Raw genomic sequence first — 57,671 nt, 5'->3', positions numbered from 1 at the left:
TCTTTGGGACATCTTCATACGTCCATTCTGCGACGCCTAGTTTTTTTGCTTCAAGATCAAGGCAAAGCTTTGAGAGTAGCATATTAGGACCAATACCGATTGAACAAGTAAGCTGGAATTCACGCAGCATTTCATCCCTAATTTTTTCGGCGACCGCATACGCATCTCCCCATAGTTGGCTTGTTCCATCAATTTTAATAAAACTTTCATCGACACTGTATACGTGGATCGCTTCCTTTGGGACATAGCGATGAAGAAGCCGGGTAATTTCGGTGGATATTCGTAAGTAAGTGCCCATTTTTGCCTCAACTAGCTGGATCCGGTCATCATTTGGAATTTCAAACAAGCGGGAACCGGTTTTAATCCCAAAGTCTTTTTTCAGGCGCGGGGAAGCGGCCAATACAACGCTTCCAGACTGGCTCAAGTTTCCGACAACAGCGAGATAACAGTCTAGCGGATCAAGCCCTTCCATAACTGCTGAACAGCTGGCATAAAAGCTCTTCATATCAATACACAATATTTTGTCATGCGGCAGTACACTGTAATCAACACTCATTGCTCTCCCTCACAATTCGAACATTTGTTCTAATTATACACAATATTGTATGTGAATATCCCTTTTTGTTCAATGGTATTTTATTACAAGAAAAGCACAAGCGCCTTGTTGGAAGAACGGCTAAGGGCGCCACGTCCTGTGGCAACGCCGTTCTGACCCGCATCCTGCGGGCCTCCGACAAGCAAATGTTCTGAGCCAGAAAAAGTCCGGTCTTGACTTTTATTGGCTCAGGTTATTTGACCTCGAGGGGCTAGGCGCTGGAGCTAGATCCAATCATAAAAAAGACCCCGCTCCCGATTTGGGGAACAAGGGTATAAATTTCATTTTTTGAAAAAAGCCTTTCTGCCAAGGCGCTCTACTGTATTCGGCATTAATGTATGGAGAGTGCCTACCCAATTCATCCAGCTAGGCATATTGATTTCCCTTCGGTTGGTAAGCATTGCAGCAACGATATTGTCTGCAACTTTTTTCGGATTTAAAATAAATCGACCTAAATTTTCTAAATAAGATCCATCTGGGTCAGCCGTTTGAAAAAATCCGGTGCGAATTGGCCCAGGATTAACAGCAGTGACAAAAACACCGCATTGTGACATTTCCATGCGCAAGCTGTTCGTATAGCCGAGCACGGCATGCTTTGTCGCTGAGTACACACTAGATTTTGGCGTCGCAAGTTTTCCAGCCTGGGAGGCGATATTAATAATATGACCAGATTTACGTTTACACATAAAAGGAATGACTTCTTTCGTGCAGGCAATCAAGCCGACAACATTCACTGCAAACATTCCTTCCAAATCAGCGAGTTCGACCTCCCCTGCTTCAGTAAACACACCATATCCGGCATTATTCACCAGAACATCAATCTCTCCTGCCTGATCATATATGCGCTGAAATACTTTCGGAATATGGTCGTACTTAGAAACATCAAGAGCTATAGGAGTACATTTGACATTGTATTGTTCACGTATTGAAGCACTAATTCGATCGAGCTTTTCCTGATTGCGAGCAAGCAAGTACAAATTAGCGCCATTCTGCGCACACATATAGGCCAGTTGCTCACCCAGTCCACCAGACGCCCCTGTAATGACAATCGTTTTTCCCCTCAGCCGTTCATTTTTCATCTTGCGTCACTCCCGATGTAAAATAAGCAACTCCATCATGGTCCAATTGCTTTTCAATGAATCCGAGTGACAATAAATAATCCAGCTGGGCCGTCGTTTCTGACAAGGTTAAACCGAGCTCCCGTTGATAAACCGCCGGGAACAACTGCTTTGTAACGGTAAACGTCGTCAAACGATTTCCTTGGAGCATCTCTCTTACTTGCAACGCTCGTTCATGTTGGCGCTGTAAACGGCGCTGAACCAATTCATGCACCTTATTTATTTCGGCTCCATGACCCGTATAGGCAATACTAATATCTAGATCTAATAATTTTCGCAGTGAATGATTATATTGCAGCTGCGGTTTAGGCCTTTCATAAGAAGGGATTAAAGCAGGTTCAAGCAACGGATTAGAAGAGATGGTCGCAAGTAAATGATCTCCTGAAAGCAAGACACCATCACTATTACGGTAAAAAGATAAATGGCTCTGGGCGTGACCGGGAGTACTAAGAATCGCCCAACCGTCCATGCCCGGGATTGTATCCCCTTCTGTAATTTCATATGTAAGCGGGCGTCTGCAAGAATAACGCAAGGGAGCTTTCATTATTTTTAACATTTTTTCAAAATCGCCATCGATTCCAAATTCAATGAATAGCTTTTTATAAAAAACATCATATGCTGCAAAAAATTGCTCATCTTCTTCAATCCAAGGGCGGGCATATTCATGTCCATATACAGGTAGGTCCTCCGGAAGCCAATCCAAAAGTCCGACATGGTCAGGATGATGGTGTGTAAGCACAACCTGATCAATATCTTCCGGCACTATGCCGTGTTGAGCCAGTTGAAATTGAAAGGCTTCCCAAGCGGCTTCTGTTTTCACACCAGCATCGATGAGCGTTAACGCATCGTTTTTTACGACATAAGCATTCACATCACCAACGGCAAATGGCGTAGGCAAAATAAGTTTTATAATTTTCTCATAAGAGCTGATCATAATAATCCCTCAACTTTATTATTTTTATATAATGAAACGTTCATATATAATAAGCTAATCAACTATATTCTATCGATTATGCAGTGGAAAGTCATTATATTAATAAGTCACTCACAGACAATTTTAATAATTCCCTTGACATTTCCTCTGCCAGTGAGCATAATCATAAATAAACTTTTAATCGAATCGCGATGATCGGGATTAGTAAATGAGAAACGATGCAAGAGATTGGAGTCCAGCGGCTGGAAGGCTCCATCATCCCCTGTCTCTTCGAACCTGCCCCGTGAGCTGTCAGAAAACTGACCGTATCCCCTTGCGTTAAAGGGCTTTGAGATGGCTGGTTTTTGAGCAGCCAATAAAGGTGGTACCACGGAAGCTAACCCTTTCGTCCTTTTTATAGGGCGGGAGGGTTTTTTATGCTTAAATTGAAGGAGGGTTATACGTGAAGATATCATTCATCGGAGCCGGTTCAATGGCAGAAGCAATGATCGCAGGATTGATTGAAAAAAAGATCTGCCGTCAAGACAGCATCTATGCAACCAATCGAAATGATCAGGTGAAAATGGCCGAACTTGAACAACAATACGGGATCCGTACAACATATGAGATGGAAGAACTGCTGCGCGATGCAGACATGATTGTTTTCGCGGTAAAGCCAAAAGATGCCGGAGAAGCTTTATCGAAAATCCAGCCTTATTTAAACAGCAATGCCTTTTTCGTTTCTGTTATGGCTGGAATTCCTATTGATTTTATCGAGAATAAAATCAAAACAAAATGCGCAATCGCGAGAGCTATGCCGAACACATCTGCAAGCGTCGGAAAATCCGCAACAGCGATTGCATTTAATGAATTAGTGTCTAATAGGCAGAAAGAGTTGGCAATCTCAATCTTTTCTGCAATCGGAATGACGGCAATTGTCGAGGAAAATCAGCTTGATGCCATTACTGGCTTGTCAGGCAGCGGCCCGGCTTATATTTATTATATTGTTGAAGCGATGGAACAATCAGCGCAGGAAATCGGACTCGAACGAGAAACCGCTAAACAACTCATCATTCAGACGCTAATTGGGGCGGCGGATATGTTGTCAAGCTCGGGAAAAGAAGCGGCAGATCTCAGAAAAGCAGTCACGAGTCCTGGTGGGACAACAGAAGCTGGAATTGAGGTTCTTCGGCAAAAAGGCGTGGAAGAGGCCTTCATTGAATGTATTAAAGCAGCAACAGAACAGTCGATAAAACTGGGGCATATACATCAATCCAAGCTTACAACTTGAATGTAAAGATCAGTTTCGAGCAAGCTGCTATCATTTGTGCATTCCAGATTGTTATAATATAGGTTACGCAAAGTAATGAAGGAGGACAAATGCATGGCGGTAAAGTTATTTGAACCATATACAATTAAAGATGTAACCTTTAAGAATCGGATTGTCATGTCACCAATGTGCATGTATTCTTGTAAAAATGAAGATGGCATGGTGAATGATTGGCATTATACACATTATACAAGCCGGGCCGTTGGTCAGGTGGGGCTAATCATTGTCGAAGCGACAGCAGTCACACCGCAAGGAAGGATCAGCCCTCAGGACTTGGGGATATGGAGCGATGACCATATTGAAGGCCTCTCAAAGCTTACGGAAATGATTAAAGCACATGGGGCAGCTGCAGGAATCCAAATTGCCCATGCAGGAAGAAAAGCGGAGCTCGAAGGAGACATTCTCGCGCCTTCGGCAATTCCTTTTAACGAAAAAATGAAAACTCCGAAAGAAATGAGCAATGAAGAAGTAAAAGCAACAATCAAGGCATTTGGGCAAGCAGCAGAACGAGCTAAAAAAGCAGGGTTTGATGTAATTGAAATCCACGGAGCACACGGATATTTAATCAACGAATTCCTCTCTCCGCTTACAAATAAGCGAACCGATGAATATGGTGGTTCGCAGGAAAATCGTTATCGCTTCCTCAAAGAAATCATTGAAGAAGTGAAATCGGTTTGGGAAGGTCCCCTCTTCGTCCGTATTTCCGCAAATGATTATAATGATAAAGGTCTAAACGTGGAAGACTATGTAATAATGGCGGAGTGGATGAAAGAACAGAGCATCGATTTGATTGATGTCAGTTCGGGTGCAGTTGTACCAGCAAGAATTCCTGTTTATCCGGGATACCAAGTTCCATTAGCTGACCAGATCAAGCAAGAAGCAAATATTCCTACCGGTGCGGTTGGAATGATTACAACTGGAATCCAAGCAGAAGAAATTTTGCAAAATGAGCGTGCTGACTTAATCTTCCTTGCCCGCGAGTTACTACGCGATCCATACTGGCCTCGCACTGCTGCAAATGAGCTCGGTGTTGAACTTGAAGCGCCAGAGCAATATAAAAGAGGTTGGTAAAAGAAAAGCGGAAGTGCCCGTTTAGCGACGTACAAACTTCTAAGGATTCGACGAGATAAAGGAAACACGGTGAGCCTATAAGGCGAGCCGATGTTGACTTATCGTAGGAAGAATTCTAAAGTTTGCTAGTCGCTGGGCGCTGAAGCTGGACAATGAAATGCGGAAGAGCCGGCACCAATGCTAGCGTACCGGCTCTTCTATTCTTCATTTTGGAGATCAATGCTAATCTCAAAGAAATCATGGGCAATTTCCGTCTTAGGGAAGACAGCTTTAGCTTCCTCGGCTAATTTGCTCCACTGTTCTTTTCCATATCGTGAACTAATATGGGTAAGGCAAAGCATACCTACTTGCGCTTCAAGCGCCAGTTCAGCTGCTTGGACAGTCGTCGAATGAAAATAATCAGCGGCCATTTCCTCACTGCCGGCGGCAAATGTAGCTTCGTGAACAAGGGTATCAGCAGATTTAGCAAGCTTCATGGCATTTTCGCAAGGTCGCGTATCACCGAGAATGCAAACGACCCTGCCTTTTTGATCAGGACCCAAGTAGTCACGACCATCTACCGTCGTTCCATCTTCGAGGGTGATTATTTCGCCATTTTTAAGATGCTGGTAAATGGGACCGGGTGGGATGCCATCTGCAATAAGCCGCTCAGCAGCAAGTGTGCCTTGTTTATCCTTTTCCGTGATACGGAACCCGTAACTCGGCACGGCATGATCAAGCAATAGCGTCTCTACAACGAACTGTTCATCTTCAAATATAACTCCTTCTTCAATTTCAATAATTGTTAAAGGGTATTTTAAATGAGTCTGGCTCACCCGTAGGGAAATCTCAATATAGTCACGAATGCCTTTTGGCCCATAAACAGTAAGACCAGTTAATCCTCCTTGGAATGAACGACTGCCCAATAGGCCTGGCAGTCCAAAAATATGATCTCCATGGAGATGGGAAATAAAAATCTTTTCAATCTTTCTGGGCTTTAATGACGTATGTAGTATTTGGTGTTGCGTTGCTTCGCCACAATCAAAAAGCCAAACAGCATTTCTCTCTTCCAGCAACATTAAGGCCAAGGAGGAAACATTTCGAAGTTTTGCCGGTACTCCGGCTCCTGTTCCAAGAAACAACAGCTTCATTTTGAACCTCCAAAAAATTAGTGTTTATTTATTTTATCATAATTGCTACGAATAGCGGCAATTATACATTTTTTTAAAAAAGCTTCATAACAAGTCGTCTTTTATCAGAATTATTGGTAAGATAATAAGAAGCTCATTAATATGGGGAAAGTTTATGAAAAAAAGAGAGGTTTTCGCTATGATTCAATCAGAAACACCCGCATCACTCATAATGATTTTTGGGGCCACTGGGGATTTGGCAAAGAGAAAGCTTTACCCTTCCCTCTACCATCTATTCAGGAAAGGTAAACTTGCTGAACACTTTGCTGTAATTGGTGTAGCTAGACGCCCATGGTCCAATGAAGTATTGAGAGAACATGTCAAAGACTCTGTCCTTACTTCAATAAAAGACGCGGAAAACATCGAAGAATTTATTTCCCATTTTTACTATCAACCGCATGATGTGAGCGATACAGATTCATACATAGAATTAAAAAAGCTTGCCAACGAGCTTGACAGTAAATATTCTCTGCAAGGCAATCGGATTTTCTATTTAGCAATGGCTCCAGAATTTTTCGGTACAATTGCGGAGCATTTGAAAACGGACGGTTTAACCGACACGAATGGTTTTCATAGATTGGTCATTGAAAAGCCGTTTGGTCATGATCTTGAATCAGCCATCCAGTTAAATAATCGAATTCGCAAAGTTTTTTCAGAAAATGATATTTACCGGATTGACCACTATCTTGGTAAAGAAATGGTGCAAAATATTGAAGTTATCCGATTTGCCAATGCCATTTTTGAACCACTATGGAATAGCCGTTTCATCTCAAACATTCAGATTACTTCAAGCGAGATGCTAGGTGTTGAGGAGCGCGGAGGATACTATGAAACAAGTGGTGCGCTAAGAGATATGGTGCAAAATCATATGTTGCAGATGGTAGCCCTTCTCGCGATGGAACCGCCAATCCGCTTGACACCAAAAGAAATCCGCAGTGAAAAGGTTAAAGTGCTTGGCGCTCTTCGTTCCATTAAAGTTGAAGAAGTTAAACAATATTTTGTACGTGGCCAATATGGGCCGAGTACAGAAAATGGCGAACATGTGCCTGGTTATCGAGAAGAAGTAAATGTCAACCCTGAATCGAATACAGATACATACGTTGCCGGCAAATTAATGATTGATAACTTCCGCTGGGCAGGCGTTCCATTTTATATTCGTACTGGAAAAAGAATGACGGAGAAATCGACGAAGATCATCATTCAATTTAAAGATGTCCCAATGAACTTATATTATAGTTCAGATAAGAAACTTGCTCCGAACCTTCTCGTTATTCATATTCAGCCAGAAGAAGGAATTACACTCCATCTGAATGCCAAAGAATCAGGAGGGCAAATGATGGAAACAACACCGGTCAAACTTAATTTTTCCAATAATGATATTGCGGGATTAAATACACCGGAAGCTTACGAAAAGCTGTTGTTTGATTGCCTGCGGGGTGATGCAACAAACTTTACCCATTGGGATGAAGTCGCACTTTCCTGGAATTTCGTTGACAAGATCAGCACCTACTGGGAAAACGAAAAAGCGGAATTCCCAAATTATGCTGCTGGCACGATGGGACCGAAGGATGCCGATGAGCTGCTTAAACAGGACGGATTTTTCTGGTGGCCGATTGCAGACCTAGATGTAAATAATTGTTAAAATGATTTAAAAAGGCTGTTCCGAATCAGCGGCATGCTTCCCCCCGGGAAACATGCTGCTCTGGAGTGGCCTTTTAACCTATCATTCACTTTTACGTATCATCAAGAATATATTACCGCGGAGGTGTTTGCCGTGAAAAGTTCCAGTGTGGATGATTATTTGCAAAAAGGAATATACGGCGTAAAACAGACAAAGCCTGAGGAGCGCAGGAAATTTCTTGGAACATTAAGAGAAAGAATCGTAGTGGCATTAACAAAAAGTCAGGTAATGGAGAAAGGTATGTATCCAGAAGTAGAGCAGCTGATGAACGACCATCCTGATGCCTCGCTACTCCTGAATGGGGAGCTTGATTATTCTTTTTTATCGGAATACATTCATAGTGCCAGATCAAAAAACATCGCGTTTTCAATTGTGACAAATAAAGAACATAATACAAACATTGGCCTTGTACTCACTTATGACCACGCAATTAATAAAGAAGAAATATATATTCAAAAGAAAAAAGCACAAACCGTCATTGTTAAAAAGAAAAAAAGAAGCTTCATTTCCCGTATAGTGAGCTTCTTGAAAAAATAATGGCTACATTTTTTTATTTTTAAATCCTCGTTGAATATCAATCCCTTTTTGTAGGATTGATGTGCCGTATTTGCTAGTAATTTTGTCAATGGCCTTATAGAGCGGCTCTTTCCGAGCTGCTTTTTCGTATGAAAATAAATCGAGCTGTTCAAAAGCACTATCCTCTTCCACGAGGTCCTGTCCAGTAATTCCCAAAAGTCTAACAGAGTTTCCATTCCAATTATCGATGAATAAAGGTTTAGCAGCCTGAAAAATCTCTTCCGCGCCTAATATTGGATTGTTTATCTTTCTTCCTCTCGAAATCGTTTTTCTGTCTTTATAACGGATAGTTACAGAAACATTTTTCGTTAAGTAACCTTTATGCTTCAATCTTTGAGATACACTTTTCGAAAGGTCACCAAGTACGGATAATAACTGGGATTGGTTCGCAATATCTCTCGGTAAAGTTATCGAGCTGCCGATACTTTTGTTTCCTTCAGCGGCATCAGGGTCTACAGGCCGGGCATCCTTGCCATTGGCCCGCTCTTTTAATTGTAGTCCCCGAATACCCAGGGCGGCACGAAGCTGCATGTCATGGGCATGAGCCAGATCACCAATTGTATTAATTTGTATAGCTTTAAGCTTTTCAGCTGTTTTCTCACCGATACCGTGCATTTCAATAGTTGGAAGTGGCCAGACAACGGCAGGGATATCCCTTTTACGCAAAATTGTAATGCCGAGTGGTTTTTTCATGTCAGAGGCCATTTTTGCCAAGAATTTATTTGGGGCAATCCCAATACTGCACGGCAAGTCTAGTTGCTCCAATAAACTACGTTGGATTCTTTCAGCAATTTGCAGAGGAGATCCAAGCTCATAGCAGTCAGTAATATCAATATAGCCTTCGTCAATTGACACTGGCTCAACTAATTCCGAAATTTGTCGCAGTTCTTCAAACATCGCTTGTGAGGCAGTTCGGTACCGTTCAAAATTAGGTTTTTTTACAATAAGATGTGGACAAAGTTTTCTTGCTTCCCATAGAGGCATTGTTGTTTTTACGCCATATTTTCTCGCCTCATAGCTGCATGTTACAACGATGCCTTTTCGCTTTTCCTCATCCCCCGCCACAGCAAGCGGCTTGCCTTTTAATGAATGATCATAGGCCATTTCGACTGAAGCGAAAAAACTGTTCATGTCAACATGAAGAATAACCCGACCTTTCTTCGGATAAAACTCTTTCACTTGATTTCACCTTCTAAGAAAAGCGCAAGCGCACGTTTAGCGACGTACAAACTTCGCCCACAGGATGTGGGTGTGTCGACGTTGCCACAGGACGTGGCGATTTTAGTCGACGATCCTTTATTCGAGATAACGGAAACACGGTGAGCCTGTAAGGCGAACCGATGTTGACTTATCGTAGGAAGAATCCTGAAGTTTGCTAGTCGCTGGGCGCTGGAGCTAGACAGTATTAAAAATAAACAACGTGTAGTAGAACACACGCTGTTATGCTTCTTGCTGCTGTTTTATTAAATAGTCTTTAATTTCTTTTACTCCCTCAAGAACTTCGAGCATACTATTTGGATCGATCATAGTAATTAATCGATCTTCTAAATTAGCAACCGATGAAAAATACTTTGTTTTATGATAGGCAACAAGGCCGATTTGTTTAAGTGCTTCAGATGGAATTTCTAAAATTTCTTGCGCTTCCTTTACTAGTAGTCCGAAAGCAAGCTCATCTGTATGGATGACAATCATTCGGACTTCATCATTTATGGCAATATGAGAATGATATAATATATTTCCAAGATCAAGTACTGGAATCAAGGTTCCTCGCGACTTAATAATTCCCCTCATGTAGGAAGGTAATTGCGGTATATGGTTCACATTTTCAACCTTCTCGATCGAAATAACAAATGGAATTGGGATCGCATATTCTTCCTTTCCTGCATTGAATACAACCGCTTTTACATCCATCTCCAATTTCATCCTTTTTTATGAGAAGACAGGCACCGCCTGCCTTCTCATTATTTTTTATTTTCCCGCCGCTTCCTCAACGACTGCAACAACCATCTCCGCAAGTTTATTTAGTTCTTCAACAGGCATCCGCTCGTTTGTTGTATGGATTTCTTCATACCCAACTGCCAGGTTAACAGTTGGAATATTAAAGCCAGCGATAACATTTGCGTCGCTACCTCCCCCACTAGTTAGGAGCGCGGGTTTGCGACCAATTTTTTCTGCAGCCTTTTTGGCGACTTCAACAACTTGGTCTCCATCTGCAAATTTAAATCCAGGATACATAATCTCAATATCCACATCGGCAGTCCCACCCATGTTTTTGGCTGCTTCTTCAAAGGCCTCTTTCATTTTAGCCACTTGAGCTTCCATTTTCTCAGGTACAAGAGAACGAGCTTCTGCTAAAACATAAACATGGTCTGCGACAATATTTGTCGCTTGTCCACCTTCAAAACGGCCAATATTAGCAGTCGTTTCCTCATCAATTCGCCCAAGCGGCATTTTAGCAATAGCCTTTGCGGCGATTGTAATAGCTGACACGCCTTTTTCTGGTGCAACACCAGCATGGGCAGTCTTTCCGTGAATGACCGTTGTGATCTTCGCTTGCGTTGGAGCAGCCACAATAATATTTCCGACTTTACCATCACTATCAAGGGCAAAACCATATTTAGCTTTCACAAGTGCCGGATCTAAAGCTTTTGCGCCAACGAGACCAGATTCTTCACCAACGGTGATGATAAATTGAATATCTCCATGAGCAATATTTTGCTCTTTTAAAATTCGGATGGCTTCTAGCATTGCAGCAATCCCTGCCTTGTCATCTGCACCAAGGATTGTGGTACCATCTGTAACGACGTACCCATCTTTAACAGACGGCTTGATACCATTTCCAGGAACAACTGTATCCATATGACATGTGAAATAAATGGAATCGGCCTCCGCTTTCGTACCTTTCAACGTACAGATTAAGTTTCCAGCCCCATGTCCAGTCTGTTCCATCGTATCATCTTCAAATACTTCAACACCAAAGCTTTCAAATTTTTGCTTTAACACTTTCGCAATTTCCGCTTCGTGTTTTGTTTCAGAGTCAATTTGGACTAATTCAAGAAATTCTTCAAGTAACCGTTGCTCATCAATCATGTTTATTACCTCTTCCTTCAATATGTATAATCATTAATATAACACCTTTATTTCCTATTTCACAGCGGGATATTGCCATGTTTCTTACGCGGTCTCTCCTCTTGCTTATTACGCAGCATTTCGAGCGCTTGAATAAGTTTAATCCTTGTTTCCCGTGGATCGATGACATCATCAACCATTCCCCGTGCAGCTGCAATATATGGATTGGCAAATTTCTCGCGATACTCTTCAATCTTTTCGCTACGGGTCGTTTCTGGATTTTCACTGTTGACAATTTCTCGGGCGAATATAATATTCGCTGCTCCCTGTGGACCCATGACAGCGATCTCTGCATTTGGCCACGCATAGACAAGGTCAGCGCCGATCGCTTTACTATTAAGTGCCACATACGCACCGCCATAAGCTTTGCGAAGAATAACCGTAATTTTTGGGACAGTCGCTTCGGAATAGGCATAAAGAATTTTTGCTCCATGTCTAATTATGCCACCATGCTCCTGTTTAACTCCCGGGAAAAAACCAGTTACATCCTCGAACGTTATAATCGGAATATTAAAGGAGTCACAAAAGCGAATAAACCTCGAGGCTTTATCGGAGGAATCGATATCAAGGCCTCCCGCCATAAATTTCGGCTGATTGCATACAAGCCCAATGGTTTCCCCTCGAATTTTGGCAAAACCTACGACAATATTTCTCGCAAATTCTTTATGCACCTCGAAAAAAGAATTTTCATCGACAATTTCATTTATGACAATACGGACGTCATATGGCCGGACAGCATCAAAGGGAACAAGATCGGTTAAATCCGGGCGGAAATCTTCCTCGTCACGCCAATCCGAAACCAACGTCTTTTCCCGATTATTCTGTGGCAAATAGTTTAGAAGTTCACGAACCATCATTAATACTTCTTCTTCATTGTCCGCCCGAAAATGAGCGTTACCACTAATAGTATTATGTACCTTCGAACCACCCAAATCCTCAGCAGAGATTTTTTCTCCCGTTACAGTTTCAATAACTTTAGGACCGGTAATGAACATTTGACTTGTTTGGTCAACCATAAATACAAAATCCGTAATTGCAGGCGAATAGACGGCACCACCTGCACAAGGGCCCATAATAACTGAAATTTGCGGAATGACACCGGAGTAAATAGCGTTTCGATAAAAAACATGGCCATAGCCATCAAGTGAAACGACACCCTCTTGGATTCTTGCCCCTCCAGAATCGTTGAGACCGATAAAAGGCGCACCGTTACTCGCTGCTAAATCCATTGCTTTTGCAATCTTTTCCGCATGCATTTCCCCTAATGCTCCACCAAATACCGTAAAATCCTGAGAGAAAAGATAAATCGGCCGACCATTCACCTTACCATAGCCTGTAACAACGCCGTCACCTGGATATTTTACATCTTCTAGACCGAAATCAACGGAACGATGTTCGATAAATGGGTTCAATTCGACGAACGAACCCGGATCTAAAAGCAAATCGATTCTTTCACGAGCAGTAAGTTTCCCTTTTTCATGCTGTTTTTCAATGCGTTCGTCCCCTCCGCCCATTTCTGCTTGACGGCGGCGATCATAAAGTTCATTGATCTTTTCATAAATATCAGTCACTGTTCTCCTCCTCCAGTGGCTTTTCACAGAGCTCATACAAAACACCATGCCCTGATTTAGGATGCATGAAAGCTACCATTGCATCCCCAGCTCCTTGTTTTGGCACTTCGTTTAACATGCGGATCCCTTTTTCTTTCAACTCATGTATTCTGCTCTCAATCGACGTTACGTTAAAAGCAATATGATGAATGCCTTCTCCACGTTTGTCGACGTATTTTGCAATCGGGCTATTTGGACTCGTGGCTTCCATTAATTCAATTTTAACATTATTTGCATCTAGAAAGGCAACTCGAACATTTTCCGTCGGCACAATTTCGATTGCAAGACATGTAAGACCGAGAACATTTGTATAAAACGGCAATGTTTCTTCCAGCGATTTAACTGCGATTCCGATGTGGTCAACCTTATTCATGAAACCCCTCCTAAGCGTAGAAATTATATCCAAAACTTATATAATATTCGACATTCCTGACTATTATTCCTGCATAATAAATAGGGTTGTATAAAGATCATTTTCTAGATAAAATAGAAGTAAATAAATACGTAGGGGTGTTTATATAGTGTCTAATAAAAAAGTTCAGCGAATCATTGTCTATGTGATGCTCTTTTCAATGCTTGCAACAACAATTATGGCGGGGCTTTCATTTCTATAAATGCAAAAATGGGACGAGTTCAATGAACTGTCCTGTTTTTTATCTAGCTCCAGGGGCTGACCAAGGCCTGGAGCTTTTCTTATATTGCCCCCATTTCCTTTGCAAGTTGTTCAAATGATTGAGTACTGTTAGTAACGAAAATTTTCGTGCCATTTTGAACCTGATTGTACAGTATTTCAAGCGGATCTTTTTGTAGCCTGATACAGCCATTAGAAAGATATTTTCCAATTGAAGATGGCGCGTTTGTGCCGTGGAGACCAAAAATCCTTCCGTCCGTCCCCTTCGCATCAAATCCAATCCACCTGGATCCGAGCGGGTTGAGAGGATCTCCACCAGGAATATTCTTTTTACGATAATACGGATCGATTGCTTTCACTGTAATTGTAAATACTCCCTCTGGCGTTAAATCATTTGTTTTTCCCGTTGCGACTTTTGTAATCATAAGGATTTTTCCATTATCAATCAAAGCCAGTTCATTTATCCGCTTGTTTACGATTATTAAAGGATCTCCGGGCAGTATGCTTGCATCAAATGGCCAAAATGGGGAGCCAATCAATAAGATGATTGCTAAAAATAGCCTCATAACTATCACCCTTTTCCACTATGTTGTGCAAAGGGGATTCATTCATACAAAAACAACCCTAAAATATGCGAGAGCATATTTTAGGGTTGTTTTCATTATTAAACTTCTTGACAATATTCTTCAAAATATTGCTGTAGCTTGTTTACTACTGACATTGGGTCATGCCCTTCAATTTCATGGCGTTCCACCATCGTGCAAATTTTTCCGTCTTTTAAGATTGCAAAAGAAGGCGATGATGGCGGATAATCTGTAAAATAGCTACGTGCCTTTGCAGTAGCTTCTTTATCTTGGCCTGCAAAGACTGTAACAAGATGATCCGGACGTTTATCATAATGGACCGAGTGAGCTGCTGCAGGGCGTGCAATTCCGCCTGCACAACCGCAAACTGAGTTAATCATCACAAGTGTCGTTCCTTTTTGATCGAATGCCGCCTCGACTTCTTCAGGTGTCGTGAGTTGCTTATATCCAGCACTTTCCATATCTTCACGGGCTTGGCTAACAATATCATTCATATAAAGATTAAAATCCATATTCATTATTCATTCGCTCCTTTTACTGCCTGCTAATAGGGTTATTCATACTGTAATCATAGCAGTTTATTATGCTTTTTATCAAATATTCGGATCAAAATAAAAAAAGAGGTTTATTTATCCAGAGGATGGGTAAGATTATATTACATCTAGATCCATACCCCTAAACTCCCTAGATGTTTTTTGGACAGCAAGATTGAGGCTGTCCCTTTTTTTGTTGGCTTTGAAAAACAGAGAATAACTGATCCACTGCTTTTTGCACGAAAACCGTTCCATTCATTACTTCGGCTTCAATTGATGGCTGTAGCTCTTTTATATTTTCATCTTGATAAAATGAGGTTTCCAATCGATCTCTGATCATGGATAGCAGCCATTCCTTCACTTGAGTTTTACGCCGCTGATCAAACACATTTGTAGACTTCGTTTTCTTGGCAAATTCGTCAATCATATGCCAGATCTCTTCAATCCCATCACCTGTCACTGCTGAACAAGTTAATGCCATTGGTTCCCATCCAGAAGTTGCCGGGGTCAAAAAGTGAAGGATTTGTTTAAATTCTCGCATTGTTTTCCTGGCAGACTTTATATTATCTCCATCTGCCTTATTTACAACAACAGCATCGACTAACTCCATGATCCCTTTTTTCATTCCTTGCAGTTCATCTCCAGCTCCCGTCAAGGCAAGTAATAAAAAGAAATCAACCATTCCCCTGACAATGGTTTCACTTTGCCCTACTCCGACAGTCTCCACAATAATTACATCGAAGCCCGCAGCTTCACAGGCAATAATCGATTCCCTTGTCTTGCGATGAACGCCCCCAAGCGTACCGCCTGACGGTGAAGGACGAATAAAGGCATTTGGATGTCTGGAAAGCTGCTCCATTCTTGTTTTATCGCCCAAAATACTACCACCGTTAACCGTTGAACTCGGATCGACAGCCATAACAGCAACACGATGACCTTGATCACAAAGTAAACGTCCAAATGCCTCGATAAACGTGCTTTTGCCTGCTCCGGGGACTCCTGTAATTCCAATTCGGACAGATTTTCCGGAGTGTGGTAAAAGCTCTTGTAAAATCCCCTGTGCTTGTTCCTGATGGCGCGAAGCGCTACTTTCGATTAACGTAATCACTTTCGAAAGAATCGTACGATTTCCATTTAAAATTCCATGTATCATCTCTTCTGCTGTCTGTTCATCTTGTTTTCTCTTTACAAATTTCCGCGGGTTTTTAACCATCGGTTTCAGCTACTTCCTCATATCCGAGCCTATGGTATATTTCTTCAATCACCTTTTGTGCGGCAACAGGAATAACTGTGCCTGGGCCAAAAATAGCAGATGCTCCATTTTCTTTTAGAAATGCATAGTCTTGAACAGGAATCACACCGCCAATAACAACGACAATATCTTCTCGACCAACCTTTTTCAGTTCTTCGATAAGTCTTGGCAGCAGCGTTTTGTGGCCAGCTGCAAGCGAACTTACGCCGATCACATGTACGTCATTTTCCGCGGCCTGCTTCGCTGTCTCTTCTGGCGTTTGAAAAAGCGGGCCAATGTCGACATCGAATCCTAAATCAGCAAATGCGGTAGCAATGACTTTTGCTCCGCGATCATGCCCATCCTGTCCCATTTTTGCGATTAAAATCCGGGGTCTTCTTCCTTCATTTTCCAAAAATTCAGCGGACATCGACTTGACTGCCGCAATTTCTTCTTCATTAGAAAAATTCGAGCTATACACGCCACTAACAGAGCGGATGACCGCTTTATGCCTTCCACATGCATTCTCAATCGCATCTGATATTTCACCAAGTGTAGCCCGGGCTCTTGCTGCATCCACTGCGAGTTCCAATAAATTTTCTTTTGCAATGGCCCCATTTGTTAAAGCAGCGAGTGCAGCTTGTACGTCCACTTCGCATCGCTTTTCTTTAAGCTCCTTTAATCGTTCTAACTGTTTCTCACGGACAGCTTTATTATCAATATTTAATATGTCCATTGCTTCTTCCTGTTCTAATCGATAGCGGTTGACGCCAATAATCGTTTCTTCCTTCGAATCAATCTGAGCTTGCCTCTTGGCAGCTGCTTCCTCTATACGCATTTTAGGGAGACCAGTTTCAATCGCTTTAGCCATGCCGCCTAGCTCTTCAATTTCTTCAATATGTTCCCAAGCCCGATTCATTAGGTCATTTGTCAATGATTCTACATAATAGGAGCCACCCCACGGATCTATCACATTTGTAAGACCTGTCTCCTCCTGTAAATACAATTGCGTATTTCTAGCAATCCGTGCAGAAAAATCAGTTGGCAGTGCTATCGCCTCATCAAGTGCATTTGTATGAAGTGATTGTGTATGCCCCATCACCGCGGCATGCGCTTCTATCAAAGTTCGAATGACATTATTATATGGATCCTGCTCAGTCAAGCTCCAACCCGATGTTTGGCTATGCGCTCTAAGTGCAAGTGATTTTGGGTTTTGCGGGTTAAATTGACTCATCAACTGTGCCCACATTTTTCTGGCGGCACGTAATTTAGCTACTTCCATGAAATAATTCATGCCAATCCCCCAAAAGAAAGATAGCCGCGGTGCAAAATCATCGATTTTCATACCTACCCCAAGACCAGTCCTGACATAATCCAATCCATCTGCAAGGGTATAAGCAAGCTCTAGGTCCGCCGGTGCCCCGGCTTCTTGCATATGGTAGCCAGAAATAGAAATGCTGTTGAATTTCGGCATATATTTGGACGTATATTCAAAAATATCTCCAATGATTCTCATCGACATATGAGGTGGGTAGATATACGTATTCCGTACCATATATTCTTTTAAAATATCATTTTGAATCGTACCAGCTAATTTTTCTTTACTGACTCCCTGTTCCTCTGCTGCTACAATAAAAAATGCCATGATCGGGATGACGGCGCCGTTCATTGTCATGGAAACGGACATTTGGTCGAGTGGAATACTATCAAATAATATTTTCATATCTTGCACTGAATCAATTGCCACACCTGCTTTGCCGACATCGCCTTCTACTCTCGGATGATCAGAATCGTAGCCGCGGTGAGTAGCCAAATCAAAAGCTACTGATAACCCTTTTTGCCCCATCGCAAGATTTCGGCGATAAAAGGCATTGCTTTCTTCTGCTGTTGAAAAACCTGCATATTGCCTCACCGTCCATGGCCTGTTTACGTACATCGTTGGGTATGGTCCACGTGTATATGGAGGAAGTCCCGGCATTTCGTCTAGGTGTTCAAGCCCATCGATATCTTTTTCTGTATAAAAGGATTTAACAGGTATCTTTTCGTTTGTTTCAAATGATGCTATTGGGTGATTATTTTTGAAGTCTCCTTCGCTAATGATTGGCGATATATTTTGAAAGTCAGGCTTGCTACTCATTAGCCACACCCCCTTTTAGTTCATACGCTTCAGCTAATCTTGTTCTTGATAATGGCTCAATCTTTATTTTACGGGAGTCATCAGTCTTTGTTGCCTCTTTAGAACGCTGTTCAAATGAAAGTAATTCATTTGGTTGGGCATATACATTTACACCGATTAAGGATCTTTTCCCGGTATTTACATCTTCTACTTTCCTATTCAGCGTTTCTTTTATCTTTTGCTGAAGCCAGCCACTTTCAAGCGTGCTGTATATCCCACCATGCAAATCTATCTCCTGGAAAAACTTCCAAGCCTTTTCAACAAGAGTCTCCGTTAATGATTCAATATAAAAGGATCCTCCGGCGGGGTCTATTACTCTATTTAAATACGATTCTTCACGAAGCAGTAGTTGTGTATTTCTAGCAATTCTCATAGAAAATTCGTTTGAAATCGCAGCATGCTCATCAAACGGCGTGACATGCAAAAAGTCAACACCACCTAAGATTGCTGCAAAAGCTTCGTTTCCTGAACGAAGGATATTCACATGCGGATCTAATATGGACTTTGTAAACGATGATGTTTCAGCGCTGACGGTGACGTGATTATCACTTGGCTTAATCCGATAAGCATGCACAATCGTCTTCCATAATTTACGGAAAGCCCTTAGCTTAGCAATCTCCAAAAAAAAGTCGCTGCCGATTGAAAAATGGAATACTATTTTCTGTATAGTTTTTTCAGTTTCCCAGCCTCTGCCACGCATCTGTTCAATATAAAAGACTGCCTCTGCCAAAGCGACTGCAAGTTCTTGAACCACATTGGAGCCGCTATTATGATATGGAGATGTATCAATTAAGATCGTTTTCAAGTTGGGGAGTTTTTGATCGAGCTTAATTATATTTTCCTGCCATTCTTGCCAATGCTTACTGCCATTCAAATAGCCTTGGCTTAAACCGGATGTTAGTGGATCGGTCGCTATTACACCAGTAACATCCAAATCACTTTGTAATAGCTTTTCTGCAATTTGCTGGAAATTGGATTTAGTAATAATCATGTATGGAATATTATTCACAATATCGTGAAGCTCTTCGAAATTAAACTTATTAATATCCTCTAATTCATCTAAATCTAGTGAAATGGTTTCAAGACCATTTTCCAATCCTTTACCAAGTAGTTTCTTTAAATCGGACCAATCAGAACATCTGAGATTCTGGGCAATTTTCCAGTTATTTAAATCAACATTTTTAAAGGTTCGTACATATGAACCTGGGAATTGATCAATCTTTATATTTTGAATATCTTTTTTCGTATAAATTGGAGAAATTGTGATGTTTTCATATGTTTCACTATTAAGTAACTCGATTGGCTTGCCTTTTAGCGATTTTTCAGCTGTTTGTTCCCATAATTCATACCCTGTAGATAGAAACTTGGCTTTTTTGGCTTGTTCGATAGACATGGAATCCTTCCTTCCTTGCAAAATGAAATCGCTTGCATATAATTATCGTAAAATTACTTTATCTTAATTTTAGTACAAGTATGAGATGCGAGCAACGTCAAGCACGGATTTTGAACAAAGTTGGACAAAAATGGGAACCTTGAAGTGTTCATGAGTACAGCGATTCGGGAAATTAGGATGAAACGGGGATCATGAAGCATTCATGAGTACAGTGATCTGGGAAATTAGGATAAAATGGGAATCATGAAGCATTCATGAGTACAGTAATCTGGGGAATTCGGATAGAACGGGAATCATGAAGCCTTCATGAGTACAGTAATCTGGGAAATTAGGATGAAACGGGAATCATGAAGCGTTCATGAGTTCAGTAATTTGGGAAATTCGGATAAAAAGGGAATCATGAAGCCTTCATGAGTATTGTAATCTGGGAAATTAGGATGAAACGGGAATCATGAAGCATTCATGAGTACAGTGATGCGGGAAATTAGGATGAAACGGGAATCATGAAGCATTCATGAGTACAGTGATGCGAGAAATTAGGATGAAAAGGGAATCATGAAGCGTTCATGAGTACAGTAATTTGGGAAATTCGGATAAAAAGGGAATCATGAAGCGTTCATGAGTATAGTAATCTGGGAAATTAGGATGAAACGGGAATCATGAAGCATTCATGAGTACAGTGATGCGAGAAATTAGGATGAAACGGGAATCATGAAGAATTCATGAGGATACTAAGACATAAGAAAATGGGAACCATGAGAACCAAAATTAAATAATTACGCCAAACCCAATCACTTCGTGAATGCTAATGATAAAAATCCCAAAAAAACGACTTCAAATTCGCTTTTCGAATTTAAAGTCGTCTTTTTTACTCTTAATAAACAGATGTATTTTCTTTAGATATATTTTCAAGTATATCTTTCACTCTTTGCAGGAACCGACCGGCAATCAGGCCATCCAATACACGGTGATCAAGTGATAGGCAGAGGTTAACCATATCACGGACAGCAATCATTCCGTTGTTCATAACAACTGGGCGCTTTACAATCGATTCAACCTGTAAAATGGCTGCCTGTGGGTAATTGATGATGCCCATCGACTGAACCGATCCGAATGAACCGGTATTGTTAACAGTAAATGTGCCACCTTGCATATCATCGCTTTTTAATTTTCCGCTTCTTACCTTGCTCGCAAGTTCCGTAATGTCCTTTGCGATTCCTTTAATGGACTTTTCATCTGCATGTTTAATAACAGGCACGAATAAGGCGTCTTCTGTAGCAACAGCGATGGAGATATTTATATCTTTCTTTTGGATAATTTTATCGCCAGCCCACATTGAATTCATCATCGGGAATTCCTTCAAAGCTTGAGCCACTGCTTTTACGAAGAAAGCAAAATACGTTAGACTGAAACCTTCACGCTGCTTAAATTCCGCTTTTAGTGAATCACGGTATTGGACAAGCTCCGTTACATCCACTTCCATCATCATCCAAGCATGTGGCACCTCGTGCTTGCTACGAAGCATATTTGCTGCTATCGCCTTTCTGATGCCTGTGACAGGAATTTCGATATCACCTGGCATGGAAGGAATATTAACTGGTTGCGATGCCGGTTGGGCAGCCGTTGTGACTGATTTCGATGTTTTCTCAGTTGAAATTTCTCCTGCTTTGGGAATATTTCCAGAATCAATCAGCTTCTGTAAATCTTTCCTAGTAATCCTGCCTTCTCGGCCACTTCCAGATACTTGCGATAAGTCAATGTCGTGTTCCTGTGACATTTTCAGTACCGCTGGAGAATATCGGACCTTTCCAGCGCTATTTTCATCTGGAACGGGCTTTTTAATTTCTTTTTCTTGTGTTTGCTCTTTGACGTCTTTATTTACTGTTTCCTCGACATCAGTTGTTGCGTCTCCATCCGTTTCAATTGTACAAATGATATCACCAACTGCTAGCGTGTCACCGTCTTCAGCGAGCAGCTCTTTAATTGTGCCCGTAAAAGAGGAGGGAATTTCAGCATTTACCTTATCTGTCATGACTTCAGCTATAGGATCATATTTGTTTACTTGATCGCCAGGCTTTACTAGCCATTTGCTGATTGTTCCTTCGGTAACACTTTCTCCAAGTTGGGGCATGGCAATGTTTTCAGTTGCCAATCAGATAACCTCCTTTATACATCCATTTTCAGCCGTTAATATTCTGCTAGTTCCCGCATTGCTTTTTCGACTTTATCAGGGTTGACCATGAAAAACTTCTCCATCGTCGGAGCATAAGGCATTGCTGGAACATTTGGACCGGCAAGCCTCATAATTGGCGCATCAAGATCAAACAGACAATGTTCACTGATAATGGCGGCTACTTCACTTATAATACTGCCTTCTTTATTATCTTCTGTAAGAAGCAAGACCTTGCCAGTTTTTGAAGCTGCTTCAATAATTGCTTCTTGATCAAGTGGATAAACCGTCCGTAAGTCCAATAAATGTGTTTCTATCCCATCCTCCGCAAGACGTTCTGCTGCCTGAAGGGCGAAATGTACACATAATCCATATGTAATGACGGTAATATCATCACCTTCGCGTTTTACATCTGCCTTTCCGATCGGCAACACATAATCCTCGTCAGGAACCTCGCCTTTAATCAGTCTGTAGGCACGTTTATGTTCAAAGAAAAGTACTGGATCAGGGTCGCGGATAGCCGCTTTTAATAGCCCCTTCACATCATAAGGAGTGGAAGGCATAACAATCTTTAATCCAGGTTGGTTTGCAAAGATTGATTCCACTGATTGAGAGTGATAAAGCGCGCCATGTACACCACCACCGTACGGGGCCCTAATCACCATTGGGCAGCTCCAATCATTGTTTGAGCGATAGCGAATCCTGGCAGCCTCGGAAATGATTTGGTTGATTGCCGGCATAATAAAATCTGCAAATTGCATTTCTGCAATTGGCCGATATCCATACATGGCGGCACCGATTCCTACTCCGGCAATCGCGGATTCCGCTAGCGGCGTGTCAATGACTCTCTGCTCTCCAAATTGATCATACAAGCCTTGTGTTGCTTTAAATACGCCGCCCTTTTTACCTACGTCTTCACCGAGGACGAAAACTTTTTCATCACGTTCCATCTCTTCGCGAATCGCGGTAGTGACAGCTTCAATATAAGAAATGACTGCCATTGCTTATCCCCCCTAGTACTCTGCTGCGTAAACGAATTTTAATGCGTCCTCAGGATCCGGATATGGTGCTTCTTCAGCATAATCGGTGGCTTCGTTTACTTGCTTCATTACACGGTCGTTGATTTCTTTTTCTAAATCATTATTCATTAAACCTGTTTCTTTTAAATACGCTCCAAAAAGTATGATAGGATCCTCTGTTTTTGCTTTGGCCAATTCATCTGGAGAACGATAACTGCGATCATCATCATCCGAGGAGTGTGGCGTCAAACGGTGGGTTATCGTTTCAACAAGCGATGGTCCTTCCCCCCGCCGTCCTCTATCAGCTGCTTCTTTAACCGCTTTGTATACTTCAAGCGGGTCCTTTCCATCCACCGTGACACCTGGCATTCCATAGCCAATTGCACGGTCGGATACTTTCTCACAGGCAAGCTGTTTTTCAACCGGTACTGAAATAGCATATTGATTATTTTCACACATAAAAATAACCGGTAATTTATGTACTCCGGCAAAATTTGCCCCTTCATGAAAATCACCTTGATTAGACGAACCTTCTCCAAACGTTACAAAGGAAACAATATCGTTTTTTTCCATTCTTGCAGCTAACGCTATTCCTACTGCATGTGGAACTTGAGTTGTTACAGGCGAAGAGCCCGTGACAATTCGATTTTTCTTTTGACCAAAGTGGCCAGGCATTTGGCGTCCGCCCGAATTTGGATCTTCCGCTTTCGCAAATCCGGAAAGCATGACATCTTTTGGTGTCATTCCAAATGCGAGGACAACACCAAGATCTCGGTAATATGGAAGCACATAATCTTTTTCGCGGTTAAGCGCGAAGGCTGCTCCAACTTGCGCAGCTTCCTGCCCCTGACATGAAATGACGAATGGTATCTTACCTGAACGATTTAAGAGCCACATCCGCTCGTCAATTCGGCGGGCTAGAAGCATTATTTCATACATTTCCAATACTTGTTGATCACTGAGTCCTAGCTCAGAGTGGCGATTGTTTGCCATTTATGAATCCCTCCCGATTCGGTTCTAGTTTAAGCCGATTATGAATGGATTGACAGACCATCAACTGCCAAGGCTGCTTCACCTATTGCTTCACTTAAAGTTGGGTGAGGGTGGATAGTATTCCCGACTTCCCACGGAGTAGCGTCCAATACACGGGCCAGTCCTGCTTCGGAAATCATATCCGTTACATGAGGACCAATCATATGAACACCAAGGATATCATTTGTTTTTTCATCAGCAACGATTTTAACAAAACCGTCTGCATCTCCGAAAACGAGCGCTTTTCCAATCGCTCTAAATGAAAATTTGCCGATTTTCACGTGATATCCCTTTTCTTTCGCTTCCTCTTCTGTAAAGCCAACACTTGCCGCTTCAGGATGGCTGTATATACATTTTGAAACATTTTCGTATGTTATTGGCTCTGATTTGATGCCAGTTATATGTTCAACGGCCTTTATTCCTTCATGTGATGCAACATGGGCTAGCTGCAATCCACCGATCACATCTCCAATAGCATATATATGAGACTCTTTCGTCTGTAAATGGGAATTGACTTGAATATAACCCTTTTCTAGGACGATGTCAGTATTTTGAAGCCCGATATTTTCAGTGTTAGCTTCTCTCCCCACCGAAACAAGAATTTTTTCTGCTGAAAATGTTTGTGTCTTCCCTTTTATTTCAGCGGAAATGGTAACTTTTCCTGCTTCTTTCTCGAGAGATTCTGGTAAAACTTTCGCGCTTGTTACTATACCAATTCCCTTTTTCTTAAAAATTCGCTTAAGCTCTTGAGAAATCTCTTTGTCTTCTGTTGGAATAATTCGATCAGCGTATTCCACTACCGTTACTTCGACCCCAAAATCTGATAGCATGGATGCCCACTCAATGCCAATTACTCCGCCACCTACGATTATAATCGACTTTGGCAGCTCGCTCATCTCAAGAGCTTCATCGGATGTGAGGACAGTGGATCCATCAATTTCCAATCCTGGCAAAGTTCGGGGACGTGAGCCCGTAGCAATAATAACATTTTTCGGTATTAACATTTCATTTTCTTCGCCATTCGTCATTTCAACAGAAATTGTTCCCGGCATCGGGGAAAATATCGACGGGCCTAAGATTCTGCCAAATCCATCATACACATCAATTTTCCCTTGTTTCATCAAATGTTGTACACCTTTATGAAGCTGATTAATAATGCCAGTTTTTCTTTCTTGGACTTTTGCAAAATTTAGGCTCACATCATTTGTAATGACACCAAATTCATCACTGCGTTTAGCGACTGAAAAAACTTCAGCACATCTGAGAAGAGCTTTGCTGGGGATACACCCCTTATGAAGACATGTTCCTCCAAGCTTATCCTTCTCAACTATCGCTGTTTTCAGACCAAGCTGCGAAGCACGAATTGCGGCTACATATCCCCCTGTGCCCCCTCCAAGGATAACTAAATCATATTCTTCAGCCAATATCATCTCTCCGTTCTTTTAAAATTGCCTTGCCAGGATAGTCCTTCGCTCGTTCTTCTCCTTTTAAAATGCGAAGTGCTCCTTCAGCAAGTGCTTGAAGTTCATTTTCTCCGGGCTCAACAATCACATCTGCTATCCAACTAATGTAACTTTTGATTTCATTTACAAATTCTTTCCCGTAGGCCAGACCCCCGGTTAAAATGATTGCATCGACGTTTCCTTGTAAAACCGCACTTGCAGACCCAATTTCCTTTGCTACCTGATAGGCCATGGCATCATAAACTAATTTTGCCCTTTCATTTCCATTGGCAATCATGGTCTCTACTTTTAAAGCATCATTTGTTCCAAGGTAGGCTACAAGTCCACCTTGTCCCACAAGCTTCTTCGTGATTTCATCTAAATAATACTTTCCGGAGTAACAAAGGGAGATCAAGTCCCCGACTGGAACAGTCCCAGCTCGCTCCGGGCTGAATGGGCCTTCTCCATGCAAGCCATTATTCACATCAATGACTTTACCATGCTTATGTACCCCTACCGTTATCCCTCCGCCCATATGGACGATGATCAACTGTAAATCTGTATATTTTTTTCCAAGACGATTTGCTACTCTCCTAGCAACTGCTTTTTGATTTAAAGCATGGAAAATACTTTTTCGTTCAAATAAGGAAGAACCTGATATACGAGCAATTGGTTGAAGTTCATCTACTACAACGGGATCGACAATAAAAGCTGGAATATGTAATTCTGATGCAATTTGATGGGCGATTATCCCCCCTAAATTGGATGCATGCTGTCCCGCGTAGCCTTTTTTTAAATCTATCAGCATTTGCTCGTTTACCGAATATGTACCGCCTTCGATTGGCCGAAGAAGCCCTCCACGTCCACAAATTGCATCTAATTCGGAAAGATTCACCCCTTCCTCTTTCAATGCATTTAAAATGGTCTCTTTTCTAAATCCGTATTGATCAATCATCTTTTTGAAAGAATTGATCATACTTGATTCATGACGGATCGTTTTTTCTACAATTGGTACCTCATTTGCAAAAACGCCGATTTTGGTGGATGTTGACCCGGGATTGATAACAAGAATCTGAAAATTGTCTTTTTGCAAAATGGTTACCTCCATTTTCTTGCCTTTATGCCAAGTTTCTTTATAGCAAGAATTTGCTGCATCACACAGGAAGAACGCCTTTAGGCGTTCTCCCTAAATCTTTCACATAAAATTAAATCCGGTTCGTCAATATATGTTTATCATTGAGCAGGAACTGGCTCCGGGACTTCCGCATTTTTTCGATTCGTTCTTCCGCCATACGGTCAGCAGCCACGTATGTTGGGATACCATCGCGCTTAGATATTTCAATTACTTTTGCAACATTACTATAGATAGATTCAACTCTTTTTAATGCACGTTCTTTATTGTATCCATATAATTCATCAGCTACGTTAATAACTCCCCCGGCATTGATTACATAATCCGGCGCATACACAATCCCCATTTCATGAATAAGGTCGCCATGCTTTGTTTCTTTTAATTGATTATTAGCGGAACCAGCAATCACTTTCACCTTAAATTGGGGAATCGTCTCGTCATTTACAACTGCGCCCAAGGCACATGGTGCAAAGATGTCAGCTTCCACCGCATAGATTTCATCGGGATTGACGGATTTTGCATCAAATGCCTCTACCGCACGATTGACTGCTTCTTTATTAATATCTGTAACAATTAACTGTGCGCCCTCTTCATGTAAATAACGACAAAGTTCAAAAGCGACATTTCCCACTCCCTGAACAGCCACTCTTTTCCCTTCGAGCGAGTCGGATCCAAAGGCTTCTTTTGCGGCTGCTTTCATTCCAACGTAGCAGCCATATGCGGTAACTGGAGAAGGATTTCCCGAGGAACCAAAAGCTGGAGAGATGCCTGTCACAAAATTCGTTTCTTCATGAATTAAATCCATATCCTCCACTGTTGTTCCTACATCTTCTGCAGTTATGTAGCGACCGTTCAGGCCTTGGATAAAACGACCAAAAGCCCTAAACATTTCCTCGTTTTTATCTTTTTTTGGATCACCGATAATAACTGTTTTTCCTCCACCAAGATTCAATCCAGCAGCAGCGTTTTTATATGTCATGCCTCTGGCTAAACGAAGTGCATCCTCAATTGCAGCCTCTTCGCTCTCATATGTCCACATGCGTGTTCCGCCAAGGGCCGGACCAAGGGTAGTATCATGGATGGCAATAATCGCTTTTAATCCTGATTGTTCATCTTGGCAAAATAATAATTGTTCGTAATCGTAATTTGTCATATATTCAAATATTCTCATGTGTATGATTCCTCCAATTTCAGCTTTGTTTGTTCTGTGCAGCACAAATTGCAAGTGCTAATGAATATACTTTACTTTCCGCGCTATCAGCCCTGGATGTTAGGACAATTGGAGCTTTTGCGCCTGCTATTATTGCACCAACTTTTGCATTGGCAAAATATATTAAAGACTTATAAAGAACATTTCCCGATTCTATATTAGGGACTAGCAAAATATCGGCTTTCCCGGCAACATCGCTTTCGATCCCTTTCTGTTTGGCAGCATGGATGGAGATAGCATTATCCAGCGCAAGAGGTCCATCAATATTGCATCCCGTTATTTGCCCACGACGGTTCATTTGGGTTAAAACAGCTGCATCCAAGGTGGCTTGCATAGCTGGATTTACCACCTCAACCGCAGCGATTAAGGAAACCTTTGGAATATCAACTCCAATTGATTTTACTATTTGAACGGCATTATGTATAATTTGTTGTTTTTGTTCAAGATTTGGCTGAAGGTTCATTGCCGCATCGGTAACAGTGATTAACCGGTCATAACCTTCGACTTCAAATACGGCAACATGGGATAGCACTCTCCCGGTACGAAGTCCGAGTTCCTTATGTAGAACAGCTTTCAATAAAGTCGCTGTTGGAACATTGCCTTTCATCAAGATATCAGCTTTTTTGTTTTTAACTGACTCAACTGCTAGTTTTGCGGCATCCGTACTGTCGACAGCATGAAAAATTTGGATTTTACCACTGTTCTTAAGCCATGGTCGGTGTGAATCTATAATGGCTTCCAAGGCATCATGGTTTCCAAATAATATAAAATTAGCCATATTTCTTTCTGCAGCCTCCGCTACAACGCTTAACAGTTCAGGATCTTCAGCTGCGGCAATTGCAACTGTAGCATTTGTATTTACGGACTTTTCCAATATTTTGTCAAGTTTCATACTCGGGCTTCAACCCCTTTACTTTCAGTGTTTCCAAGAAGGTTTATTTAACTCTTAACCGCTGGTGGAAGCGCTTTAATTTTGTGATTTTTAGCTCTTCATATTTCTACCGGTATAAATATTTAAAATTACCCTTATATAATGCATGGAATACACCTCTATGATGATAATGTAATTCTATTCCACTTCATTGTAGCGAAAAGCCAGATTCTTGACAAATCATACCCATAGTATATGATTTTTTTTAGCAAGATTAAAGGAGACGACTATGGGACGAATCATTGCACTCATCTTATTATTAATTCCCGGCATTCTAGCGGGCTATGGTATTAAATTAATGCGCGATATGTTGTTTGGTGTACTGCAAAGCCCTTTTCCAATACTTTGGATGCAGTTTATGGCTGGATTCTTGTTTTTCATATTGGGATTAGGTTTTATTGCAGGTTTTATATTGCACCGGGACCGAAAACGAAACAAAGTACAGGAACGGTTTCGAAAACGTTAGAGATCTGCCGAAACGGCAGATCTTTTTTTGTCTAATCGCAGCACCCGACGATTCGCATTCCTTATTTCCCTCTTAATTTTACAGCTTTTTCAGGATAATCCGTAATAATCGCTGAACAATTTAATTGGAATAGTCTTTTCATTTCACGTTCTTTATTGACTGTATACGGTCTGACCGCAATTCCATGGTCAAGCGTCGCTTTAATAATGGTATCGGATACTGCAGTAAACTTTGGATGAATGCCGCTTGAATTTATAGACTTGGCGTATTCCCAAGGCTTATATATTATATCTTTATATAATGGGGCTGTCTCTAATTCAGGACAAAGCTTCCTAACATATACAAGCGAATAGTGATTAAATGATGAAATCAAAATCCGTTTTTCGTATCGAAATTTTTTAATGAGGGCAATTACTTTTTCTTCAAGCCCCTCATAAGAAATTTCATTATTTTTCAATTCAATATTGCAAATTAAATTATTCCCAGCCATCCATTCAAACACTTCAAGAAGCGTAGGAACTCTAGATGCTCGTTTAAAAAAATGTTTATAGTGATAGTTAGCTTTCAATTCTTTTAACTCGGAAAGCGTAAAATCTTTAACACTCCCGGTGCCATTTGTTGTTCGATCAACCGTACTATCATGAATGACTGCTATCTCACCGTCTAGTGTCAAATGGACATCCAGCTCTATTCCATCCGCTCCGTACTCTTTAGCTGCGATAAATGCGTCCATCGTGTTTTCAGGATGAGTCCCAGCTGAACCTCTATGTGCGATCACGAGTGTCATTTTTGTCACCACCTGTAACAATATATTACCATCATATCCTTGTATAAAACGAAGTGCGATAACAAAAAAAAGACGCTATCCCAAAATTTCGTCTGGGACAGCCTCTCTGCTTAAATAAAATATTTATGAAGCCTGATGTTCCAAGCGAAGCTTATCAGCAACCATTGCGATGAATTCGCTGTTTGTCGGCTTGGCTTTTGACATACTAACGGTGTAGCCAAACAAAGACGAAATCGAATCAACATTTCCACGACTCCAAGCTACTTCAATTGCATGCCTAATCGCTCGCTCAACGCGGCTGGCTGTTGTGTTAAATTTTTTAGCGATATCCGGGTATAGCACTTTTGTAATCGACCCAAGCAATTCAATATCATTATAAACCATAGAAATGGCCTCTCTCAAATAAAGATATCCCTTAATATGAGCGGGGACGCCGATTTCGTGAATAACTGATGTTATGCTTGCTTCTAAATTTCGAGGTTTATTATCTGCATGGTTTCTGACAGGTGAAGAAACTCTCTTTGTTTGATGAGTTTTGCCACTTACTTGACGAATGTGATTTGTGAGGTGTTCCATATCGAATGGTTTGAGAATGAAATAAGAAGCACCTAGTTCAACTGCCTTAGTTGTGACATCTTCCTGTCCAAATGCTGTTAGCATGATGACATTCGGGAAACGTATGTTGCTTGTTTCACGAAGTCGCTCAAGTACGCCAAGGCCGTCTAAATGAGGCATAATAATATCTAATATTAGAACATCAGGCGATGTTTCTTCAAGTAACCGTATGCAGTCTTGGCCATTATGGGCTGTCCCTACTACTTCCATATCTTCTTGTGACGAAATATATTCATCCAACAACCCTACAAGCTCTCGATTATCATCAACAATACAGACTTTTATTTTCTTCACTGTTTCATTTCCTCCTCAGGTCCCAAATATTCAAAATTATTCCTATTAATTAATGTTATTCTAACAGATAAATACGCCAAAGAGGGTGAAATTCCTTTAATTTTTTTCAAAACAAATAAATAAACTTACGTTTTCTTCTAATTCCTTTAAAATACTCCGTTTTTCGACTATTTTCGATAAGATTAGGCCGATTGTCGAATATTCTTTATTTTCATCTTACCACATTTTTGAAATCATTACGCTTTAAATAAAAAAAAGAGGGCTAAATTATGCCCTCAGCTTGCTTTTTCAGCAGTTTTTTCATAAATATTAATTCCTGCTTCGTGAAGCATCCATTCAATATGGACGCCATATCCTGAAGTAGGATCGTTGACAAACACATGGGTGACTGCACCAATTATTTTCCCATTTTGAATAATGGGGCTTCCGCTCATCCCTTGAACAATTCCGCCTGTTTTACTCAGTAATGTTGAATCCACCACTTTCAGGACCATTCCCTTTGTAGCTGGAAATTTTTGTGGAATTGTACTGACAATTTCAATATCATAAGCCTCAACCTTATTACCGTCTACAACAGTCAATATTTGTGCGGGCCCTTCTTTTACCTGGTTGGATAAAGCAATTGGCATCGGCTTATCAAAAACCCCATTGGAAATCTTTTGATGTAATTTACCAAAAATCCCAAAAGGACTGTTTGTTGTAATATTACCGATTACTTCGCGATCTGAGGAAAAGCGGGCGAGTTTTTCACCAGGAGCACCATTCTTTCCCTTTTCTATTGAAGTAACAGTTGATTTCACAATTTGTCCGTCTTCTACAACAATTGGCTTTTTCGTATCCATGTCAGAAATAACATGACCTAATGCACCATATTTTTTTGATTTCGGATCATAAAAGGTCATGGTCCCGATCCCAGCTGCTGAATCACGAATATATAGCCCTAATTTATATGCTTTTTCCTTTTGATCCAACAGAGGTTGAAGTGATGTTTCAAATTTTTCTGTCCCTCTTTGAATTGAAAGTGCTAATGGCTTTCCTTTTTTCCCAGCCTCATCCACAAATGGCGCTACATCTGCCATATTGTTGATTTTTTTGCCATTAATGCTCGTAATAATATCTCCAACTTTTATTTCTGCAGCTTCACCAGGAGATAATTTACCGTTATTTGCTGATACTAAATGGTGTCCAACAACGAGCACTCCCAAAGTATTTAACTTTACTCCAATTGATTGCCCGCCTGGTTGAATTTTAAAATTTTTCAATACATTAACGTCAACTTGTTTAACGGGAAAACCTGCAATTTCCAAAATTAACTTGTCTTTGCCTGCAAATTTTCCTTGTAAGGAAATCGCTTGCTCACTTTCTTGAAAACCAATATTTTCACTTGATGAAGGATTAAATACGGAGACAGCGCTTGCTTTCGCAATTGATTGTTCCTGTCCTTCAAACAACGTAATACTATTTGGAATTTGAATATATTGTTGAAAAGGCTTATAAACACTAAGCATTAAAAGTGAAACAAGGAGAATTCCACCCGTTATCTTTCTTAACTGCTCATACATTTTCTGTTCACTCTCCTCGCTTTCTAGCCCACACCTATAATTTAGCCTCCTTCAGCAGCATTTATAAGTGGAAGCGAGGAAAAAAGCTCTCCAATGAAGGATAGCTTTTCTAAAAAGAAAGAAGTATATTATTTCGACTTAGATTTTTTGTTTAATTACTGCTCTTCCTTCAAGGCGCTTTCGCTTTTCGAAGGGTAGAAGCAATTTCCAGCAGTTCGGTTGCATGCTTCTTCGTCAAATCCGTGATTTCCACACCAGAAATCATTCTTCCAATTTCTTTGACTTTTTCTTGCTTACTTAAAGTCGTTAACTTTGTTCTCGTTCTTCCAGAAACGGTTTCTTTTGAAATAAAGAGATGAGTGTCCGCCATAGCTGCGACTTGGGGGAGATGAGAAATACAAAGCACTTGAGAATCCATCGATACTTGGTGAATCTTCTCAGCAATTGCTTGAGCCACTCTTCCGCTTACACCGGTATCCACTTCATCAAAAATAATCGACGTTACACCTTGGTGTTTAGAAAAAATTGTCTTAAGCGCAAGCATCATTCTTGATAATTCTCCACCTGAGGCGACTTTCGACAATGGCTTCAACGGCTCACCAGGATTTGTCGATATATAAAAGACTACTTCATCCATGCCATCTTTTTTAAAATCGGGATTATGATCTGCATCTAAAACAAACCTTGGTTCAAAAACAGTTTTATCCATATACAGCTCTTTTAATTCCCTGTGAATTGATTTTGCCAATTTAGCAGCCCATTTTTTCCTTATCAAGCTTAGTTGCTTTCCTTCTAGCTTTAAATCTTCTTCTAGTGATGAAAGCTTGGAGCGTAATTCTCCAATTCGCACGTCTCGATTTACGATCATTTCAATTTCTTCTTCAATTTTCGCACTGTATTCCAGGATTTCTTCTACAGATGAGCCGTATTTTCTTTTCAATTGATTGATTTCATTTAAACGCGTTTCAATTTCATTCAAACGGAGAGGATCAAACTCAAGTAGTTCAAGCTCATTTCTTAAGGTAGCAACCGTATCTTCTAAAAGATAATAACTATTTGCGACCGTATCAAATATCGGAGAGTATTTTTCATCTAATTCTGCCGCCGTTTCAAGATGCCCCATTGTGTGGCTAATGAAATCAAGTCCACGCTGCTCTCCTTGGAGTCCTTCATAGCTAGATTTAATCGCATCAAATATTTTTTCGAAATTACCTAGCCGTCTTCTTTCCTCTGTTAATAAATGATCTTCATCTATCTTTAAATCGGCCTTTTGAATTTCTTGAAGTTGAAATTGAAGCAGATCAAGACGATGTGCCATTTGCTGCTCATTTTCGCTTAATTGCTTAATCTGTTTTATTGCTTGGTCATATTCTGTATAAACTTCCTGATAATTTTGCATTGCTTTGGCAATATCTTTTTTTCCAAATTGGTCAAGTAATGAAAGATGCATCGTTTCATCCATTAACTCTTGGTGTTCATGCTGACCGTGTATATCGATAAGTGTACTGCCTATTTCACGAAGAACAGATATGGTGACAAGTTTGCCGTTAACTCTGCAAACACTTTTACCGCTAGCGGAAATATCACGCCTTAGGATAATCATGCCTTCTTCAATATCAATACCAAATTCAATTGCCCTTTTTTTACATGGGTGGTCACGATCTATATAAAATAAGCCCTCAATCTCCGCCTTTTTCTCTCCATGGCGAACAAACTCCGAAGAGCCACGTCCGCCGACAAGTAAATGGAGTGCATCGATAATGATGGATTTTCCCGCGCCGGTTTCTCCTGTTAAAACCGTCAATCCCTTATCAAAAGAAACAGATATTTGATCGATGATAGCGAAATTTTTAATTGATAGTTCTTGCAACAAGGTATTTCTCCTCACTTCCTTACAGCATATCAATAAATTTTTCATTTACAGAAACTGCGTCTTCATTTGTTCTGCATATGATTAGACATGTATCGTCACCGCATATTGTGCCCATTATTTCTTGCCAATCAAGATGATCAATTAGGGCACCAACAGCCTGGGCATTACCGGGAAGAGTCTTCATAACAAGCAAATTTTGAGCATTATCTATCGCCACAAATGAGTCTGTGAGAGCACGCTTTAATTTTTGGAGTGGATTAAATCGCTGATCAGCTGGCAAACTGTACTTATAGCGGCCATCAGGTAAAGGAACCTTTACTAGATGAAGCTCCTTTATATCACGGGATACTGTTGCTTGAGTTACATTGAATCCTTCGCTCTTTAACTGATCCACCAAATCATCCTGTGTTTCAACTTCTTTCGTACCGATTAGTTCACGTATTTTGATATGGCGCTGACCCTTAGTCATTGTTTACCCACCTTTTATATGTATAAAAATATACACTTCTTTTTGAGAGTTTTTTGCTGATGTTGTATTTTTATACTTGTTTATACAATGATTATAATCATACTAACGTAAAAGGGCAATCCAAGATGGATTGCCTTTATTTTGTACTTTTTAATTTTGAATGGGCTTCTTTTATAACGTCATCAATTTCAACAGATAATTTATTAGTACCTAGTTGTTCGATTAGTTTTCCTGGCCATTGAAGATGAATTAAAAATTCGATATTCCCTTCTCCCCCGGTAATGGGTGAATATGATAGATTTAATACATCATAACCTTGGGCAATAGAGAAATCCTTAATTTTCGTAATTACTTCTTCATGTATTTTTGCTTCTCTTACAATACCCTTTTTTCCAACTTGATTTTTACCTGCTTCAAATTGCGGTTTGATTAAAGCAATGACATCACTTCCTGCAGTAAGCAGATTCCTGAGAACCGGCAGAATTAACGTCAAAGAAATAAATGAGACATCTATCGTAGCAAAATTAGGCATTCCCTTTTCCAGATGAACTGGCTCTACATAACGGAAATTCGTTCTTTCCATTACAACGACTCGGTCATCTTGTCTCAGCTTCCATGCAAGCTGATTGTAGCCTACATCAAGAGCATAGGACATTTTTGCACCATTTTGCAGGGCACAGTCTGTGAATCCACCGGTAGATGCACCAATATCTAATAATACTTTTCCCTCAACGGATACAGGGAACTCTTTCAAAGCTTTTTCAAGCTTTAGACCACCACGACTGACATATGGCAAAGCATTTCCTTTAATATGTAAAGGAATATCTTCATTTACCTTTTCACCAGGTTTATCAAGCCTTGTTTCATTTGAGAAAACAATACCTGCCATGATCGCACGTTTTGCCTTTTCACGTGTTTCGGAGAGGCCTCTCTCCACTAATAAAATATCAAGTCTTTGTTTCTTTGGCTTCATCTTCTTTTACGCCCTCTTTTTCTTTTCCGGAAGCATTGAAGTTAGTTTTGCTACAATATTTTCCGTCGTCAAGCCAATTTCTTTCAATAGTTCTTTTACGCTTCCATGCTCGATGAATTTGTCTGGTATTCCAATGCGATCAATTTCTACATTTTGATATCCTTGATCATGGGCAAATTCCAGGACAGCACTTCCAAACCCACCCTGTAGGACAGCTTCTTCAATCGTCAAGACTGGCAGCCTACTCTGGAAAATATCATGCAGCATTTCCTCATCGAGTGGCTTAATAAATCTCGCGTTCACGACTTGAACTGATACACCTTGCTTTTCTAATAAATGTGCAGCTTCCAATGCCATTGGAATGGTCGTACCAAAAGTAAGAATAGCTGCATCTTTTCCTTTTTTTAAGATCTCCCAAGTTCCAATTGGAATTTCTTTAAGCTGACTATCCATTGGCACTCCGTACCCGTTTCCGCGCGGGAATCTCATAGCTATCGGACCATCATTATAGTTAATCGCGGTATAAACCATATGTTGACCTTCATTTTCATCTTTTGGCATCATTAAAACCATATTTGGCAAATGACGTAAAAAGGAAACATCGAAAACACCTTGATGTGTTTCACCGTCCGCACCAACAAGACCCGCCCGATCAACACCGAGAAATACATTTAAATTTTGTCTGCTTATATCATGAAGTACTTGGTCGTAGGCTCTTTGCAGGAATGTCGAATAAATCGCAAGGAACGGCTTCATTTTTTGGGAAGCTAGTCCTGCAGCCATTGTTGCTGCATGCTGTTCTGCAATGCCGACATCATACATTCTCTCCGGAAATTCCTCTGCAAAATTCTCAAGCTTTGATCCAACAGGCATAGCAGGCGTAATGGCAACAATACGCTCATCTTCCCGGGCTAACCTTCTAACCGTTTCACTCACAAGAGCACTCCACGAAGGAGCAGTATTTACTGATTTTATTAATGCACCGGTTTCAATTTTGTACTGCCCAGTGCCGTGCCATGTACCGATTTTATCATCTTCAGCTGGACTATAGCCTTTTCCTTTTTTTGTAATGACATGTAAAAGGACAGGACCTTTCGTCTTCTTTGCATATTGAAGATTTTCAAATAAATCTTCAAAATCATGACCGTCTACCGGTCCCAAATACGTAAAGCCTAATTCCTCAAAGAATACACCTGAAACGAGTAAGTATTTAAGACTGTCCTTAACCCGTTCGGCCGTTGACGCAAGTTTGCCTCCCACGGCTGGTATTTTCTTTAATAAATATTCAAGCTCATCTTTTGCCCATTTATATTTACCGGCAGTCCGCAGCTTGCCAAGCACATTGTGCAAAGCTCCAACGTTTGGTGCGATTGACATCTCATTGTCGTTTAACAGAACGATCATATTCTTTTGTTCATGTCCAATATGATTTAATGCTTCCAACGCCATTCCGCCTGTCAGGGCTCCGTCTCCGATGACTGGAACAACAAAAGATGATTCACCCTTTATATCCCTCGCAATCGCCATTCCCATCGCGGCCGACAATGATGTGGAACTATGTCCAGTCTCCCAAACGTCATGTTCGCTTTCAGACATTTTTGGGAAGCCACATAAACCTTTATACTGTCTGAGGCTATTAAATTGACCAGCTCTTCCCGTTAATATTTTATGAACATATGATTGGTGACCAACATCCCAAAGAATCTTATCTTTCGGACTGTCAAAACACTTATGAAGGGCAAGCGTTAATTCTACGACTCCTAAATTCGGACCAATATGTCCACCAGTAACGGATAGGTTTTCAATGAGGAATTTGCGGATATCTTCGCTTAATCCTTCAAGTTCAGCGTTATTCATTTTTTTTAGAAATGAAGGGTCTTTAATTGATAATAGATCCATAAGGACCACTCACTTTCGTTTCTTGGATTTTTGCTTCGTCTTTTTTTTCTTATTGTCCTTTATTATAGATAGATGAAATTTATCCTCAAGGAATTGTAACACTTTCCCCACTTGAAAGATAATATCCCGTGAGTATTTGATCGCAAAAGATTTGCCAAATGCTTTTCCCCCGACTGTGATTGCCGCGATTAAACTCGTCAGACCGACATTTATACCATATTCTAAAGGTGAGCTATTTGATATATCCATACTCTTCGCGAGTTGAATAATGACCAACGCTCCCGCAGTACCACTGATGATTCCGGAAATATCTCCAATCACATCATTGCAAAAGCTGGCAAAACGGTCGGCATTCCTAATAATTCTTATAGAATGCTTTGCTCCATATACTTTTCTAGCTGCCATGGAATGAAAAGGAGTTTCATCTGCCGCAGTCGAGGCAATACCTATCATATCAAAAAAGATTCCGACAAGGACAATAAATAGAACTACGAGCAGTCCAAAAGACCAGGAAACACCATGTAAGACTCCATTAGAGATAATTGAAAAAATAGCCGCTAACACAAAAGTGATAACGGCAATACTGATACTCCATTTAATTGATTTGTTTATAATTTCTTTCATATATGAGTGATTCACCATTTTTCCATAAGTAATATTGGATGGTCATAAAAAGAGTAAAAATTACGGCTTAGGTCCAGTAGGTTTTCCCAGGCAGGTACCGGATGTCGCCATACCGGCGGTTTCCCTTTAAACCTGTCTTGACAGTGTCACCAGCTGTCAGACTGGATTACCACTTAGTCCGCACTATAATCCCCAATTTATGTCCGTTGGAACAGTCTAGGAGATTTCCTCAACAACCTTTAACCAGGTTCCTAGCCTCTTTTGCAAAACCGATTTCATATGGACTGAAGAAAACAGAACGATGGCCAACCGAACTGAGCTCTTATAACCATAATCCCCTCAGATTTCACTCAAGGCAGGCTACGCTGCTAGTGATGCCCTCATCACGTCACAGGTCTATACTTCGCCATTCGTGCATATGCTTTAAGCTAGCCGAAACATACGAAGCCTCCGCGGTAAAGGGTCAACGCCCACATGCCTTTGTGGATCGCCCTTACACCTTTACTCCCAGCTCCGACCCAAGGCTGGGCGCCTCAAGCCGGAACAAGGAACTTCATCGATGTGCCCTTTAGTGGATTTTTAGGCCCACCTTCAAAACCGGTAGATTGACTAGAATACTGCACCATCCAACAATCTGCAAAAATTATACCATATTTCAAGCCTTTCATCAATATGGCCCCACAGTTGATTTACTATCGGTCACGACCAGCAACTAGTTCAGTAAGATTTTCAAGTAAATCTGTTTTCAGATTTGTTTGCGCTAAACAATGTTTAGCCTCTTCAATATGGGAACTTAAATGGGTCTTGGCACCTTCTAGTGAAAGGAGGGAAGGGTATGTGCACTTTAATTTGCCATTATCGCTTCCGATCGGTTTCCCAATAATACCTTCATCACCTTCAACATCAAGGATATCATCACTAATTTGGAAAGCGAGCCCAAGATGACCGGAGAACTTCTCTAAGAGAGTAAGCTCCAGTTCTGTAGCCCCTCCTATTATCGCGCCTCCCATTACACTAAATGTCAGGAGCCTGCCTGTTTTATGGTTGTGAATATATTCTAAATCGGCTATCTTCAAGTTTCGGTTTTCGGCCTGAATATCTGCCACCTGACCACCAACCATTCCTTCAGGACCGGCGCTTTTCGATAGCAAATGTAGCAGCCGGATTTTTTTGTCACTATCTAAATAGGGATCATTGGCGATAAGCTGAAAGCTATAGGTCAAAAGACCGTCACCAGCTAAAATCGCCATTGCTTCACCGAACACTTTATGATTGGTTGGTTTTCCACGTCGTAAATCATCATCATCCATACTTGGAAGGTCGTCATGTATTAGTGAATATGTATGGACCATCTCGAGAGCAATTGCAGTTTGTAAGCCAGTTTCTGGTTTTTCCCCAAAGGCATCAATGGCAGCAAATAGTAGCAGTGGGCGGATTCGCTTCCCCCCAGCCTTTAGCGAATAGGCCATCGCATCTTTTAAAGTTAAAGGTGCTTCTAGCTTATCGATAGCAGTCGCCAACTCCGTCTCAAGGATTTTTTTATATTTACTTATAAATTCTTCAAAATAAGCCGTCAATCTCGCCCCTCCTCTTGTAGATGAAAATCCTCCTCTCCATCGTCAGTTAAAACTTTTGTTAGCTGTTCTTCAGCATTTTTCAATTTATCATGACAGAGTTTAGATAACTCCATTCCTTTTTTGTATATATCTAAAGCCTCTTCCAGCGGAATATCACCTTCCTCAAGCCGCTGCACAATCACTTCCAACTGATCCATCGCTTCTTCGAAAGTAAGATTTTCATTCATTGTTATCACCTTTTTCAATATGATCAATCGTACAATAATAACGACCGTCTGTAACCTGCAATTGTAATGTTTCTCCCGGATTGCTTTGCTTTACGCTTTTTAATAAAACTCCCTCTTCTGTATAGGCTGCACTGAATCCCCTGCGTAAAATGTTTAGTGGACTTAATGCTTCTAATGTAGCTACTTTCCCTGAAAACTCCCTTGATTTACCTTTCAATACAGACCGCGTCTGCTGAGTTAGCTGGTGCTTTACCCGTTTGAATCTTTCTTTACTCATTTCAAGTTTCATAGCCGGGTGGTGACGCGCCAGCGTTTTTTGTAACAGCTGGAATTCGCTCAATCTTCGTTGGAACAGTTTTTCGTGACCTTGCTGCATCCTTTCCGTTATCCTATCAACCTTTTCCCATTTTTGCTCGTATAATTTATTTGGATTACGGAAAATATAGGAACGTTCTAAAAAGTCCAATTTTCCTCTTTTCCCTTTTGTGATTTCAGCCATTCCTCGGAACAAGCGATTTTTTCGATTGAGTAGACGTTCCATTAATTCCTCGATATGTGGAACAGCAAGTTCGGCTGCACCTGTTGGAGTAGCCGCCCTTATATCTGCGACAAAATCTGCAATCGTAAAATCAGTTTCGTGCCCTACTGCTGAAATGACCGGAATATCGGAATGGAATATGGCTCTTGCCACTTCTTCCTCGTTAAATGCCCATAGCTCTTCGATTGAGCCCCCTCCTCTTCCGACTATGAGTACATCCGCTGCTGAAAGATCATTAGCTTTTTTAATCGCGGCTGCAATTGATTTGGAGGCTTGTTGTCCCTGAACTAAAGCAGGAAATATATAAATTTTACCAATGGGGTATCTCCGTTTAATGGTCGTTATGATGTCCCGTATCGCCGCACCTGTCGGGGAGGTAATGATTCCAATTCTTTTAGGATAAACTGGGATGGTTTTTTTGCGCTCAGGATGAAACAATCCCTCACGTTCTAGCCTTTCTTTCAACTGTTCATAAGCTAAAAATAATTCCCCAATTCCGTCCGGCTGCATTTCCTGTATGTACATTTGATATTGGCCGCTCGATTCATACACTGCTATGCTTCCTCTTACGAGAACATTCATCCCATTTTCGGGAACAAATTTCATTGATCTTGCTGCTCCTGAAAACATAACTGCCATTATTCTAGCCTTATCATCTTTTAAAGTGAAATACATATGCCCGCTGGAATGCCTTTTGAAATTGGAAATCTCACCTTTCACAAAGACGTTTGACAAATGGGGATCAGCATCAAATTTCCGCTTAATATATTTCGTTAATGCTTGAATCGTTAAATATTGTGGACTCTTCAATAACTTCACCTTCTGTTCAGAAAGAAAAGCTGCACCCAACTATTAATGGGATGACAGCTTTTCTTGTAGGTTATATATTTATTTTACTATTTTCTGAACTCAATTGCGATTGTTAAGAACATTTTTTGCCGATTTAACTGTATTGTATAACAACATTGTAATCGTCATTGGGCCTACTCCACCTGGAACAGGTGTTATAAATCCTGCTTTTTGGGAGGCTTGTTCAAAATCAACATCACCACAAAGTTTTCCGTTTTCATCACGGTTCATACCGACATCAATGACGACTGCCCCATCTTTTATATAGTCAGCGGTGATCATTTTTGCTCTGCCTACTGCAGCAACAAGGATATCTGCCTTTTTCGTAAAAGAGGCGAGATCCGGCGTTTTCGAATGACAATAAGTGACAGTAGCATTTTCATTTAATAGTAATTGGCCTGCAGGCTTTCCGACTATATTACTTCTGCCGACAATGACAGCATGTTTTCCTGCGACAGCTATTTGTTCATGCTTTAACATTTGCATTACCCCAAATGGAGTGCATGGCAAAAATGTATCCTGTCCAGTCATCATTTTACCGATATTGACTGGATGAAATCCATCTACATCTTTACTAGGTGAAATGGTCTCAATCACTTTCTCTTCAGAAATATGTGGAGGAAGCGGTAATTGCACTAAGATGCCATGAATATCGTTTTGACTATTTAACTCAGCTATTTTGTTTAATAGAATTTGTTCTTCCACATCCTCAGGAAGCTCAATTAATAGCGATTCCATACCAATTGCTTTACAGCTCTTCTGTTTCGATGTAACGTATGTGCGTGAAGCCTGATTATTACCAACTAAAATAACAGCAAGGCCTGGCTTTATCCCTGCTTCGGTAAGAGCTGATACTTCTTGTTCCAATTCTTTTCGGATTTTAGCTGATATTTCTTTGCCGTCAATTATTTTTGCTGTCATTGCATTTCCCCCCGTAAAACGAAACGTTCTTATCCTTCACCTTTTACTTTAGATAAAATTCCATTGATAAATTTACTTGATTTCTCATCACCGAATCGTTTAGCAATCTCGACAGCTTCGTTGATTGCCACATTTTGTGGAACACCCTCACTAAACATAATCTCATAAACACCGATTCGTAAGATATTTAAATCAACTTTAGCCAGCCTGTCTATTGACCAATGTTCTAGATGCTTTGAGATCTCTTTATCAATGTCAGCTACATTTTCAATGGTTCCTTCAATCAATTTTTGCAGGAACAAGTCCGTCTTCTCTTCGTCCAAAACATATTCTAGTGCTTCCGCTGGTTTTGCGCCGCTTACATCAATTTGATATAAAGCTTGTAAAGCTTTTTCGCGCGCAACTCTTCTTTTCATGTAAAAACTCCTTTACTCACAAAAGTCAGAGGTAATCCCTCTGACTCCCCTATCATTGCTCATCGAATTCATAGTTACTTTCTTGCTTTTGATTTTCAAATGCAACCCCTACAATATGGATATTTACTTCCTCCGCTTCAAGGGCAGTCATATTGCTTAAGGTTTGGCGAATATTATCTTGAACCTTTTGAGCCACAGTAGGAATTGAAACACCGAAGTTCATTAAGCAATATACATCCACTTTTATTCCTTCATCCGTGAGCTCAACTCTTATACCTTTACCATGGTTCTTTTTCCCCAGGCGTTCAACTACTCCAGTAGCAAAATTACCACGCATTTGAGCAACACCTTCTACTTCTGAAGCAGCAATACCAGCGATTACTTCGATAACCTCTGGTGCGATTTCAATTTTACCATGACTGTGACCATGTTCCTGTGTCATTTCAAGCATGTTCAAATTTTCTTCCATTTAAAACACCTCCGCTTATTTTGGGTTCATTACATCGTGGATATCAAGAAACTTTGTATTAAAATCACCGCTTATGAAAGTTTCGTGATCCAGTAAATTCAAATGAAATGGGATAGTGGTTTTAACGCCTTCGATTATAAATTCTTCAAGAGCTCGTTTCATTCTTGCAATGGCTTCCTCTCGGGTTGCCCCATAAGAAATGACCTTGGCAATCATCGAATCGTAGTATGGAGGGATTGTATAGCCAGGATATGCTCCTGAATCAACACGGACACCATATCCACCCGGTGGTAAATACATATCAATCCTGCCTGCTGATGGCATAAAGTTTTTCTCTGGATTTTCGGCATTAATCCTGCATTCAATTGAAAAACCATTAAACTGGATTTCATCCTGTGAGATGGAAAGCGGCTCACCTGAAGCAACATTAATCATCTCTTTTATTAAATCTACCCCTGTGACCATTTCTGTAATCGGATGTTCCACCTGAATGCGGGTATTCATTTCCATAAAATAATACTTGCGATTACGGTAGTCGTAAATAAACTCAATTGTTCCAGCACCTGTGTAGTCAACCGCTTTGGCAGCTTTGACAGCGGCATCACCCATTTCCTCTCTCATTTCCGAATCGATAGCAGGGGATGGCGTTTCTTCGATTAATTTTTGAAGGCGCCTTTGAATGCTGCAATCCCGTTCACCTAGGTGAACGACATTTCCGTAATTGTCACCAATTATCTGTATTTCAACATGGCGGAAATCTTCAATATATTTTTCTATATATACACCCGGATTGCCAAATGCAGTTAATGCTTCTTGTTGTGTAATATTAATTCCTTTAATTAATTCTTCTTCGTCTCTAGCAACACGAATTCCTTTACCGCCTCCACCAGCTGTAGCTTTAATAATAACCGGATAGCCAATCTTTTCGGCAAGGCTGATTGCTTCATCGATATCTTTAATGATCCCATTTGAACCTGGGACAATTGGTACTCCTGCAGCTTTCATCGTTTCACGTGCGACATCCTTCGTTCCCATTTTGGATATAGCTTCTGGGCTAGGGCCAACAAAAATAATATTACATACGCGGCATAGCTCAGCAAAGTCTTCGTTCTCAGCTAAAAATCCATATCCAGGATGGATGGCATCACAATCTGTCAGCTTAGCAACGCTAATGACATTCGCGGTATTTAAATAGCTTTCTTTAGATGTTTTCGGGCCGATGCAATACGCTTCGTCTGCTAGCTGTACATGAAGCGCCTCTTTATCAGCCTCTGAATATACTGCCACAGTTTCAATATCCATCTCTTTACATGCCCTTATTATTCGGACAGCAATTTCTCCCCTGTTTGCGATCAATAGTTTTTTAATCATGCATTTTGCTCCTTATCTAGGCTTCACTAAAAATAATGGTTGTCCGTACTCTACTAGTTGTCCGTTTTTAACAAGGACCTCCACAATTTCTCCTTCAATTTCAGCTTCAATCTCGTTAAATAGCTTCATTGCTTCAACAATACATACTACTGTGTCTTGTTTTACTTCGGATCCAACCTCAACATAAGCTGGATTATCAGGAGATGAAGATTGGTAATATGTACCTACCATCGGTGAAGTAATTTTATGCAAATGATCAGTAGCTTCAATAGCAGGTTGTGAATCTTCCACTTTCACAGGAGCTGATACTGGAGTTTCTACAGCTGGTTGGATAGGTGCTTGTTGGACCAGTACAGGTTGTACTTGCGGGTTAACTGGCGGATTCGGCAGTGCTTGAGCCGCAGAACGTTTTTTCAATTCAATTTTAGATCCTTCATGCTCATAAACGAATTCTTCAATATCAGATTGATTGATTAGCTTTATTATTTCACGAATTTCTTGTACTTTTAACATGGATGACACTCCTTAAAATTTATCAGTAGCTGCTAATATCATAATATAATACCTCATAAGAATTCAACGCTGGACCATAAACAGACGGGATTCTTTTTAAGAATAGGACTAATGTCAGCATTTTCAGGAGTTTTTATGGAAAAAGTCAAAATCAAAAAAAGACGGAAAGGCACTTTACTTGCCTCCCGTCTTTCCTTTATTTCTTTTGAAAATCAACTACGGCAACCATATTTGTTCCTACTTCTTCTCTCACAAGCTTTAATATTTGTACAGCTTGAGAGCGAGAATGATCCTCAGATGTTTTGACTGTAACATTTACCTCTCCGTTTTCAACCTTTACAAGTGCATCACTATACCCTAAACTTTTAATTGCACTTTCAATTGTTTTTTCTTTCATTTCAACATCTGTAACTTCCTTCATTTCGGCGTATAGCTGTTGTTTCTCCTCTACGGTCAATTCATTAGAGGCCAATTCAGTTGTCATATCCTCTATTTGCTTGCCTCGCTTATCTTGCAAGCTTATGCGTGCTGTTTCAAAAACTTCATCGCCGGCAGCTTCGGTTAGGACTTTTAGATCCTTATCACTCATATCATTTCCAGCCGCTGGTTCGTCCTTCCCAATGGCCGCTAGATCCTTTACACTCGTATCTGATGTAACATAGTAAACGGATAAGACAACGACAAGACTTAACATAGTTAAAAGCCAAACTGTTTGCTTTTTTAACAGCATTAGGAATCCCCCTTTGATTTTTTGGGCAAAACTGCAACCTTATGATTAGGCACGTTCAAAACTCTAGTTACCGCTTCTCTAATCCATTTTTCTACTTGAATGTTCTCAGCTCCTCCCGCTACTATGAGTACTCCTTTTATTTCGGGTTTTCTTGTTTCAGAAGTGACTGGAACATCTTTTTCACCATCCCGAATAATAACCAGCTCATCTTCCTTTGATTGATCTTCAATCTTTCTAGTTCCACCTTCTTTATCTTCCTCACTTGTCGTTTGGTTTTTTAAGGTGGTGTTTTTTTCAAACACTTTTCGTTCTGTAGACTCAACATTAACAACTACTGTAACACTGGTAACACCAACAATTTCCTCCAATGCCTCTTTTAGCTGATTCTCGTATTGATTTTCAAAATCTTTCATTCCGTCCTTCTTGTCTAGCTTTTTTTGACCAAATGTTTCCGTACTGTCTATATCATTGTTCTGATTATTAAAAACTTCTGTCGTTTGATTACCACTATCACCTTTCCAAAAGCTTCCCAACATCATAAAAACAACACCTAGAACAAGCAAAATAATTAGGTAATAAAGCTTTACGCTGTTTTTTTCGGGAGGTGCATTTGTATTAGCTCCAAATTTGTTTTTTATCCAATCAAGGGGTCCGTTTTTATTAATCATAATTATTCGGCTCCTCCGCTCGGAACAATTTCTATAATCGTTTCTGTGATTTCCCATCGAGCAGACAGCATAGCTCTAATTGTTTCATAGTCGGATGTATGATCGCTTTTTACATTTTCCCTTATATTAATATTGACTGGTTTGATTGCTGCTACGTCTTCTTCACTAGGCTCAATATGAACGATAACTCTTTGAAGTTGATCATTTGTTGGTTCGATATCCGCTTCAGCGGTAAGTTGAATGCTTGCAATTGCCATTCTATACTTCTCCATCAACTCCTTTTCCACTTCTACTTTCATCTGGACAGCCATTTGCTCTAATATATATGCATGTGTTGAAGCTTGTATCTCTTTTTTTTTCGTTTCTAGTAAATTCTCTTGAAATTGTTCATCACTTTCCAGGTTGATCGTGAAAGAAGCGAGTACTTCTTCAAAATCAGTAGACATGATTTTAAAGATTGGCGTAATGATGATCGCCATTAGCAATAATCCTGTTACAAGCTTGGCATACTTCTTTATATTTGAATTCGGCAATATCATGTCGATGATCATGGCTAGGAGCAAGAATATAATAATATTTACAATCCACTCACTTAATACTCCCAATCTGCTTCCTCCTTACCTAATCATCATCGTGATATTGCCGGATGTAATAATAATCGTAATGCTAATAAAAAACATGAATGAAACGATCGCAAGTGAAGCAAATACATACATCATGCTTTTACTAACTGCATCAAGACACTCGATTACGGGTCCATCTCCAAGCGGTTGCAATAGAGCGGCTGCCAGCTTATAAATTAAGGAAATGACTAATATTTTCATTGCAGGAAAAGCGGCAATCATCAATACGATGCCAGCACCGGCAATGCCCACAGTATTCTTCAACAGCATCGAGGCTGTTAACACTGTATCTGCTGCGTCTGTGAACATCCTTCCTACTACCGGTATAAAATTTCCTGTTACAAACTTTGCTGTCTTGATTGCCACCCCGTCTGCAACAGCAGAAGCTACTCCCTGCACCGAAATAACACCGAGTAAAATAGTGATAAAGGCACCAAGAATGCCTATGCTAGCTTTTTTTAATAATCCGGATAGTTGAGAGACTTTAAATTGGCCACTCAAAGTGCTTGTAATACTTAAAAGCATTGAAAGAAATAAAAGCGGAAGGACAGCATTCTTGATGATCATGCCACTTATATTTACTAGAAAGACAATAATTGGATGAAAAAACGCAGATGAAGCCACCCCACCCGATGATGCAATGAGGGCAAGTAACAATGGGAGTAGCGCAAAAACAAATTGGCTCATCGTATCAATTGATTCAATTGCATAATCAGCCGCTACTCGGAAGCTGTTTAAAGCGATAATAATGAGGACCATAAAGATAACAGCATAAGCCACCCTGCTTACTGCACCTTGTTCAAAGGCGTTGTGAAGTGATTGTAAGAAAACACTGAATAGCGTAAGGAGCATCAGAGAGCCGAGTAATTTTGCGTTCATTGCTAACTCCTGAAAGGCAAAAGCGATGATTCCTTTTAAAGATTCTTTAATGGAAAAAGACTTGTCCCCTTTTACAAATTCAAGTAGCGTAGACCGTTGACTTTCGGGTAGATAGCTGCCATATTCGTTTACAATCGCATCCCAATATCGTGTTAATTCATCTAGTCCTAAGTCATCAATATAACGATTCGTATAATCATTATTTAGTTCTTCCTGAGCGCTTTCTTGCTGCATAGCATGGACATTGACTGTTCCGATTAATGATAAGAAGCATACTACTAGGATTTGTAACCATTGCCGCATATAGTCCACTCCGTTCCGTTAACCCTTTTCACCTTACCGGCATCATAGCTATAATCGTTTCAACCAAGGCCGTCAAAATGGGCACAGCCAATGCCAATATTAATATCTTACCGGCAAGCTCTACCTTAGCAGCCATGGAACCGAGTCCGGCGTCTTTGCTAATATGCGCGGCAAATTCAGCAATATAAGCAATACCGATAATTTTTAAAATCGTTTTTACGTACATCATATTGACATTGGCATTGGCTGCTAAATTTTCAATCAACATAATTATTTTTTGAATTTGATCAACTAGGAATAGAAAGATTCCAGTGCCAGTGAATAATACAAGCAAGAAAGCAAAAGTGGGCTTTTGTTCTTTAATGACGAGTACGAGAAAAGTTGTGATCAGGGCAATACCGGCAATTTGCAAAATAGCGATGACGGATTCCCCCTATCATTGGAATAAAAAAACCGATTTAATCTTTTGGAAAAGACTATCAACGATTGATACGACCATAAATAAAATGTAAATAAAACCAAATAATGTTACCCATTGGGCATATTCCTTTTTCCCTACCTGGTCAAGAATGGTGTGGAGAAATGCTACGACAATTCCAACTCCGGCTATTTTGAAGATGACATCAACATCTATACCCATAACATTTCACTTCCTCCTATCCTACAAAAGCAAAATGATGAATAGCATGCCGATAAGAACGCCCAAGCTTTTCACCATTTTTTCATAATTTTTTTGCCTGTCCCGCGCTCCTTCTTCTTCCCTTTCAAGATGGACTAGTGTAAGCATTATCTGCTTTTGTTGTGTCAGCCTATCATGCCTGCCTAAATTCTCTCCAAATTGAAGTAATATTTCATACTCACTTTGCTTCAAAGCCGTCCTACTCCATACTTCTTTCAGACTCTCTCCCCAGGCGGATTTCACAGTAGCTCCTTCCTTCCCAAGCCGCTCTGCAAAAATCTTATAATGACTTGCCACAGGATCAGGGAGCTGTGCCGCGATTTTGCGCGAGGCCTCGCCAAGCGGGGTATGTCCATACATAATTTCCGCATCCAAAGTTTGCAGAGAATTTCTAAATAGCTGCAGTTGCTTTGGCCGTTCACTTAATTTCTTGGATGATTCAAACCCTGCCCATGTTGTAGCTCCTAAAATGCATATCGCGCCAATGATTTTAATCATAAGGATGGATCCTTTTTTCAGATGTTAATAGTTCTCCATCAACACCCTTTATCGAAGTAACTGTTCCTGGTCCATTGCACCGTGATAGTTCAATAAACCGTTCAAAAACTTGTTCTTCTAAAATTTGATTTAATAACGGTCTCTTTCTCACTTCATCCAAATTGCTCCCGTGTGTAGTCATGATTAATGTAATCCCCGCGTTTACTGCTTCCATAATCGCGAATCTATCTTCCTCACGGCCGATTTCATCTACGATTAGTACATCAGGACTCATGGAGCGAATCATCATCATCATTCCTTCAGCCTTTGGACAAGCATCAAGTACGTCGATTCGAGGGCCAAACTGAAGCTGGGGAACACCGTTTAGACAACCGGCTATTTCCGAACGCTCGTCCACTATTCCAGCTTTCAAAGCGGGTATCTCATTATCCTCAAATCCACTGGAGACCAATCGAGCTACATCTCTTAATAATGTTGTTTTTCCAGTTTGTGGAGGTCCAATAATCATTGTATTCTTCCATCTATTCTTGAATATATAAGGGAGATATTTTTCGGCAGCTCCGATTTTTTCCCTTGCAATTCGTATATTGAAAGATGCCAAATGCCTAATGGCTCTCACAGACCCATTTTCCAAGATGACCTTCCCGGCGAGTCCAATCCGATGCCCGCCTTCAATGGTGATATAGCCTTTCTTCAACTCTTCATCGAGAGTGTAGAAAGAGTGTTTGGCTAATTTACTAATAAATAGTTCTTCATCACTTTTAGTAAAAATATATGGGAGAAAATGCGGCATCCCTCTAGTAGAAACTTCCACTGGACGGCTGATTCGCAATCTGACCTCTTCTAAATCTTCTAACATCTTGACTGGAAGTTTCCTAATCCATTCACTGATCCTCTCAGGCAAAATTTGAAGAACGGTCTCCATCCTGCTCCTCCTCCCTACAACTTTCACTATCTAATATGTATTCAGCTTGTCTATAATTATGAAGTTTCTGGACAATAAAAAAAATCGAGGAATTAATCCTCGATTTTTCGTTGAAGCTTATGCTCTTGATACATATGAGCCGTCAGTCGTATTGATGACAAGTTTATCGCCTGCATTGACGAAAAACGGTACATTTACAACTAACCCTGTCTCCATTGTTGCTGGTTTATGACCGCCGGATGCTGTATCTCCTTTAATGCCCGGGTCTGTTTCTCTTACTTCAAGTTCCACTGAATTAGGCAACTCGATTCCGAGCGTTTCGCCGTTGAACATCATAATGTGCACTTCCATATTTTCCAGCAAAAACTTTAATTCATATTCAATTTGTGAAGCAGGCAATTCGATCTGATCATAAGTGTGACTATCCATGAACACATGCATATCACCATTCGCATACAAATATTGCATCGTTTTATTATCAATTTGTGCTTTTTCAACCTTTTCGCCAGCTCTGAACGTTTTTTCTTGAATTGCACCTGTTCGAAGGTTTCTTAATTTAGATCTGACAAATGCAGCACCTTTTCCTGGCTTCACATGCTGAAAATCCATTACACGCCAAATGCCACCATCTGTTTCAATAGTTAATCCTGTTCGAAATTCGTTTACTGAAATCATATTTTTTCCTCCTATTGCCCTTATAAAATAATTAAGTCTTTTGCTGAGTGTGTCAAAGTTTCATTGCCTGACTCGGTAATTAATGTATCATCTTCAATACGTACCCCGCCAATTCCAGGCAAGTAGATGCCGGGTTCAACTGTCACAACCATTCCCGGTTCAAGCTTCGCTTCTGAACGAATTGAAAGCCCCGGACCTTCATGTACTTCCAAGCCAATGCCGTGACCAAGAGAATGACCAAAATAATCGCCATAACCCTTTTCTGTTATATAATCCCGAGCGATCGCATCTGCTTGTATCCCCGTCATGCCGGGTTTAATTCCGTCCATCGCCCGAAGCTGTGCCTCAAGAACGACATCATAAATTTCTTTTAATTGTTCCGACGGTTTTCCAACTGCAATCGTCCGGGTTATATCTGATATATACCCTTTATGGAGGGCTCCGTAATCCATCGTAACGAAATCGCCTTTTTCAATTACTTTACTGCTTGCAACACCATGGGGTAAAGCAGATCTCGATCCGGAGGCAACAATAATATCAAAAGATGATGATGTCGCGCCACTTTTCCTCATGAAAAATTCAAGTTCATTGGCGACATCCAGTTCAGTTAATCCTGGCTTAATATAATCAAGGATGTGTTTGAATGCTGCATCGGCAATGTCAGCCGCTTCCTTGATGATACTAAGTTCTTGGTTGTTCTTAATCAAGCGCAAATTCTCCATTAAATTCGAAACGGGGACAAGTTCTGCTTCTATGGCTTCCTTATAACCATTCCAAGTTGCGAAAGAAACATGATCCTGCTCAAAGCCTAGTTTCTTAATACCCAGCTCCTTTGCTTTCTCTGCAACCTCAGTAACAATTGAGCCAGAATGCTGAACAATCTCAAAACCTTCCGCCTGCTTACCCGCTTGCTCCGTATAGCGGAAATCAGTAATAAATAGAGCTCGATCAGCTGAAACTAGTGCTACTCCAGCAGTACCTGTAAAATTCGTAATATAGCGGCGATTATATGTACTTGTTATCAATAATCCATCAATCTCATGGTGCTTAAATTGTTCGCGCAGTTTTTCCAATTTCCCCATATTAACCTCTCCCTCGTATGTAATCCTTTATCGCATGCAAAGCTAATTCATATCCAAAGAATCCAAACCCAGCAATTTGTCCAATCGAAACAGGAGCCGTTACAGAGTGTTTTCTAAAATCCTCCCTTGCATGGACATTTGAAATATGTACTTCAATTACAGGGAGTTCGATTCCGGCAATGGCATCCCTTAGCGCAATGCTGTAATGCGTTAGAGCACCGGGATTAATAATAATGCCGTTGAAGCCTCTACTTTCTGCACTATGAATCTCATCCAATAATGCACCCTCATAGTTAGACTGAAAGCAAACAACTTCCATTCCAGTTTTCAATCCGGCGCTGATAACCCCTTCCTCCAACTGCTTTAATGTGTCAGCTCCATAAATTCCTGGTTCCCGTTTGCCGAGCATGTTCAAATTCGGACCATTTAAAACGAGTATTTTCATCATTATTCACACCCTAAAAAAGAATGTTCAACAAGAACATTCTATCATAAAAATTTTCCAGGTGCCTAACGAGAAATAAATCATTAATGCTTCAATTTTACGTCTTTTAAATAAAGCAGCTCATTATATTCATAGGAAATGGAATAGCCGATAAATGTACCATAAATAATAAAAAAACATAGCTCTGTAAGAATCGTATTTAAATCGTAATTAAAGAGTGTTTTAGCGCCAGGAATAAGCGGTTGTAATACAATAAATATCAGCGCAAACACTCCTATTCCAAAGGCAGTCCCCCAAAACAATGATTTCTGTTTTCGAAACACCATATAGTATAACAAGGCTACTAAAATGGATATAAAGCCATATAAAAAAGCAGCAATCGCAATACCAAGCCACCCATCCTTCCAACTTCCGTCCCACGGTGCTAGAATGACCGCAGGAGTAATTTTTGTAAAACCAAAAGAATATGCAAGATATCCAAGTAAAGAACCAACTGTCCCAGCAAAAAAACCAATAATAATTGATAATTTTATCATCGGCATTTGAAAGGTTTTTGCAGCAATTTCCTTTTCCTGATTTTCCATATGAATCACCTCTCAAGTAGTATCATGTCCAGTGATGCCTTCTTTTGTGCATGAAAATTATTTGGTCTGGTGGATTTTCCATTTTTTTAGTAAACTAAGAAGAAGAAGTTCCTTTTTTTAGTACTAAACAAATTCCGATAAGTTGGTGTCCATATGAAAAACACACAAAAACCTGCATACGGTGGGCAAGCCGTCATGGAAGGTGTTATGTTTGGTGGCAAGCATCACACTGTCACTGCTATTCGTAGAAAAGATAATACGATTGATTTCTTTCACTTGCCTAAAAAATCAAGGCCTATTTTGCAAAAACTTAAAAAAATTCCATTCCTCCGCGGTGTGGTTGCAATTATTGAAGCAAGCGCAAACGGCTCTCAGCATCTGACATATTCCCATGAGAGATTCGATATAGATCCTGCTGATGATGAAGAAATAGAAGCTGAAAAAGTCTCAAAATCTACATTAATCATGAGTGTAGCAGCCATTGGAGTACTATCCTTTATTTTTTCTAAATTTATCTTTACACTTATCCCTGTTTTTTTGGCCGCACTTACAAAGCCAATTTTCCCCAGTGATGTTGCTCAAGTTTTAGTTGAAGGATTATTTAAGTTGATATTATTACTTGGTTATATTTATTTCATATCGATGACCCCTTTGATCAAACGTGTATTTCAATATCACGGTGCTGAGCATAAAGTCATCAATGCCTATGAAAAAAACCTTGAATTAACTGTGGAAAATGTCCAAGCAATGTCTCGGCTCCATTATAGATGTGGCAGCAGTTTTATCCTCTTTACCGTTGTTGTCGGTGTTTTCATTTACATGTTTGTCCCGACAGATCCGCTTTGGCTCAGAGTAGTAAATAGGCTTGCGCTAATTCCACTTGTTTTGGGGACTTCATTTGAAGTGCTTCAATTAACGAATAAATTGCGGAACGTCCCGCTACTCAGATTCCTTGGCTATCCAGGCTTGTGGCTTCAACTACTTACAACAAAGGAACCTGATAATGAACAAGTAGAAGTTGCTCTCGCCTCGTTTAATGAATTGTTAAAAGTGGAAAAACAAAAAGAGGAGCAATTAAACTTGGAGAATATCGGCTAAATTGTATAAACATAGGGCTTTTTGGGAAAAATGTTCATTACTCCCGAGGAGGTGGCGCTCTTGAATGTACGGAATTGGATAGTAGGCATCGTTTCAATACTTGCTCTAATAGGACTGGGTTCCTTTATGTTTAATAACCCAGCAGGACTTTTTAAACAACTGCTTTTTATGGGAATAGCGGTTGCTGCTTTCTATGTAATATATCGGATTTGGATGAGTAAAAGACCAGGTGGCAATGATAGAAGGTCGTTTGCCAAGGCTGCGAAGCTATCTAAAAGGCGAAATCGACGAGCTGGTGAAAATGTTAGAAACCACGCTCTCAAGAAACCGCTTCGCAAAAAGTCGGCAGCCCATTTGACCGTTATTGAAGGAAAAAAAAGCAAAAAAAAAGACAGAGCCATTTTTTAAAGGTACGCGCTTAATAGGGTCCAACCAGCAATTAGTGGAAAGTTTTCCGCCTGTTGTTGGTAGGGCCCTATATTATTTGTTTCATCCACTTAGCCGCTTGCCGATTTCCCAATGGTAACCAAACGGATCGACGACACGCCCAATACGCCAGCCGTGTTCTTCACCTATTGGTACGACTTCAGTTGCTCCAGCGGCAATGGCCTGTCGAAACACTGAATCTGGATCTTTAACTGTCACGATCATCCGAACTGAACCTCGACTTACCAACTCAGGGGTAGAATCCGGGTCATCTTGAATCCAGAAATCCGCTCCTCCGAAGGATAGTTGAGCGATATGAGGATTCCCGTTATCATCCTCAAGGAGATACAGCTCGGTCGCATCGAATGCTGCCTTGAAATAATCAATAGCTTCCTTCGCATTGCTTACTGAAAGCCATGGGGCAAGGTTGATTGCTGGAATGGACGTGTTGGTACTCATATTTTTACACCTTGAATAAAATGTGGCATGTAGTATCCTCCTGATTAATAAAATAATTCCTCACTACAATACATTCCACATTGCAATCCATATATCCTTTTATATTTCCAATAGTTAATAAGTCCATGTTTTTAAAAATTGTTCTGCCCGGATACGTCCGATTTTAATGAGAGCGTCTTTTTTTTCATTTGATAACGTGAATTCAGCTACGAATTCCTTCCCCATCGGGATAAAAATAATGTTTTTCTCATGTTTTCTAGAAATATATCGATCATCATGGGCATCTTTCATCGTCTCAAATAGGGCTTCAAATAATTGCAGTCCATTCTTAATCTTTCGTTTAGGCTGTTCTTCAAGCTTATGGCTTAATTTAATTCCAATTACCGGCCTTTTTAACTTTTGTTTTTCATCTTCGAAGACCCACATCGGAAAATTGCTTAGTAATCCACCATCCACGATGATATTTTCACCTGACAATGAACGTAATTTAACCGGCTCGAAGAAAAAAGGAAGTCCGCAACTCATTCTTATTGCCCTTGCGACAGGAAATGTTTCTTTCGGAATCCCGTACAATTCTAAATCATCAGGCAAAACAAGGAGTCTTCCACCTGAAAGGTCAGATGCAATGAGCCGCAACTTATTTTTTGGAAGATCTGAAAATGTATAAATACCTTTTGCAGCCATTTTTTTCGCAAGCCATTCCTCGAGAACATAACCTTGATACATCCCCATCCTCCAGTACAGTAAAAGCCATTTTGCTATCGGGAATGGGAGTAGTGTGTGACGTGAATCAAGGAAATCTTTCATTTCGGTTTCTTTAAGAATAGCCGCTATCTCCTTGCTCGTATATCCCGCTGCAATAAATGCAGCCATAATTGAACCTGCGCTCGTAGCAGCCATACACTTAAAGGTAAACCCTCTAGACTCCAGTGCCTCATACGCGCCAATGAGCGCAAAACCTTTAATACCCCCACCTGAAAATACTCCATCGATGTCCATGCTGTTCACGCCCCCTAAAGAAAGCCTTATCATATCTTTAGGAGGCAGCCCATCTCTTTAGAACAAAAACAGGCGGCCTTTTTCAAGGTCCGCCTGTACAAATTTCATTATATTTTTTATAATCCACATTTTAATTGGGCATTGCAGTTGTCGCAAGTATTACAGCCGCCAATTTCCATTACTTGGCCTTTTCTGCACACCGGGCATGTATTGCCGAGTTCAGAACCAATTGTGACGCTTGTTGAGCGAAGATCTTGAATTGTATCAACTAGGACTACTGGCTGTTTAAATTCAAGTTGTTCACTCGTCTCCATTTTATTCTCTTCCGCTTTTAGCGTAAGAACCTGGGAGTCACGGCTTCCATCTACATAGACAGTTCCGCCTTTTGCTCCGCCTCTGTACAGACGCTCATACACTTGCTCGACTTGCTCAACGGAATATCCTTTCGGTGCATTGACCGTTTTCGAAATGGAGCTGTCGATCCAGCGTTGGATGACACATTGAACATCTGCATGTGCTTCAGGCGCAAGATTCATTGCTGTTACGAACCAGTTTGGTAGGTTATCAGCATCTGCTTCTAAATTAGCGTTTAAATATTCTTCAACAATATCCGCCTTCACCTCAATAAACTTGCCGAGACGGCCGCTGCGATAATAAGTAAAGGAGAAGTAAGGTTCTAAACCTGTAGAAACTCCGACCATGGTTCCTGTGCTTCCCGTTGGCGCAACGGTTAGAAGATGAGAGTTTCTAATTCCGGTTTCCAGAATTGATTCACGAACATCTTCTGGCAGTTGTTTCATATAGCCTGTATTGATGAATGCTTCACGCAGTCTATTTGTTTCTTCTTCGGATTTGCCTGTTAAGAATGGGAAACTGCCTTTTTCTTTAGCAAGTTCCACGGATTCCTTGTAGGCAGTCGTTGCGATTGCTTCAAAGACTTGATCAACAAGTTCATTTCCTTCAGGTGATCCGTATTCTTTCTCACAATAGATTAAAAGGTCAGCAAGTCCCATGACACCAAGGCCAACACGGCGTTCGCCAAGTGCCTGTTTTTTGTTATCTTCAAGGAAGTAAGGTGTGGCGTCAATGACGTTATCTTGCATACGAACGCCGATTTTCACAGTTTGTTTTAGTTTTTCGAAGTCAACGGTCTTCTTCTCTTTATCAACCATTTGAGCGAGATTCACAGCTGCAAGGTTGCAGACAGAGTATGGTGCGAGTGGTTGTTCCAGTTTTGTTATCCTAAAGGCTTTTTATCCTCTAGTTCTTACAGTTGAATTCCTGTAAGTTCAGCATACATTTTCACTGCACTTTCACAGTGTTGCGGTCTCTTGCGTACATTATAGTCTCTTTCGAGGATCAGTACGTATGCGTTGCCCCTGACTAAAGTTTTACCTTTAGCCTTCGGTTCGGATTGGCGATCTCAGCTTTCCCGCTTTATCCCGCAATGTTTAACGTGAGGCGAACTCCACCACACGG

The 57,671-nt window shown here is 40.6% G+C and carries 60 protein-coding genes and 2 pseudogenes (2 of these 62 only partly in view); 8 read left to right on the top strand and 54 right to left on the bottom strand.

Translation table 11 applies throughout. From position 1 onward, the window contains the following. From KHA88_RS02690 to KHA88_RS02675, 4 genes are all read right to left on the bottom strand, one after another. On the bottom strand, positions 1 to 556 hold the 5' end (the start) of the coding sequence (locus tag KHA88_RS02690; RefSeq protein WP_213121372.1) for a Y-family DNA polymerase. Its footprint begins 707 nt before the window's first position; 556 of the gene's 1,263 nt are visible here — the first part of the coding sequence; the start codon lies at positions 554 to 556; the stop codon falls past the left edge of the window. A gap of 320 nt (positions 557 to 876) precedes the next feature. Next, positions 877 to 1,674, bottom strand: a complete 798-nt coding sequence (locus tag KHA88_RS02685; protein WP_213097296.1) for an SDR family NAD(P)-dependent oxidoreductase — start codon at positions 1,672 to 1,674, stop codon at positions 877 to 879. Next, positions 1,664 to 2,647, bottom strand: coding sequence for an MBL fold metallo-hydrolase (locus KHA88_RS02680; RefSeq protein WP_213097297.1), 984 nt, complete (start codon positions 2,645 to 2,647; stop codon positions 1,664 to 1,666). The genes KHA88_RS02685 and KHA88_RS02680 overlap by 11 nt, the downstream gene beginning before the upstream one ends. A 107-nt stretch (positions 2,648 to 2,754) precedes the next feature. Then, a complete protein-coding gene (locus tag KHA88_RS02675) occupies positions 2,755 to 3,018 on the bottom strand; it encodes a hypothetical protein (protein WP_213097298.1) in 264 nt (87 codons plus the stop codon). Between the two features lie 71 nt (positions 3,019 to 3,089). Here KHA88_RS02675 and proC point away from each other — a divergent pair, with 71 nt between their 5' ends. After that, positions 3,090 to 3,917, top strand: a complete 828-nt coding sequence (gene proC / locus KHA88_RS02670) for a pyrroline-5-carboxylate reductase (protein ID WP_213106856.1) — start codon at positions 3,090 to 3,092, stop codon at positions 3,915 to 3,917. A gap of 93 nt (positions 3,918 to 4,010) precedes the next feature. Further along, positions 4,011 to 5,027, top strand: a complete 1,017-nt coding sequence (gene namA / locus KHA88_RS02665; protein WP_213121371.1) for an NADPH dehydrogenase NamA — start codon at positions 4,011 to 4,013, stop codon at positions 5,025 to 5,027. Positions 5,028 to 5,224: 197 nt separating this feature from the next. Here the strand turns inward: namA and rnz are convergent, their stop codons facing one another. Then, positions 5,225 to 6,157, bottom strand: a complete 933-nt coding sequence (rnz, locus tag KHA88_RS02660) for a ribonuclease Z (protein WP_213121370.1) — start codon at positions 6,155 to 6,157, stop codon at positions 5,225 to 5,227. Between the two features lie 178 nt (positions 6,158 to 6,335). Here rnz and zwf point away from each other — a divergent pair, with 178 nt between their 5' ends. Beyond that, positions 6,336 to 7,838, top strand: coding sequence for a glucose-6-phosphate dehydrogenase (gene zwf / locus KHA88_RS02655; protein WP_213121725.1), 1,503 nt, complete (start codon positions 6,336 to 6,338; stop codon positions 7,836 to 7,838). 132 nt (positions 7,839 to 7,970) lie between these two features. After that, a complete protein-coding gene (locus tag KHA88_RS02650) occupies positions 7,971 to 8,414 on the top strand; it encodes a YueI family protein (protein WP_346728924.1) in 444 nt (147 codons plus the stop codon). A 3-nt stretch (positions 8,415 to 8,417) separates the two neighbouring features. Here the strand turns inward: KHA88_RS02650 and KHA88_RS02645 are convergent, their stop codons facing one another. From KHA88_RS02645 to mce, 5 genes are all read right to left on the bottom strand, one after another. Continuing rightward, complete coding sequence (locus tag KHA88_RS02645) at positions 8,418 to 9,632, bottom strand: DNA polymerase IV (RefSeq protein ID WP_213121369.1); 1,215 nt, start codon at positions 9,630 to 9,632, stop codon at positions 8,418 to 8,420. Positions 9,633 to 9,893: 261 nt separating this feature from the next. Then, entirely contained in the window at positions 9,894 to 10,364 is a 471-nt protein-coding gene (locus KHA88_RS02640) for a chemotaxis protein CheW (protein WP_249312868.1), read from the bottom strand. A gap of 57 nt (positions 10,365 to 10,421) precedes the next feature. Continuing rightward, positions 10,422 to 11,543, bottom strand: coding sequence for a M20/M25/M40 family metallo-hydrolase (locus tag KHA88_RS02635; protein WP_213121367.1), 1,122 nt, complete (start codon positions 11,541 to 11,543; stop codon positions 10,422 to 10,424). 59 nt (positions 11,544 to 11,602) lie between these two features. Beyond that, the gene (locus tag KHA88_RS02630; protein WP_213097306.1) at positions 11,603 to 13,153 is read right to left on the bottom strand and encodes an acyl-CoA carboxylase subunit beta; all 1,551 of its coding nucleotides are present in this window, start codon (positions 13,151 to 13,153) and stop codon (positions 11,603 to 11,605) included. Further along, complete coding sequence (mce, locus tag KHA88_RS02625; protein WP_213097307.1) at positions 13,146 to 13,565, bottom strand: methylmalonyl-CoA epimerase; 420 nt, start codon at positions 13,563 to 13,565, stop codon at positions 13,146 to 13,148. Before mce ends, KHA88_RS02630 begins: the two co-directional genes overlap by 8 nt. 148 nt (positions 13,566 to 13,713) lie before the next feature. On the opposite strand from mce, the gene prli42 reads away from it, so the two are divergent. Then, the gene (gene prli42, locus KHA88_RS02620; protein WP_213097308.1) at positions 13,714 to 13,806 is read left to right on the top strand and encodes a stressosome-associated protein Prli42; all 93 of its coding nucleotides are present in this window, start codon (positions 13,714 to 13,716) and stop codon (positions 13,804 to 13,806) included. 79 nt (positions 13,807 to 13,885) lie between these two features. Here the strand turns inward: prli42 and KHA88_RS02615 are convergent, their stop codons facing one another. From KHA88_RS02615 to yqiS, 12 genes are all read right to left on the bottom strand, one after another. Continuing rightward, positions 13,886 to 14,389: a L,D-transpeptidase gene (locus KHA88_RS02615; RefSeq protein ID WP_213097309.1), complete on the bottom strand. Its 504-nt coding sequence runs from the start codon at positions 14,387 to 14,389 to the stop codon at positions 13,886 to 13,888. Positions 14,390 to 14,487: 98 nt separating this feature from the next. After that, positions 14,488 to 14,925: a BrxA/BrxB family bacilliredoxin gene (locus tag KHA88_RS02610; RefSeq protein WP_213097310.1), complete on the bottom strand. Its 438-nt coding sequence runs from the start codon at positions 14,923 to 14,925 to the stop codon at positions 14,488 to 14,490. Positions 14,926 to 15,091: 166 nt separating this feature from the next. Continuing rightward, positions 15,092 to 16,153, bottom strand: coding sequence for a methylmalonyl Co-A mutase-associated GTPase MeaB (gene meaB, locus KHA88_RS02605; RefSeq protein ID WP_213097311.1), 1,062 nt, complete (start codon positions 16,151 to 16,153; stop codon positions 15,092 to 15,094). Then, positions 16,146 to 18,308, bottom strand: a complete 2,163-nt coding sequence (gene scpA, locus KHA88_RS02600) for a methylmalonyl-CoA mutase (protein ID WP_213121366.1) — start codon at positions 18,306 to 18,308, stop codon at positions 16,146 to 16,148. Before scpA ends, meaB begins: the two co-directional genes overlap by 8 nt. Continuing rightward, positions 18,301 to 19,740: a methylmalonyl-CoA mutase family protein gene (locus tag KHA88_RS02595; protein WP_213097313.1), complete on the bottom strand. Its 1,440-nt coding sequence runs from the start codon at positions 19,738 to 19,740 to the stop codon at positions 18,301 to 18,303. Before KHA88_RS02595 ends, scpA begins: the two co-directional genes overlap by 8 nt. An 874-nt stretch (positions 19,741 to 20,614) precedes the next feature. After that, positions 20,615 to 21,892, bottom strand: coding sequence for a dihydrolipoamide acetyltransferase family protein (locus tag KHA88_RS02590; protein ID WP_213106845.1), 1,278 nt, complete (start codon positions 21,890 to 21,892; stop codon positions 20,615 to 20,617). A 35-nt stretch (positions 21,893 to 21,927) separates the two neighbouring features. Beyond that, on the bottom strand, positions 21,928 to 22,911 hold the full coding sequence (locus KHA88_RS02585; RefSeq protein WP_213097315.1) for an alpha-ketoacid dehydrogenase subunit beta: 984 nt from the start codon (positions 22,909 to 22,911) through the stop codon (positions 21,928 to 21,930). A 12-nt stretch (positions 22,912 to 22,923) separates the two neighbouring features. Next, positions 22,924 to 23,922: a thiamine pyrophosphate-dependent dehydrogenase E1 component subunit alpha gene (locus tag KHA88_RS02580; protein WP_213097316.1), complete on the bottom strand. Its 999-nt coding sequence runs from the start codon at positions 23,920 to 23,922 to the stop codon at positions 22,924 to 22,926. Between the two features lie 38 nt (positions 23,923 to 23,960). After that, positions 23,961 to 25,385 carry a dihydrolipoyl dehydrogenase gene (lpdA, locus tag KHA88_RS02575; RefSeq protein WP_213121365.1) on the bottom strand — a complete coding sequence of 475 codons (1,425 nt, stop codon included), beginning with the start codon at positions 25,383 to 25,385 and terminating at the stop codon, positions 23,961 to 23,963. Continuing rightward, complete coding sequence (buk, locus tag KHA88_RS02570; protein ID WP_430413688.1) at positions 25,378 to 26,511, bottom strand: butyrate kinase; 1,134 nt, start codon at positions 26,509 to 26,511, stop codon at positions 25,378 to 25,380. Before buk ends, lpdA begins: the two co-directional genes overlap by 8 nt. 97 nt (positions 26,512 to 26,608) lie before the next feature. Then, a complete protein-coding gene (bcd, locus tag KHA88_RS02565) occupies positions 26,609 to 27,706 on the bottom strand; it encodes a Leu/Phe/Val dehydrogenase (RefSeq protein WP_213097319.1) in 1,098 nt (365 codons plus the stop codon). A 19-nt stretch (positions 27,707 to 27,725) separates the two neighbouring features. Next, the gene (gene yqiS, locus KHA88_RS02560) at positions 27,726 to 28,637 is read right to left on the bottom strand and encodes a phosphate butyryltransferase (protein ID WP_213121363.1); all 912 of its coding nucleotides are present in this window, start codon (positions 28,635 to 28,637) and stop codon (positions 27,726 to 27,728) included. Positions 28,638 to 28,905: 268 nt separating this feature from the next. Here yqiS and KHA88_RS02555 point away from each other — a divergent pair, with 268 nt between their 5' ends. Then, a complete protein-coding gene (locus KHA88_RS02555; protein WP_213097321.1) occupies positions 28,906 to 29,142 on the top strand; it encodes a DUF2627 domain-containing protein in 237 nt (78 codons plus the stop codon). A 61-nt stretch (positions 29,143 to 29,203) separates the two neighbouring features. Here the strand turns inward: KHA88_RS02555 and KHA88_RS02550 are convergent, their stop codons facing one another. The 28 genes from KHA88_RS02550 to KHA88_RS02415 all read right to left on the bottom strand — a co-directional run bounded on the left by KHA88_RS02550 (position 29,204) and on the right by KHA88_RS02415 (position 53,210). Next, positions 29,204 to 29,929, bottom strand: coding sequence for a glycerophosphodiester phosphodiesterase (locus KHA88_RS02550; RefSeq protein WP_213121362.1), 726 nt, complete (start codon positions 29,927 to 29,929; stop codon positions 29,204 to 29,206). Between the two features lie 123 nt (positions 29,930 to 30,052). Beyond that, positions 30,053 to 30,838 carry a sporulation transcription factor Spo0A gene (gene spo0A / locus KHA88_RS02545; protein WP_213106839.1) on the bottom strand — a complete coding sequence of 262 codons (786 nt, stop codon included), beginning with the start codon at positions 30,836 to 30,838 and terminating at the stop codon, positions 30,053 to 30,055. A gap of 275 nt (positions 30,839 to 31,113) precedes the next feature. Beyond that, positions 31,114 to 32,400: a SpoIVB peptidase gene (spoIVB, locus tag KHA88_RS02540; RefSeq protein ID WP_213121361.1), complete on the bottom strand. Its 1,287-nt coding sequence runs from the start codon at positions 32,398 to 32,400 to the stop codon at positions 31,114 to 31,116. A 169-nt stretch (positions 32,401 to 32,569) separates the two neighbouring features. Next, the gene (recN, locus tag KHA88_RS02535; protein ID WP_213121360.1) at positions 32,570 to 34,273 is read right to left on the bottom strand and encodes a DNA repair protein RecN; all 1,704 of its coding nucleotides are present in this window, start codon (positions 34,271 to 34,273) and stop codon (positions 32,570 to 32,572) included. A 19-nt stretch (positions 34,274 to 34,292) separates the two neighbouring features. After that, on the bottom strand, positions 34,293 to 34,742 hold the full coding sequence (gene ahrC, locus KHA88_RS02530; protein WP_213097326.1) for a transcriptional regulator AhrC/ArgR: 450 nt from the start codon (positions 34,740 to 34,742) through the stop codon (positions 34,293 to 34,295). 136 nt (positions 34,743 to 34,878) lie between these two features. After that, positions 34,879 to 35,715: a TlyA family RNA methyltransferase gene (locus KHA88_RS02525; protein ID WP_213097327.1), complete on the bottom strand. Its 837-nt coding sequence runs from the start codon at positions 35,713 to 35,715 to the stop codon at positions 34,879 to 34,881. 6 nt (positions 35,716 to 35,721) lie between these two features. Next, a complete protein-coding gene (dxs, locus tag KHA88_RS02520; protein ID WP_213097328.1) occupies positions 35,722 to 37,614 on the bottom strand; it encodes a 1-deoxy-D-xylulose-5-phosphate synthase in 1,893 nt (630 codons plus the stop codon). A gap of 9 nt (positions 37,615 to 37,623) precedes the next feature. Continuing rightward, the gene (locus KHA88_RS02515; protein ID WP_213097329.1) at positions 37,624 to 38,238 is read right to left on the bottom strand and encodes a hypothetical protein; all 615 of its coding nucleotides are present in this window, start codon (positions 38,236 to 38,238) and stop codon (positions 37,624 to 37,626) included. A 692-nt stretch (positions 38,239 to 38,930) separates the two neighbouring features. After that, positions 38,931 to 39,815, bottom strand: coding sequence for a polyprenyl synthetase family protein (locus KHA88_RS02510; protein ID WP_213121359.1), 885 nt, complete (start codon positions 39,813 to 39,815; stop codon positions 38,931 to 38,933). Beyond that, complete coding sequence (gene xseB / locus KHA88_RS02505) at positions 39,812 to 40,042, bottom strand: exodeoxyribonuclease VII small subunit (RefSeq protein ID WP_213097331.1); 231 nt, start codon at positions 40,040 to 40,042, stop codon at positions 39,812 to 39,814. Before xseB ends, KHA88_RS02510 begins: the two co-directional genes overlap by 4 nt. After that, complete coding sequence (gene xseA, locus KHA88_RS02500; protein ID WP_213121724.1) at positions 40,035 to 41,390, bottom strand: exodeoxyribonuclease VII large subunit; 1,356 nt, start codon at positions 41,388 to 41,390, stop codon at positions 40,035 to 40,037. Before xseA ends, xseB begins: the two co-directional genes overlap by 8 nt. A 99-nt stretch (positions 41,391 to 41,489) precedes the next feature. After that, positions 41,490 to 42,350, bottom strand: a complete 861-nt coding sequence (folD, locus tag KHA88_RS02495; protein ID WP_213121358.1) for a bifunctional methylenetetrahydrofolate dehydrogenase/methenyltetrahydrofolate cyclohydrolase FolD — start codon at positions 42,348 to 42,350, stop codon at positions 41,490 to 41,492. Positions 42,351 to 42,379: 29 nt separating this feature from the next. After that, a complete protein-coding gene (gene nusB / locus KHA88_RS02490; protein ID WP_213097334.1) occupies positions 42,380 to 42,766 on the bottom strand; it encodes a transcription antitermination factor NusB in 387 nt (128 codons plus the stop codon). A 52-nt stretch (positions 42,767 to 42,818) separates the two neighbouring features. Beyond that, entirely contained in the window at positions 42,819 to 43,235 is a 417-nt protein-coding gene (locus KHA88_RS02485) for an Asp23/Gls24 family envelope stress response protein (protein ID WP_213097335.1), read from the bottom strand. Positions 43,236 to 43,250: 15 nt separating this feature from the next. Beyond that, positions 43,251 to 44,606, bottom strand: a complete 1,356-nt coding sequence (gene accC, locus KHA88_RS02480) for an acetyl-CoA carboxylase biotin carboxylase subunit (RefSeq protein WP_213097336.1) — start codon at positions 44,604 to 44,606, stop codon at positions 43,251 to 43,253. Between the two features lie 12 nt (positions 44,607 to 44,618). After that, entirely contained in the window at positions 44,619 to 45,119 is a 501-nt protein-coding gene (gene accB, locus KHA88_RS02475; RefSeq protein ID WP_213097337.1) for an acetyl-CoA carboxylase biotin carboxyl carrier protein, read from the bottom strand. Positions 45,120 to 45,315: 196 nt separating this feature from the next. Continuing rightward, the gene (locus tag KHA88_RS02470; protein WP_213097338.1) at positions 45,316 to 45,849 is read right to left on the bottom strand and encodes a SpoIIIAH-like family protein; all 534 of its coding nucleotides are present in this window, start codon (positions 45,847 to 45,849) and stop codon (positions 45,316 to 45,318) included. Next, complete coding sequence (spoIIIAG, locus tag KHA88_RS02465; RefSeq protein ID WP_213097339.1) at positions 45,849 to 46,517, bottom strand: stage III sporulation protein AG; 669 nt, start codon at positions 46,515 to 46,517, stop codon at positions 45,849 to 45,851. Before spoIIIAG ends, KHA88_RS02470 begins: the two co-directional genes overlap by 1 nt. Positions 46,518 to 46,519: 2 nt before the next feature. Then, entirely contained in the window at positions 46,520 to 47,122 is a 603-nt protein-coding gene (spoIIIAF, locus tag KHA88_RS02460) for a stage III sporulation protein AF (protein WP_213097340.1), read from the bottom strand. A 12-nt stretch (positions 47,123 to 47,134) separates the two neighbouring features. Next, a complete protein-coding gene (spoIIIAE, locus tag KHA88_RS02455) occupies positions 47,135 to 48,322 on the bottom strand; it encodes a stage III sporulation protein AE (RefSeq protein ID WP_213097341.1) in 1,188 nt (395 codons plus the stop codon). A gap of 28 nt (positions 48,323 to 48,350) precedes the next feature. After that, positions 48,351 to 48,734: a stage III sporulation protein AD gene (gene spoIIIAD / locus KHA88_RS02450; RefSeq protein ID WP_213097342.1), complete on the bottom strand. Its 384-nt coding sequence runs from the start codon at positions 48,732 to 48,734 to the stop codon at positions 48,351 to 48,353. Between the two features lie 24 nt (positions 48,735 to 48,758). Next, positions 48,759 to 48,962 (bottom strand): stage III sporulation protein AC, encoded by a 204-nt coding sequence (spoIIIAC, locus tag KHA88_RS02445; protein ID WP_213097343.1) that lies wholly within the window; start codon positions 48,960 to 48,962, stop codon positions 48,759 to 48,761. Between the two features lie 21 nt (positions 48,963 to 48,983). Next, entirely contained in the window at positions 48,984 to 49,499 is a 516-nt protein-coding gene (spoIIIAB, locus tag KHA88_RS02440; RefSeq protein WP_213097344.1) for a stage III sporulation protein SpoIIIAB, read from the bottom strand. Next, positions 49,492 to 50,424 carry a stage III sporulation protein AA gene (gene spoIIIAA / locus KHA88_RS02435; RefSeq protein ID WP_213097345.1) on the bottom strand — a complete coding sequence of 311 codons (933 nt, stop codon included), beginning with the start codon at positions 50,422 to 50,424 and terminating at the stop codon, positions 49,492 to 49,494. Before spoIIIAA ends, spoIIIAB begins: the two co-directional genes overlap by 8 nt. A gap of 117 nt (positions 50,425 to 50,541) precedes the next feature. After that, positions 50,542 to 51,099: an elongation factor P gene (efp, locus tag KHA88_RS02430; RefSeq protein ID WP_213097346.1), complete on the bottom strand. Its 558-nt coding sequence runs from the start codon at positions 51,097 to 51,099 to the stop codon at positions 50,542 to 50,544. A 20-nt stretch (positions 51,100 to 51,119) separates the two neighbouring features. After that, positions 51,120 to 52,181, bottom strand: a complete 1,062-nt coding sequence (locus tag KHA88_RS02425) for a M24 family metallopeptidase (RefSeq protein ID WP_213097347.1) — start codon at positions 52,179 to 52,181, stop codon at positions 51,120 to 51,122. A 1-nt stretch (position 52,182) separates the two neighbouring features. Beyond that, the gene (gene aroQ / locus KHA88_RS02420) at positions 52,183 to 52,629 is read right to left on the bottom strand and encodes a type II 3-dehydroquinate dehydratase (protein WP_213097348.1); all 447 of its coding nucleotides are present in this window, start codon (positions 52,627 to 52,629) and stop codon (positions 52,183 to 52,185) included. An 80-nt stretch (positions 52,630 to 52,709) separates the two neighbouring features. After that, positions 52,710 to 53,210: a YqhR family membrane protein gene (locus tag KHA88_RS02415; protein WP_213097349.1), complete on the bottom strand. Its 501-nt coding sequence runs from the start codon at positions 53,208 to 53,210 to the stop codon at positions 52,710 to 52,712. A 153-nt stretch (positions 53,211 to 53,363) separates the two neighbouring features. Here KHA88_RS02415 and KHA88_RS02410 point away from each other — a divergent pair, with 153 nt between their 5' ends. Both KHA88_RS02410 and KHA88_RS02405 read left to right on the top strand, forming a co-directional pair. After that, positions 53,364 to 54,308 (top strand): DUF1385 domain-containing protein, encoded by a 945-nt coding sequence (locus KHA88_RS02410; protein ID WP_213097350.1) that lies wholly within the window; start codon positions 53,364 to 53,366, stop codon positions 54,306 to 54,308. Between the two features lie 60 nt (positions 54,309 to 54,368). After that, on the top strand, positions 54,369 to 54,716 hold the full coding sequence (locus KHA88_RS02405; RefSeq protein ID WP_213106826.1) for an SA1362 family protein: 348 nt from the start codon (positions 54,369 to 54,371) through the stop codon (positions 54,714 to 54,716). Positions 54,717 to 54,797: 81 nt separating this feature from the next. On the opposite strand, the gene KHA88_RS02400 is transcribed toward KHA88_RS02405, so the two are convergent. From KHA88_RS02400 to KHA88_RS02385, 4 genes and pseudogenes are all read right to left on the bottom strand, one after another. Next, positions 54,798 to 55,193, bottom strand: a complete 396-nt coding sequence (locus KHA88_RS02400) for a VOC family protein (RefSeq protein WP_213097352.1) — start codon at positions 55,191 to 55,193, stop codon at positions 54,798 to 54,800. Between the two features lie 114 nt (positions 55,194 to 55,307). Next, positions 55,308 to 56,192, bottom strand: a complete 885-nt coding sequence (locus KHA88_RS02395) for a patatin-like phospholipase family protein (protein ID WP_213097353.1) — start codon at positions 56,190 to 56,192, stop codon at positions 55,308 to 55,310. Positions 56,193 to 56,308: 116 nt separating this feature from the next. Then, a pseudogene (locus tag KHA88_RS02390) lies at positions 56,309 to 57,421 on the bottom strand (vitamin B12-dependent ribonucleotide reductase); the annotation flags it as partial. Between the two features lie 244 nt (positions 57,422 to 57,665). Continuing rightward, positions 57,666 to 57,671 (bottom strand): annotated as a pseudogene (locus KHA88_RS02385) (vitamin B12-dependent ribonucleotide reductase); its annotated part runs 636 nt beyond the window's last position; the annotation flags it as partial.

The sequence above is a fragment of the Lederbergia citrea genome (genome assembly GCF_018343525.1).
In the GTDB taxonomy this organism is placed as follows: Bacteria; Bacillota; Bacilli; order Bacillales; family Bacillaceae_C; genus Lederbergia; species Lederbergia citrea.
Note: the sequence above shows the minus strand (reverse complement) of the source record. Positions and strands in the feature narration are given on the sequence as shown.

Bases quoted from the DNA above. Each gene is read 5' to 3' on its own strand.
- KHA88_RS02685 (WP_213097296.1), bottom strand. From the start codon at position 1,674: ATGAAAAATGAACGGCTGAGGGGAAAAACGATTGTCATTACAGGGGCG.
- KHA88_RS02680 (WP_213097297.1), bottom strand. From the start codon at position 2,647: ATGATCAGCTCTTATGAGAAAATTATAAAACTTATTTTGCCTACGCCA.
- namA (WP_213121371.1), top strand. From the start codon at position 4,011: ATGGCGGTAAAGTTATTTGAACCATATACAATTAAAGATGTAACCTTT.
- rnz (WP_213121370.1), bottom strand. From the start codon at position 6,157: ATGAAGCTGTTGTTTCTTGGAACAGGAGCCGGAGTACCGGCAAAACTT.
- zwf (WP_213121725.1), top strand. From the start codon at position 6,336: ATGATTCAATCAGAAACACCCGCATCACTCATAATGATTTTTGGGGCC.
- KHA88_RS02640 (WP_249312868.1), bottom strand. From the start codon at position 10,364: ATGGATGTAAAAGCGGTTGTATTCAATGCAGGAAAGGAAGAATATGCG.
- KHA88_RS02635 (WP_213121367.1), bottom strand. From the start codon at position 11,543: ATGATTGATGAGCAACGGTTACTTGAAGAATTTCTTGAATTAGTCCAA.
- mce (WP_213097307.1), bottom strand. From the start codon at position 13,565: ATGAATAAGGTTGACCACATCGGAATCGCAGTTAAATCGCTGGAAGAA.
- KHA88_RS02615 (WP_213097309.1), bottom strand. From the start codon at position 14,389: ATGAGGCTATTTTTAGCAATCATCTTATTGATTGGCTCCCCATTTTGG.
- KHA88_RS02610 (WP_213097310.1), bottom strand. From the start codon at position 14,925: ATGAATATGGATTTTAATCTTTATATGAATGATATTGTTAGCCAAGCC.
- meaB (WP_213097311.1), bottom strand. From the start codon at position 16,153: ATGGTTAAAAACCCGCGGAAATTTGTAAAGAGAAAACAAGATGAACAG.
- scpA (WP_213121366.1), bottom strand. From the start codon at position 18,308: ATGAGTAGCAAGCCTGACTTTCAAAATATATCGCCAATCATTAGCGAA.
- KHA88_RS02595 (WP_213097313.1), bottom strand. From the start codon at position 19,740: ATGTCTATCGAACAAGCCAAAAAAGCCAAGTTTCTATCTACAGGGTAT.
- KHA88_RS02585 (WP_213097315.1), bottom strand. From the start codon at position 22,911: ATGGCAGTCATTTCTTATATTGAAGCTGTCACTACCGCGATTCGCGAA.
- KHA88_RS02580 (WP_213097316.1), bottom strand. From the start codon at position 23,922: ATGGCAAACAATCGCCACTCTGAGCTAGGACTCAGTGATCAACAAGTA.
- buk (WP_430413688.1), bottom strand. From the start codon at position 26,511: ATGGAGGTAACCATTTTGCAAAAAGACAATTTTCAGATTCTTGTTATC.
- bcd (WP_213097319.1), bottom strand. From the start codon at position 27,706: ATGAGAATATTTGAATATATGACAAATTACGATTACGAACAATTATTA.
- yqiS (WP_213121363.1), bottom strand. From the start codon at position 28,637: ATGAAACTTGACAAAATATTGGAAAAGTCCGTAAATACAAATGCTACA.
- KHA88_RS02555 (WP_213097321.1), top strand. From the start codon at position 28,906: ATGGGACGAATCATTGCACTCATCTTATTATTAATTCCCGGCATTCTA.
- KHA88_RS02550 (WP_213121362.1), bottom strand. From the start codon at position 29,929: ATGACACTCGTGATCGCACATAGAGGTTCAGCTGGGACTCATCCTGAA.
- spoIVB (WP_213121361.1), bottom strand. From the start codon at position 32,400: ATGTATGAGCAGTTAAGAAAGATAACGGGTGGAATTCTCCTTGTTTCA.
- ahrC (WP_213097326.1), bottom strand. From the start codon at position 34,742: ATGACTAAGGGTCAGCGCCATATCAAAATACGTGAACTAATCGGTACG.
- KHA88_RS02525 (WP_213097327.1), bottom strand. From the start codon at position 35,715: ATGAAGCCAAAGAAACAAAGACTTGATATTTTATTAGTGGAGAGAGGC.
- dxs (WP_213097328.1), bottom strand. From the start codon at position 37,614: ATGGATCTATTATCAATTAAAGACCCTTCATTTCTAAAAAAAATGAAT.
- KHA88_RS02515 (WP_213097329.1), bottom strand. From the start codon at position 38,238: ATGAAAGAAATTATAAACAAATCAATTAAATGGAGTATCAGTATTGCC.
- xseB (WP_213097331.1), bottom strand. From the start codon at position 40,042: ATGAATGAAAATCTTACTTTCGAAGAAGCGATGGATCAGTTGGAAGTG.
- folD (WP_213121358.1), bottom strand. From the start codon at position 42,350: ATGACAGCAAAAATAATTGACGGCAAAGAAATATCAGCTAAAATCCGA.
- nusB (WP_213097334.1), bottom strand. From the start codon at position 42,766: ATGAAAAGAAGAGTTGCGCGCGAAAAAGCTTTACAAGCTTTATATCAA.
- KHA88_RS02485 (WP_213097335.1), bottom strand. From the start codon at position 43,235: ATGGAAGAAAATTTGAACATGCTTGAAATGACACAGGAACATGGTCAC.
- accC (WP_213097336.1), bottom strand. From the start codon at position 44,606: ATGATTAAAAAACTATTGATCGCAAACAGGGGAGAAATTGCTGTCCGA.
- accB (WP_213097337.1), bottom strand. From the start codon at position 45,119: ATGTTAAAAGTACAAGAAATTCGTGAAATAATAAAGCTAATCAATCAA.
- KHA88_RS02470 (WP_213097338.1), bottom strand. From the start codon at position 45,849: ATGCTGTTAAAAAAGCAAACAGTTTGGCTTTTAACTATGTTAAGTCTT.
- spoIIIAG (WP_213097339.1), bottom strand. From the start codon at position 46,517: ATGATTAATAAAAACGGACCCCTTGATTGGATAAAAAACAAATTTGGA.
- spoIIIAE (WP_213097341.1), bottom strand. From the start codon at position 48,322: ATGCGGCAATGGTTACAAATCCTAGTAGTATGCTTCTTATCATTAATC.
- spoIIIAC (WP_213097343.1), bottom strand. From the start codon at position 48,962: ATGGGTATAGATGTTGATGTCATCTTCAAAATAGCCGGAGTTGGAATT.
- spoIIIAB (WP_213097344.1), bottom strand. From the start codon at position 49,499: ATGATTAAAATCATTGGCGCGATATGCATTTTAGGAGCTACAACATGG.
- spoIIIAA (WP_213097345.1), bottom strand. From the start codon at position 50,424: ATGGAGACCGTTCTTCAAATTTTGCCTGAGAGGATCAGTGAATGGATT.
- efp (WP_213097346.1), bottom strand. From the start codon at position 51,099: ATGATTTCAGTAAACGAATTTCGAACAGGATTAACTATTGAAACAGAT.
- KHA88_RS02425 (WP_213097347.1), bottom strand. From the start codon at position 52,181: ATGGGGAAATTGGAAAAACTGCGCGAACAATTTAAGCACCATGAGATT.
- aroQ (WP_213097348.1), bottom strand. From the start codon at position 52,629: ATGATGAAAATACTCGTTTTAAATGGTCCGAATTTGAACATGCTCGGC.
- KHA88_RS02415 (WP_213097349.1), bottom strand. From the start codon at position 53,210: ATGGAAAATCAGGAAAAGGAAATTGCTGCAAAAACCTTTCAAATGCCG.
- KHA88_RS02410 (WP_213097350.1), top strand. From the start codon at position 53,364: ATGAAAAACACACAAAAACCTGCATACGGTGGGCAAGCCGTCATGGAA.
- KHA88_RS02400 (WP_213097352.1), bottom strand. From the start codon at position 55,193: ATGAGTACCAACACGTCCATTCCAGCAATCAACCTTGCCCCATGGCTT.
- KHA88_RS02395 (WP_213097353.1), bottom strand. From the start codon at position 56,192: ATGGACATCGATGGAGTATTTTCAGGTGGGGGTATTAAAGGTTTTGCG.